Below are 54,956 nucleotides of genomic sequence, written 5' to 3'. Positions count from 1 at the left end.
CTTGATGGGCCTGTGTCTGATCGGTCTGGTGGTGTACTTGCTGGTGCGGCGTCTGGAGCGACGGGTGCTGGAGCTGGAGGCGGCCGCCACGCAGATTGCCCAAGGCAGCCTGCACACCCGCGTGCCGACCGAGGGCTCCGACTCGGTGGGGCGTGTGGCGGCGGCGTTCAACAGCATGGCCGAACACCTGCAACGCTCATTGATGATCCAGCGCGAACTGGTGCGCGCGGTGTCTCACGAACTGCGCACGCCGGTGGCGCGGCTGCGTTTCGGTCTGGAGATGGTCAGCGACGCCGCCACTCCCGAGGCACGGCGCAAATACATGCGCGGCATGGACAGCGATATCCAGGACCTCGACAAGCTGGTCGATGAGATGCTCACCTACGCGCGTCTTGAGCAGGGCGCGCCGACCCTGAATTTCCAGCGTGTCGATCTGGATGCGCTGATCGATCAGGTGATCGCCGAACTGGCGCCATTGCGCGCCGACGTACGGGTTTCGCGCGGCGAATGCCTGAGGGCCGAAGAGGGTGAGGCTGCCTGGGTCGAGGGCGAGCCGCGCTACCTGCACCGCGCGGTGCAGAACCTGGTGAGCAATGCGCTGCGCCATGCCGAGAACGAGGTGCGTATCAGCTATCGGCTGGAGGCGCAGCAGTGCCGTATCGACGTGGACGACGATGGCCCTGGCGTTCCGGAACAGGCGTGGGAACAGATTTTCACACCGTTCATGCGCATCGATGACAGCCGCACCCGAGCCTCGGGCGGGCATGGGCTGGGCTTGTCGATCGTGCGGCGGATCATCCATTGGCATGAAGGTCGTGCGCTGATCGGGCATAGCGTCAGCCTGGGCGGGGCGTGCTTCAGCCTGTCCTGGCCGCGCACGCAGGTGCCGCGTTGAGCTTGCCGTCGTTTGTCGGGCCGTTTGCGCGGTTCGGGCGGACGTTGCTGACGGCGGATGATGCGCGCCCGGTAGTGACGTTGCCTGATCTGCTGCAACCCGAGCGTCTTGATCAGATGCTGCTGACTGTTTACGGGCCGCAACTGATGCCCGGTCAATTGCCGGTGCTGGTGTCGCAGTGGGCCAAGTTTTACTTCATGCAACTGATTCCGCCGGTGCTGGTGGCCAGCCTGGTGCATGACTGGCATTGGCCGTTGCAGCTTGAGCAGGTAGCGCTGGCGCTGGATGAGCGCGGCGTGCCGAACGGCGTCAGGCTGGCGGAGGAGGGACGCGTCTGGCGGGGTATGTCGGTTGATCCGTTTCAGCGCTTTGCCGGATTGCTCGATGACAATCTTCAGCCCTTCATTGCATCGCTGAGCGCTTATGGCGGACTGCCTGCCGCGGTGTTATGGAGCAGCGCCGGGGATTATCTGGAGGGCTGCCTTGCGCAACTGGCCACGTGCAGTGATGTGTCGCTGGCTGCGGGGCTGGCGCTGTTAAGCGAGAAGAAAAGGCCGGACGGGCGCGCCAATCCTCTGTTTCAGGCGGTGCGTTATGTGCCGCAGGCGCAGGGCGGCGAACCACGCAGGCAACGGCGTGTGTGCTGTTTGAGTCATCGGGTCGAGTGGGTTGGGCGTTGCGAACATTGTCCGCTGCCCGGCTGATCAACCTTCGACGGCAACCAGGCTCAACAGGTGATCGTCCTGCACACTGAACTGGCCGTCCAGCTCCTTGCCCGCATGCCACTCGCTGGACAGGTCGATCAGCAGCTGTAGCCGTGCGCGGCCGTCGGCGGACCATTCCAGCAGTTGCGCGTCTTCGAAGTAGAAGCGCTTGTGCACGATGGGGTAGAGCGCCTTGAACAGCGCTTCCTTGATCGAAAAGGTCAGGGTCACGCGCAGTGCGATCTGATCTTCCGGACCCGCCGCCATCTCTGCCAGCTCGGCCGCCGTCAGAATCTCCCCGGCCAGGCGTGAGGCGCGGTCGTGGCTCAGCAGGTTTTCCGTGTCCAGCCCCAACCCGCGCCACTGCTGCTTGTGCGCCACCACGGCGGCGGCCCAGCCGGTGCTGTGGGTGATCGAGCCACAGACATCAGCGGGCCAGATTGGCGCGCGGTCTTCCCCCACCACCGGAACATGCAAGCGGCCATCCAGCTGACGCATGGCTTCGCGGGCGCAGAGACGACCGGCGAGGAATTCAGTCTGACGTTTGGCCACCGAACGCTGAATGCTCGCCGGCATTTGCAGCTCACAACGCTGAAAGTCACCGTTGACCAGCTTGAGCGGATCAAAATGTCCACTCACCAGTACCGCTCCCGGCAAGGCTTGTGGCAACGGCCAATGCCGGATCAGTTCCGGGCAGCAGATGGGGAGGTCGGATAGTCGAGTCATGGGCGGCATTTTGCCGGGGGAATGGGTTGAAGGGAAGGGCACTGGTAACATCTGCGTCCTCTTGACGACGCAGAGCGTCGAGAACGGCATTCCCACGCAGGAGCGTGAGGAACGATCACCACAACTATCGTGCGTCGCTCCGCGTCGCATGCCTTTCCGGACGCTCTGCGTCCTCTTGGCGACGCAGAGCGTCGAGAACGGCATTCCCACGCAGGAGCGTGAGGAACGATCACCACAACTATCGTGCGTCGCTCCGCGTCGCATGCCTTTCCGGACGCTCTGCGTCCTCTTGCGACGCAGAGCGTCGAGAACTGCATTCCCACGCTGGAGCGTGAGGAACGATCATCGCAACTATCGTGCGGCACTCCGCGCCGCATGCCTTTCCGGACGCTCTGCGTCCTCTTGCGACGCAGAGCGTCGAGAACTGCATTCCCACGCTGGAGCGTGCGGAACGATCATCGCAACTATCGTGCGTCGCTCCGCGTCGCATGCCTTTCTGGACACTCTGCGTCCTCTTGGCGGTGCATAGCAAAAAACTGGTCACACTTTCATTATTTCCACGTACTCGGTCGGAAGGTACTTTTCACGGCTCTGATGATTCAAGGATGAACACATGGGCCGGAGCAGATACACCATCACCGAACCTGAGAAGCCTCATTTCCTGACGTGCACGGTGGTGGAGTGGTTACCGCTTTTTACCCGGCCTGTTCTGGTAGACATTCTGTTCAACGCCTGGCGCTATCAACAGGCTCATCAGGGACTGCAGCTCTTCGGGTATGTCGTACTGGAAAACCATTTGCACTTCGTGGCCCAAGCGCCCGCCTTGGACAAATGTGTGAGCAGTTTCAAGTCGTTTACGGCTCGACAGATAATCGAAGCACTTGAGAACGCCAACGCCGAGAGCACGCTGGAGCGTCTGCGATTCGTCAAGCGTCTGCGCAAGAGTGACAGGGTGTATCAGGTCTGGCAGGAAGGAGCTCATGCCGAGCTTGTGTGGAGTGAAAAGGTTATGCGGCAGAAGCTCGATTACATTCACCACAACCCGGTAAAGAGAGGCTACGTGGACATCGGTGAGCACTGGAGGTACTCCAGCGCTCGCGATTATGAGGGGCAGCGCGGTTTGATCGATATTCAGCGCTGGTATTGACGCATAGCGTGCGGAGCGATGACCTCAACTATCGTGCGTCGCTCCGCGTCGCATGCCGTTCAGGACGCTCCGCGTCCTCCCCGTTTCGGGCGGACGCGGAGTTTCAGTTATCGCTCAACCAAATATCTTTTTGAAAAACACTTTCATGTCCGCCCAGGAGCTCTCATCGGCAGCCTTGTCGTAGCCGATGTCCGGGCCGCCGTGTTCGCCGTGGCTGAGGCGGTCGGCGTCGGGGTTGGTGAAGCCGTGTTTGGCGCCGTCGATGCTGACGAATTTGTAGTCGGCCTTGGCGTCGTCCATTTCCTTCTTGAACGCGGTGACGTTTTCAGGGGTGACCATGCTGTCCTTGGCGCCGTGCTCGACCAGCATTGGCACCTTGATACCCGGTTTCGCCGGGGTGTTGGTGACCAGTGCGCCGTGGAAACTCACCACGCCCAGCAGCGGCTCATCGCGGCGTGCCGCGTCGAGCACGATCTTGCCGCCGAAGCAGTAACCGATCGCGGCGATCTTTTTCGGATCGGTCTGAGGCTGCTGCTTCAATTGCTCCAGCCCGGCGTCAAAACGCTTGTCTGCGGCATCGCTGTCCTTCAACGCGGCCTGCATGAAGGCCATCGCGTCCTTCGGGTGCTCGGTGTTCTTGCCTTCGCCGTACATATCGATGGCCATTGCGCTGTAACCCAGTGCAGCCAGATCGCGAGCGCGGCGCTTGGCGTAGTCGTTCAGGCCCCACCATTCATGAACCACCAGAACGCCAGGGCGCGGGCCTTTTACCGCGTCGTCGTAAGCGTAATAGCCCACCAGCTTGGTGCCGTCGGCACTTTTATAATCGATCTGCTCGGTCTTGATCGCCGCCTGGGCGAGGCCGGTCAGGCCCATCATGATCATTGCAATCCACACACGCATGGTCAGCTCCTTGTTGATGTTTTGAAGTGGCAAACAACGATAGCCGATTCTGCTGCACAGGGTGCGGATGACTGTTCAGCGCCGGTTCATGCAGTGTTCAGTTGGGGTTCAGCCCGGCGCGATTACTGTTGGCCCATACCTTGACAGCGTCCCCGAGCGCAAAAGGAGTCGATATGTTGAATCTCAACAAGTTTTTCCTGGCCCTGGCTTTCCTGGGCGGCAGTGCTGCGGTGCAGGCGGGTGATGGTCGGCTTGACGTGGCCCGTATCGAGTTCAGCAAGACCAGCGAAAGGCTTGACGATACCAACAGCTGGGGACACGCGCTCGGGGAGCAGGCGCATTCCAACGTCTCGGCGGGGACGCTTTATTCGCCACCGGTTTACGGCAGCCTGACGGGCACTCACAATGGTGCGCCTGTCAGCCGCGAAATCCTGCTGGGCAGCTATGATGTGACACAGCACGTGCCCGTCAGCGCCCGCCTGTTGAGTACTGATGCGACGATGTCGTTTCATTCTTTGTCTTGAGGCTGCGATTGTGCCTGGGAGAGCTGCATGAAGTTGTTGGTAGTTGAGGATGAAGCGCTGCTGCGCCACCACCTGCGAACCCGTCTGACCGAAGCCGGGCATGTGGTGGAAGCGGTGGCCAACGCTGAAGAGGCGTTGTATCAGGTCGCGCAATTCAATCACGACCTGGCGGTGATCGACCTGGGCCTGCCGGGCATCGGCGGCCTGGACCTGATTCGCCAGCTGCGCACATTGGGCAAGGCGTTTCCGATTCTGATTCTGACCGCGCGTGGCAACTGGCAGGACAAGGTCGAAGGCCTGGCTGCCGGTGCTGACGACTACGTGGTCAAACCCTTCCAGTTCGAAGAGCTGGAGGCACGGCTGAATGCCTTGTTACGGCGTTCCAGCGGCTTCATCCAGTCAACCATCACGGCTGGCCCGCTGTTGCTGGACCTCAATCGCAAGCACGCCGCCCTGGCCGAGCAGCCCTTGGCGCTGACGGCCTACGAATACCGTATTCTCGAGTACCTGATGCTCCATCATCAGCAAGTGGTGCCCAAGGAGCGCCTGATGGAGCAGCTGTACCCCGATGACGACGAGCGCGACCCGAACGTGATCGAAGTGTTGGTCGGTCGTCTGCGTCGCAAACTGGACAGCAGCGTGGCCTTCAAACCTATCGAAACCGTGCGCGGCATGGGCTATCTGTTCAATGAGCGCTGTACGTGATTCGTTCGCTTCGCCTGCGCCTGATGCTGGGTGCCGCCACGCTGGCGGTGATCTTCATGCTGCTGATGCTGCCTGCACTGCAGGGGGCGTTCAGCCTGGCGCTGCGCGGAGCGATCGAGCAACGCCTGGCTTCTGATGTAACGACCATGATTTCGGCGGCTCGCGTCGAAAACGACCATCTGTTGATGCCCTCAGTGTTGCCGGGCGAACAATTCAATCTGCCCGGCAGCCGCCTGCTGGGTTACATCTATAACCGCCAGGGGCAGATGGTCTGGCGCTCGTTGTCGACCGAAGGCGAAAACATCGACTACCGCCCGCAATACGACGGGCAGGGCAGCGAGTTCACCAAGATCAAGGAAATCAATGGCGATGAGTATTTCGTCTATGACGTCGAGATCCGGCTGCTCGGCGGGCGCAATGCCGCGTTCAGTATCGTTGCCGTGCAGCCGTTGCGCGGCTATCAGGAAACCATCGACGGTTTGCGCCGCAAGCTCTATCTGGGCTTTGGCGCAGCACTGGCGGTGCTGCTCGGGTTGCTGTGGATGGGCCTGACCTGGGGGCTGCGGGCCTTGCGCGGCTTGAGCCAGGAACTGGATCAAGTGGAAGCCGGTGCGCGCGACAGCCTCAGCGAAGAACACCCCAGCGAACTGCTGCGCCTGACCGATTCGCTCAACCGCCTGTTGCGCAGCGAGCGGGAGCAACGGATCCGTTACCGCGATTCTCTGGATGACTTGGCGCATAGCCTGAAAACCCCGCTGGCGGTCTTGCAGGGCGTAAGCGAGAACATCGCCAAGCGTCCCGAGGATGTCGAGCAGGCGTGGGTGCTGCAATCGCAGATCGAACGCATGAGCCAGCAGATCGGCTATCAACTGCAGCGGGCCAGCCTGCGCAAAAGCGGTCTGGTGCGCCATCACGTGATGTTGCGGCCTGTGGTCGAAAGCCTGTGCAACACGCTGGACAAGGTGTATCGCGACAAACAGGTCAAGGCCACGCTGGACCTCCCCGAGCACTGCCAGGTGCACATGGAGGAGGGCGCGCTGCTGGAAATGCTCGGCAACCTGCTGGAAAACGCCTATCGGCTGTGCCTGAGCGAAGTGCGCGTGAGCTTTACCCGCTCAGCGGACGGCGATGAACTGTGCGTCGAAGACGACGGCCCCGGCGTCCCGCAGAGTCAGCGTGCCCGCATTCTCGAACGCGGCGAACGGCTGGACCGCCAGAACCCCGGGCAAGGCATCGGCCTGGCGGTGGTCAAGGACATCATCGAAAGCTACGGCGCGCAACTGACGCTGGGCGATTCCCCATTGGGTGGCGCGGCGTTCAGGATTCATTTTCTGGCGCAGTGAGGGCAGGAGCGCGTCAAGAATCTCGCCCGACGTTTCAATTTTCTGAAGTAAAGCTCCGCGTTTGTCATCACTGAACCGCTGATAATCATCACCAATTGCGTATCAGTTGCCTGGCTTCTTACGATGGGAAGCCAGCCATTTAAATAGTCGACTTAGCCACCACTTGCTACGTGCTTCGCGAATCTCTTCAATATTTGCGAACGTGTAAGGCGCATTATTTTTTTCTTTCTGCATGAGTACGATCAAACCGCGTATGGCGAATCGGTAATGAAACATCAGATACAGTGTTAGTACTATTGAGGCGAAGCCGACCAAAAGGCCTGTGCTGGCCGCTCCGAACGTTTTGAGAATGATGCTGGAAATCAGTGTGGTCACGCCAGCTATTATTCCGCTTTGTACATTGTAGCTAGTGTGCTCTGTGATGACTCTACCATTGTGGGTCTTGAAAGGAAGTGCTTCATGGTTGAAGCGGCTTTTGACGATTATCAGGAATCCAATCAGCACAAGCAATAAAGGAAGGCACGCCCAGAGCGCTGCAGTGACGGTATCTTGATGGAAATCATTTTTTGATACGGTGTAGGTACTTCCGACGCTTATAATAGTGAATGTTAGCAGTATGACGGCATAAAACTGCGCAGCAAAAGCAGAGAAGCGCTCGTTGACATAAATCAAAAACAGCGTGCGACCCAGAAATACAAAGAGAGAGCCCACTGCAAACCACAGCAGAAAGGGGGATTTGGATGATAGAATAAATATAAAGAAATAAAGTAAAATAGTATTGGCGTAAAGTACTTTTCTTATTGAGCTGGGTTGTGTATCTACCATGCTGCTGCTCTCCACTGCTTTAAACGCTCCGCGATAGATTTGTCCCAGCCGGAGTCTCCCATAAAGTACTGCGCCGCCAATCCGGCTATTAACCCGGCACCAATGATTACTACAAGTGGTGCGCTTGCTCCTATCATGACAGTGGCTATATATCCAGCGCCGAAGGCTGCGAGATTAGTAGGCTGCGTATCTGCGGACTTATCTAAGAACTCCCCCATAGAGCTTGAACTTGTAGCATCCATGTAGGCTTGGGGGCCTACAGCCAAGGCAAATCCTATTATGTTACCACCGATAAGTTTTGGGACTCCTCGGGCTCCTTCCGAATTTAGTCGTGCAGAAGAGTTTAAAGCTTTTGCAGTACCTGTGGTCGGGATATGCACAGCCTGACCCGCATTGGCGCCAAATATTCTATACCTGATCGCTTCTGCTGTTAGAGGTACTTCCAAATGAAGCTTTCCGTTGATTCTAATAATCTTGAATCTGCCTTTGAACTTTTTGTTAACTTTGCTGAAGTTCTCTGAGCCTTTGGTTTTCGCCCAGGCATTTAGTTTTTTTGTAGGCCGGACGGAAGGTCCATTAAGTCCGAAACTTTTTTCGTCTTTGAGGCCGCGGAAATCATTCCGCCTACACTGGCAGCTGTACCAGGTAGGTTACTGGAGGAAAATAATAACGGCCCAACGACTGGAATGCTCATCGCTTCTTTTTGAAGATTCGCTAATGCCTCAGCTGAAATATCCAATCCAGTTCGCAGATTTGCAATAATATCTCTCAAAAAAAGGGCTGATGACTTCGATTCTGTTTCATTCAGATTGGCGTCTGGATCCTTTAGCTCATTGATAAGAATCATTGCAGCGCTGACATCGTCAATAGCGTAGTAGCCACCAAACGTCATGAGCGCAGAGGTTCGCTGAGTCGGCTGCTCGCTGGGAAAGGACTTTTGTCCTTGGCCAAGCAGACCTGCTTGGCTGCTGGGCCCTCGTAACATTGCAGCAGTACGAGGTAAAAGCCTTTCATCCATGTACGTCACTCCTTGTGCTGTGAAATTTATGATTTAAGGATTTCACAAAATCTTGCATCAGTAATTCGAGATCTCGCAGGCGTGATGGCAATTTGCCGTGCGAGTGCGTCAGGATTGGTTTGGCTGACGATATGAACTCCTTTGGGGTTCATAATTACGACATCGCAACACGCATCAAGGGTGCCCCATTTTTTTAAAATAATGAAGAGACTAGGGCGATGATTTTTGAGCGAAAGCGTTTAAGGGTGCGGGATTCAAGGTTAGACAACGGTGTGGGAAGGCCGCTTATTCTGGCGCAGTGACCGCTTAAACCGCTTCGGCCTGCGACATTTTAGTAATGCGCGACATTTGATACGCGTACTCAAACGGGAGTTTGATCAAGCGACGCGCAGAAAGGGCTTCGTCAGGCGGCGGATACCCGCCACTGTGTGCGCATTTTTCCCACCATACGGCGGAAAACCGCCACCTCTCTTGTGGAATCCCTACTACCGTTACCAGTGTGCGCCTTGTATTGCGGGGTTTTGATATCAAAATGATTCTATGGCACGCGTATTGCTACCTACATGGCAGAGGCCTGCCTTGCGCAGCTCGACAAAACAAATCCCTCCAGTGCAGGAGGGTTAGCGCTTTATAGGCTCGCGTGCATCAGGTGAAGATGCCGACGACGCCCTTGAGGAAAACTGCAATGACGACTCGTCAGCCCATCTACAAATCCCTCTATTTTCAGGTAATCGTAGCGATTGTCATCGGTATCCTGATCGGTCACTTCTATCCGGACACCGGCAAGGCGTTAAAACCGCTGGGTGACGGGTTCATCAAACTGATCAAGATGGTCATTGCCCCGATCATCTTCTGTACCGTTGTCAGCGGCATCGCCGGCATGCAGAGCATGAAGTCGGTCGGCAAGACCGGCGGCTACGCGCTGCTGTACTTCGAGATCGTTTCGACCATCGCCCTGCTGATCGGTCTGATCGTGGTCAACGTGGTTCAGCCGGGTGTCGGCATGAACATCGACGTCAGCACGCTCGACGCTTCGAAGATCGCCGCCTACGTCACTGCCGGTCAGGATCAGAGCATCGTCGGCTTTATCCTTAACGTGATTCCGAACACCATCGTCGGCGCGTTTGCCAACGGCGATATCCTGCAAGTGCTGATGTTCTCGGTGATCTTCGGCTTCGCGCTGCATCGCCTGGGTGCCTACGGCAAGCCGGTTCTGGACTTCATCGATCGCTTCGCCCACGTGATGTTCAACATCATCAACATGATCATGAAACTGGCCCCGCTGGGTGCGTTCGGTGCCATGGCCTTCACCATCGGTGCCTATGGTGTCAGCTCGCTGGTGCAGCTGGGTCAGTTGATGATCTGCTTCTACATCACCTGCGTTCTGTTCATCGTGTTTGTACTGGGCGCGATCGCCCGCGCTCACGGCTTCAGCATCTTCAAGCTGATTCGCTACATCCGTGAAGAGCTGTTGATCGTACTGGGTACTTCTTCTTCGGAGTCGGCCCTGCCGCGCATGCTGATCAAGATGGAGCGCCTGGGTGCCAAGAAGTCTGTGGTTGGTCTGGTTATCCCGACGGGCTACTCGTTCAACCTGGACGGTACGTCGATCTACCTGACCATGGCTGCCGTGTTCATCGCTCAGGCGACCAACACGCACATGGACATCACGCACCAGATCACCCTGTTGCTGGTGTTGCTGCTGTCGTCCAAAGGTGCTGCCGGCGTAACCGGTAGCGGCTTCATCGTACTGGCTGCGACCCTGTCGGCTGTAGGCCACCTGCCGGTTGCCGGTCTGGCGCTGATTCTGGGTATCGACCGCTTCATGTCCGAAGCCCGCGCCCTGACCAACCTGGTCGGTAACGCTGTTGCTACCGTTGTGGTTGCCAAGTGGGTCGGCGAGCTGGACACCGACAAGCTGCAGTCCGAGCTGGCTTCCGGTGGCTCTGCCATTCTGGAAACCCGTCCTGAAGACGACCTCGGCGTTGCCGAAGGCCCGACTCCAGCGGCTGCGGTGAACACCACCAAGACCGTCTGATAACCTTCAGACCATAAAAAACCCATCTTCGGATGGGTTTTTTATGCCTGCAGTTTGCCGGAGGATTATTCCGTGCGCGTCTCGCCGCTGAACACCAGAGGCTCGCGGCAGCGACGGCACAGGTAGCGCCGTCCCTTGCGGACCATGCCGTGACGCTGCGCGGTGAACGGAAAGTCGCTGTCGGGGCACGGGCAGCGGTAGATGTAACGGATCACACTGCGCCGTTTGATCGCATAGGTATGGCAGCGATTGGGCGGCAGCTCATAGACGCCGCGCATGATCAATTGCCATTCTTCGCCGTGCGGCTGAATGCTGCCACCGAACAACTGGTGGGCAATCAGGTGCGCGACCTCGTGGGGTACGGTCTGGCGCAGGAAGTCTTCGGCGTTTTCCTTGTAGAGCTGCGGGTTGAAGCGCAACAGGTTTTCATGCAGATGAGCGACACCGGCCTTCTGACCGCGCAACTGGAAACTGACCACCGGGCGTTTGAAGGTGCGCTTGAAGAAGGCTTCGGCTTGTTGGTAACAGGTCTCGACGCGTGAATTGAGTTGTTCGGGCATGCTGTGGGGTTCTCCAGTGCGCCAAGTATGCCGCAATGTGGCTAAGCTCTGAACATGCCAGCCGCCCGGTGGTCATTTTTGATCCAGTGTGGTCGCCTGTCTGAACAGTAAGAGCGCAGCATATTTAACCAATGGTCGGTTACGGGTAAAATGTCCGGCTTTTCTCAAGCTACCGTCAGCGGATATTTCCATACATGGGCACCCTTTCAGTCAATCAGAACAAACTGCAGAAACGTCTGCGTCGGCTGGCCGGCGAAGCGGTTGCCGACTTCAACATGATCGAAGAGGGTGACAAGGTCATGGTCTGCCTGTCCGGCGGCAAGGACAGTTACACCATGCTCGATGTGCTGATGCACTTGCAGAAGGTCGCGCCGATCAAGTTCGACATCGTGGCGGTCAACATGGACCAGAAGCAGCCCGGCTTCCCTGAGCACGTGCTGCCTGCCTACCTGAAAGAACTGGGTATCGAGTACCACATCGTCGAGAAAGACACGTATTCAGTGGTTAAGGAATTGATCCCCGAAGGCAAGACCACCTGCTCGCTGTGTTCACGGCTGCGTCGCGGCACGCTTTACACTTTCGCGGACGAGATCGGTGCCACCAAGATGGCGCTCGGGCACCACCGCGACGACATCGTCGAGACATTCTTTCTCAACATGTTCTTCAATGGCTCATTGAAGGCCATGCCGCCCAAGCTGCGGGCCGATGACGGCCGCAACGTGGTGATTCGTCCGTTGGCGTACTGCCATGAAAAGGACATTCAGGCCTATTCGGATTTCAAACAGTTTCCGATCATCCCGTGCAACCTGTGCGGCTCGCAGGAGAACCTGCAGCGTCAGGTGGTCAAGGAGATGCTGCAGGACTGGGAGCGCAAGACGCCAGGCCGGACGGAGAGCATCTTCCGCGCCCTGCAGAACGTGCAGCCCTCGCAGTTGGCCGACCGCAACCTGTTCGATTTCAGCAACCTGCGCATCGACGAAACCGCTGCGTCGCGGTTCGTCAATGTGGTCAATCTCTGACGGCACTCAGTGGTTGACGGTGAACGCCAGCATGGCTGACAGCTGGCACATCGGCCGACCGCTTTCTGCGTGCCACTGGTTGAAGACGTCCTGCACGATCGCCTGATCGCGTTTGCTGCTTGGTACACGGTCGACGATATCCTGCGCGTTCAGGGCGGCAACCACATCCCAGGTCGGAATGAAGGTGTCCTTGCCGATCATGCGCAGAAAGCGCGGCGCTGAAAGGCCGCCCATCTGGTTACCGTGTTTGGCGATGTACTGCCACAGGCCTGTGATGTTATCGACCGGCCACTCGGCTATGAACTTGCCGAAACTGCCATGCTCCTGCTCGATGTCCAGGATCAGTTGCGCATTGCGTGGCACGCTCTTGAGCTTGCCCAGATGGCGAATGATGCGCGCGTCCTGCATCAGCCGTTCCAGGTGATCGGCGCCCATCAGCACGACTTTCTCCGGGTCGAAGCGAAAGAACACTTCTTCGAACGCTGGCCACTTGGCGTCCACCAGGCTGTGTTTCAGGCCTGCGCGGAAAACCCGCAGGGCCATGGTCGACAGATAGCGGTCGGCGCTGATGGCTTGCAGTTGTTTGGGTGTTTTGGGGGAGGGCAGATGAGCTTCCAGAGCTTTGGCGGAGCCGAATCGATTCAGGCAATACTCGTTCAGCCATTTGTAGTCGTGCATCGGTTCTCCAAAGAAATTCAACAGGCAGGACAAGGGTTCAGACCGACCCTTGCCCTGCAAGTTTACGATTTAACTGAAAGCATCCGGCGCTCTGCCGATTCAGCTGCGCGGCGCGTCCAGTTGCACTGCGGTCTTGGCCAGACGCTGGCCCAGCGCGCGGCACAGGTCGGTTTCATGACGGTCCAGCGCGCGCTTGCCATCGGCACCGGCGTGATGGCTGGGACCGTAGGGCGTGCCACCCCCGGTGGTTTCCAGCAGCGCCGATTCGCTGTAGGGCAGGCCCATGATCAGCATGCCGTGGTGCAGCAGCGGCAGCAGCATCGACATCAACGTGGTTTCCTGACCACCGTGCAGGCTGGCGGTGGAGGTAAAGACGCCAGCGGGTTTGCCGACCAGTGCGCCGGTCAGCCACAGGTTGCTGGTGCCGTCGAGGAAGTATTTCAGCGGCGCGGCCATGTTGCCGAAGCGTGTCGGGCTGCCCAGCGCCAGGCCGGAGCAGTTTTTCAGGTCGTCGAGGGTCGCGTACAGCGCACCGCTTTCCGGAATCTCGGGGGCGGTCGCTTCGCAGTCGGCGGAAACGGCAGGTACGGTGCGCAGCCGTGCTTCCATGCCGCCCAGTTCGATGCCGCGGGCAACCTGCCGGGCCATTTCGCTGGTGGAGCCGTTGCGGCTGTAATAAAGGACCAGAATGTAGGGCGTGCTCACGGCAGCAGCTCCAGAATGTTCTCGGGTGGGCGGCCAATGACAGCCTTGTCGCCAGCGACCAGAATCGGTCGTTCGATCAGTTTGGGGTGAGCGGCCATGGCGGCGATCAGTTGCTCGTCGCTCAGGCTCGGGTCGGCCAGATTGAGTTGCTTGTAATCGTCCTCGCCGGTACGCAGCAGTTGCCGGGCACCGATGCCCAGCTTGCCGAGCAGGTCGCGCACACAGTCGGCGTCGGGCGGGGTTTCCAGGTACAGGACGATGTCCGGCGTCAGGCCGCGGGCCTGAAGCAGTTCCAGCGCGCCGCGGGACTTGCTGCAGCGCGGGTTGTGATACAGCGTCAGATCGGTCATTTGCACGTCGCATCTTGTGTGGGGTGGCGTATTCTAACCAGCGATGGCACTGTCCGACATATCAGATGGTCAATAGTCGTGGCTTGGGTATAAGTAATTGCAGGTTGAACGGGGCGAGGAAACAGGCAAATGGCAAGGCGATTAACAGCAGCGGTAATACTTTTCGGCAGTTTGCTGCTCAGCGGATGTGGCGTGGACCTGGGCACAGATCAGAATGGCCAGAAGGTCGCCAGCGAACGCATCAAAGGGCACTGGCTGGTGGTCAACTACTGGGCCGAATGGTGTGGCCCTTGCCGTACTGAGGTTCCGGAGTTCAATGCATTGTCCGAGCAGCTCAAGGACAAGAAGGTCACCGTGCTGGGGGTCAACTTCGACAACCTGCAGGGCGACGAGCTGAAAAGCGCTGCCAATGCACTGGGCATCAAATTCACCGTGCTCGCCCAGGACCCGGCCGAGCAATATAGCCTGCCGCCCTCCGAGGCATTGCCGGTGACCTACATCATCGACGACAAGGGCAAGATGCGCGAACAACTGCTCGGCGAGCAGTCAGCCGCCACCGTGATCCAGAAGCTCAAGACGTTGCGCGGAGAGGGGTGATCAGATCGGTTCTGGGCGCTCTGCGTCGAAAGAGGACGCGGAGCGTCCAGAACGGCATGCGACGCGGAGCGTCGCACGATAGTGATCGTTCCCTGCGCTCCAGCGTAGGAATGCAGTTCTGGACGCTCTGCGTCGCAAGTTACGCGGAGCTTCGGCACCATAGTTACATCAGCTGTCTTCCAGCCAGAAACGCAATGGCTTGCCCTGCGTTGGCCACAGACGCAACTGCTCGATGGGCGAGATATCCCAGCGCTGCACACTGCTGATCGCCTTGATAAAGCGCTGTTCCTGCTCCATCAACGCCGGCGCGCACATCTTGCGCGTCTTGCCCACCGGACCGAAACTGATGCTGTGATCGTTCAGCGTATAGGGCGCAAACCAGTGGTTGCAGCCCGCATTGCCATACGCACGGCCATCGGCACCCAGCGTCATGGTCAAGCGACTGTTATCGATCAGCGGGCGTTCGCCTATCCACTCCGTTACATAACTGTGATCCTGCTGGATCGGCAGCGTGTCAGCGGTACAACCGGCCAGCAGCGCGCCGCCGATCAGGCTCAGGAGCGCAAACTGTTTCATGCCGCTTTCTCTTGGCACTTCTTGCAGAAATGCTTCTCGCCCTCGGTTTTCCAGCCCAGCTCCGCGATGCGCGCGGTAGCGGCCGGTTTCTGCGCCTTGACGCCCAGTTTGCTCTCTACCATGAACTCGAAGTTCAGTTCGGCGGCGCAGCTGTCGCAATTCACTTTCCACTGATGAATCGCCAACTCGTCGAATACCGGGCCTTTGGCCACCGCAATCCACTGGCCGGGCGGGTTGATCAGGTGCCGGACTTTTTCGACGGTAAGGCGCATGTGCAGGCTTTTGCTGCCTTTGATGGTCACCAATAACTGGTCGTTATCGTGAATCGAGCCGCCGTTGCCGGTGACCTGGTAGCGACCGGGTGCCAGCGTGCGGCATTCGGTCAGCGTGTGCTGGGGGTTGAGCATGCTGTAGCGAAAATCGTGTTCGACCATGGGTCCTCCAAAATTGCGCGCATCCTAACATGCTCTGTCCACGCTGGAGTGTCAGGCACGACAGGCGTCCCGTCGCGCGCTCACGCCATGACCCGCGCCTCGGCTTCCAGGCGAATGATGGCCTTGTCCAGATCGTCCAGAGCCGCTTCGGTGTGCGGCGCATTTTGCTTGAGCAGGGTTTCGGCGCGCTGGCAGGCGCTGCGCAGCTGGGGAACGCCGCAATAACGCGTTGCGCCGTGCAGACGGTGGATGCGCTCGATCAAGGCGTGTACATCCTGACTGGCGCGCGCCACACGAATGGCTTCGCGGTCGGCGTCCAGTGAAGCCAGCAGCATGGCCAGCATGTCGGCGGCGAGATCCGCCTTGCCCGCGGCCAGGCGCAACCCCTCCTCATGATCCAGCACCAGCGGCCCTACGTGGACCTCAGGCGCTTCATTCTGGCGTTCCGGCGCAGGGTTGCGCAGCGCCAGCCCTGTCCACTTGAGCACCACCTGCGCCAGTTGCCGTTCGCTGATCGGCTTGGTCAGGTAGTCGTCCATACCGCTTTGCAGCAGTGAGCGTTTTTCGTTGGCCATCGCATGGGCGGTAAGGGCCACGATTGGCAGTGAGCTCTGGTTGCGTTCGGCCTCCCAGGTGCGGATCGCCTCGGTGGCCTGACGACCGTCCATGCCGGGCATTTGCACGTCCATCAACACCAGGTCGAACGCTTCTTGCTGTACGGCGTTGACCGCTGCGTAACCACCCTCGACAGCGACCACTTCAGCGCCCATGTCTTCGAGCAGGGTCTGTACCAGCAGCAGGTTGGCCGGGTTGTCATCCACGCACAGCACTCGCGGCGCGCGGCTCGACAATGGCGGACCGATGTCGGCACGCACCGCTCGCGGCGCGATCAGCTCGGACAGGGCTTTTTGCAGTTTGCGGGTGCAGGCGGGCTTGGCCTGCAGTTGTGTGTAGACATCGTGGACTGCCAGCTGGAACAGCGCGTGCTCGGTGGTCGGGCACAGCACCATGACCTTGCAGTTGAGGTTCTCCAGGTCCCAGATGTGCTGGCGCAGCCGTTCCGGAGAGATTTCCAGCGCCGTCACGCCAAGTACCGCCAGATCGATGGCCGCTGGCGTCTCGTGCGCTGCGGTCACGCCGTTGAGCAGGTTTTCCAGATTATTGAACACGATGGTCTGCAGGCCGCAGTCTTCCAGCTGATGCTCCAGCGCCTGGCGCGCCAGGTCATGATGTTCAAGCACTGCGGCGCGCAGGCCTCCGAGCGGAATATTGAGTGATTCTTCCTTGTCTTCGCGGGCCTTGGGCAGTTTCAGGCTGATCCAGAATTCCGAACCTTCGCCCGGTGTGCTGTCGACACCGATTTCGCCGCCCATCTGTTCGATCAGGCGTTTGGAGATCACCAGACCCAGTCCGGTACCGCCCGGTTGGCGCGAGAGCGAGTTGTCGGCCTGGCTGAAGGCCTGGAACAGTGCCCGCACATCCTGACTGGACAGGCCGATCCCGGTGTCCTGCACGCTGATGCGCAGTTGCGCGTGCTCTTCGGTTTCATCCTCGAGCATGGCGCGCGCGACGATCGTGCCTTCGCGGGTGAACTTGATCGCGTTGCTGACCAGGTTGGTCAGAATCTGCCGCAGACGCAGCGGGTCGCCGGACAGCGCCAGTGGCGTATCGCGGTACACCAGACTGACCAGCTCCAGCTGTTTGGCGTGCGCCGCCGGGGCGAGGATGGTCAAGGTGTCCTGCAACAGGTCGCGCAGGTTGAACGGGATGTTATCGAGCACCAGCTTGCCGGCCTCGATTTTCGAGAAGTCGAGAATCTCGTTGATGATGCTCAGCAGGTTGTCGGCGGACTTCTCGATGGTGCCCAGGTAGTCGAACTGGCGCGGGGTCAGCTCGCTTTTCTGCAATAAATGGGTGAAGCCCAGAATGCCATTGAGCGGCGTGCGGATTTCATGGCTCATGTTGGCCAGGAATTCGGACTTGATCCGGCTTGCTTCAAGCGCTTCCTTGCGTACCAGGTCGAGTTCGATGTTCTGGATTTCGATGGTCTCCAGATTCTGCCGGACATCCTCGGTTGCCTGATCGATGCTCAGTTGCAGTTCTTCCTGTGCGTTCTGCAGCGTTGCCGCCATGCGGTTGATGCCCGACGCCAGCTCATCCAGCTCCCGGCTGCCCAGCGGTGGCAGGCGGGTTTCCAGATTGCCGTCCTTGAGTTGCGACACGGCCTGCTTGATCTGGCTCATCGGCCCGTTGATGGTGCGGCTCATGCGTACCGCGAGGGTCGCGGTAAACGCCAGCCCGGTGAGGATCAGCAGCAGGCTGGCAAACAGGCTTCGGTAACCGCGCAGCAGCGTGCCGTTATGGGAGATTTCAAGCTCGACCCAGCCCAGCAGGGTGTCGGCTTCGGCAGGAATGATCGGACTGGTCAGATGCCGTTGACTGCCGAAGACCGGCAGCAGGTAGCGCGTGGCGTCGGTGCCGGTCGAGCTGAGCAATTGCGAGCCGCTGCCAATCGGCGACGGGCTGATCATGGTCGGCCCGGCGTGGGCCAACTCCGTGCGATCGGTGTCGAGAAACGACACGGCGCGCACGTCGGTCTGCTCCAGCGTCTGGGTGGCAATGCGACTGAGCAGCACTTTGTCCTTGCGCCCCAGTGCATTGGCGGCAAGCGGCGCAAGGTCCTGGGCAATCATTTCGCCGCGTTGCAGCAACTGGCTTTGCAGTTCGCTCAACTGCATCCAGGTGAAATAACCACCGAGCATCGCCGCCATCAGGCTGGCAGGCAGAATAGTCAGTAGCAGCACACGGCCTTTTATACCCAGCTTGGTCAGCACGCTCTTCCTCCGGCAACACGTATCAGTCCGTCGATATCAGGCATCGGCTGCCTTGCTGTATCGGCACAAGGGGATGAGTTTAGCCATTTACCGTCGGCATGGGCACCTAACTCTCTGTGCTGAGCAGGGCGGCAGTGGAAAAATCAGCGCTTATTCTTTTTGGGAATAAACAGCGCACTTTGCGTGATATGGGCTTTGGCCGTTTGCCGTTATGATAGGCACCCCCCGCAGTCTGGATTGCGAAGACGCCATGACCCTGCAGTATCAAACCATTGCCGATTGCGTCGGCAACACCCCGCTGGTGCGTCTGCAACGCATGGCGGGCAACACCAGCAATACCCTCCTGTTGAAACTCGAAGGTAACAACCCCGCTGGCTCGGTAAAAGACCGCCCAGCCTTGTCGATGATCACCCGCGCCGAGTTGCGCGGTCAGATCCATCCAGGCGACACGCTGATCGAAGCCACCTCCGGCAATACCGGAATCGCGCTGGCCATGGCCGCGGCGATCAAGGGCTACCGGATGATTCTGATCATGCCGGACAACTCCAGTGCCGAACGCAAGGCCGCCATGACTGCCTATGGCGCCGAGCTGATTTCGGTCAGCAAGGACCAGGGCATGGAAGGCGCCCGTGATCTGGCCGAGCGCATGCAGGCCGAAGGCCGCGGCAAAGTGCTCGATCAGTTCGCCAATGGCGACAATCCCGAGGCGCATTACACGTCCACCGGTCCGGAAATCTGGCGGCAGACGGGCGGTACCGTGACCCATTTCGTCAGCTCGATGGGCACCACCGGCACCATCATGGGCACCTCGCGCTACCTCAAGGAGCAGAATCCGGACGTGCAGATCGTCGGTCTGCAACCGATGGAGGGCGCTTCGATCCCCGGTATTCGCCGCTGGCCGCATGAATACCTGCCGAAAATCTATCAGTCGGACCGTGTCGACCGCATCATCGACATGGGCCAGACCGAAGCCGAAGACACCATGCGCCGACTGGCGCGCGAAGAAGGCATCTTCTGTGGCGTGTCGTCCGGTGGCTCGGTCGCCGGGGCGTTGCGTATTTCCCAGGAAGTCGAAAACGCCGTGATTGTGGCGATCATCTGTGACCGAGGCGACCGTTACCTGTCGACCGGCGTCTATGATTCGCCCAACTGATGGCCAAGCACGAAAGAGGTTTGCGATTTCAGCCTGCGGGCGGCGTTAAAACCGTACAGATTCCTGCTGGTAAAAAGCAGCGGTTGACCATCGAGCGGCTGTCCGACGACGGTCGCGGTATCGCTTTTCTCGAGGGCAAAACCTGGTTTGTCGCTGGCAGTCTGGCCGGCGAAGAGGTCGAGGCGCGCGTGCTAAATGCGCGCGGCAAGGTCGTCGAGGCACGCACAGAGCGGGTCTTCACCGCCAGCACCATGCGTCGCGCTCCGGCCTGTGAGTATTTCGGTCGCTGTGGCGGCTGCAGTGTTCAGCATGTGCCCCACGAAGAACAGCTTGCCCTGAAACAGCGCATGCTCGCCGAGCAATTGTTGCGCGTGGCGAATGCTGTGCCGGATGAATGGGCGGCACCTTTGAGCGGTGCCGAGCTGGCCTATCGCCGACGCGCGCGGGTCGCTGTTCGCTGGGATGCCAAGGCCAAAAGGCTGGACGTGGGGTTCCGCGCAGCCGCCAGTCAGGACATCGTCAGCATCGAACACTGTCCGGTGCTGGTACAGGCCTTGCAACCCATCATGAATGAGTTGCCTGGCATGCTGAAAAACTTCAGCAAACCGCAGGCGCTGGGTCACGTCGAGTTGTTCAGTGGGGTTGCGACTGCCGTGTTGTTGCGCCACACCGCGCCGCTTGCCGAGGTCGACCTGGCGCTGTTGCAGGCGTTTTGCTCCAAGCACGGCGCGCAGCTGTGGCTGCACGGCGAGGGCGAGCCCCAACCGGCCAGCCCCGGCGATACGCTGGGTTACCGGCTGGAGCCGTGGAACCTGCAACTGGCCTGGCGACCGGGAGATTTCATTCAGGTCAATGCGGCGGTCAACACCGCGATGATCGAGCAGGCCCTGCAATGGCTGGCGCCTGCAAAAGACGAACGTGTCATGGACCTGTTCTGTGGTCTGGGCAATTTCGCCTTGCCGCTGGCGGGTCTGGCCAGGGAAGTGGTGGCGGTCGAAGGCGTTGCGACCATGGTCGAGCGTGCAGCCGTCAACGCAATGAGTAATGATCTGCACAATGTGCAGTTTTTTCAGGCGGATCTTTCCCAGCCGCTGACACATGCCGACTGGGCGGCAGAAGGGTTTTCTGCGGTACTCTTGGACCCACCGCGTGACGGGGCCTTTGAAGTGGTCCGCCAGATCAGAAAGACGGGGGCCCGGCGACTGCTTTATGTTTCATGTAATCCGGCAACTTTGGCTCGTGACACGGTCGAACTGATCAGTCAGGGCTACCGATTAAAACGTGCCGGAATCCTCGATATGTTTCCTCAGACGGCGCATGTCGAGGCGATGGCTTTATTTGAAATGAGTAAGTGAGCGGCGTTCACTGGAACGAGTTCGTTGCTGACAGGGAATCTCATTTAATCCGACTGGCCCGCGAATGCCGGTCCTTGCTTGCCCGGCAAGTGGCATTCGCTCAGAAGGCTGGCGACTGATGGCGCTTTTCATCGCGCCTTAGGGAAGGTAAGCAGCATGGTACAGGTGAGAGCGAACCAGCCGATAAACACAGACGGCAGTATCAATCTCGACGCGTGGCTCGATCATATTGTCAGCGTCGACCTGGTCCTGGACCGGGAAGTCATGAAAAAGGCCTGTGAGTTTGCCCGGGAAGCCGAGCAGACCGACAAGGCCCACAAGAATCATTGGGCAGAGGGCACCTCCAGTTTCCAGACCGGTCTGGAGATCGCGGAGATTCTGGCTGACCTCAAGCTGGATCAGGACTCACTGGTCGCTGCGGTCATTTACCGTGGTGTGCGTGAAGGTCTCGTTGCGCTGCCGGACGTCGAGCAGCGCTTTGGCGCAACGGTCGCCAAACTCATCGACGGCGTGCTGCGCATGGCCGCGATCAGCGCCAGCCTCAGCCCTCGTCAGTCTCTGGTACTCGGCAGTCAGGCGCAGGTCGAAAACCTGCGCAAGATGCTGGTGGCGATGGTCGACGACGTTCGTGTTGCGCTGATCAAACTGGCCGAACGTACCTGCGCGATTCGTGCGGTGAAAAACGCCGACGACGAAAAACGCAACCGTGTGGCCCGCGAAGTCTTCGACATCTATGCACCGCTGGCCCACCGCCTGGGTATCGGGCACATCAAGTGGGAGCTGGAAGACCTGTCCTTCCGCTACCTGGAGCCCGATCAATACAAGCAGATCGCCAAGCTGTTGCATGAGCGCAGGCTGGACCGCGAGCGCTTCATCAGCGACGTCATGTCCCAGCTCGATAACGAGCTGCAGGCTACTGGCGTGACCGCTGACATCAGTGGCCGTGCCAAGCATATCTATTCCATCTGGCGCAAAATGCAGCGCAAGGGCCTGGCGTTCAGCCAGATCTATGACGTCCGTGCGCTGCGTGTGCTGGTCCCGGAAATGCGCGATTGCTACACCGCGCTGGGTATCGTGCACACGTTGTGGCGGCATATTCCTAAAGAGTTCGACGATTACATCGCCAACCCCAAGGAAAACGGCTATCGCTCGCTGCACACCGCCGTGATCGGGCCGGAAGGCAAGGTGCTGGAAGTGCAGATCCGCACCCACGCCATGCATGAAGAGGCCGAGTTGGGCGTTTGTGCGCACTGGCGCTATAAAGGCACCGACGTCAAATCCGGCTCCAATCATTACGAAGAGAAGATTTCCTGGCTGCGTCAGGTGCTCGAATGGCATGAAGAGCTGGGCGACATCGGCGGTCTGGCAGACCAACTGCGGGTTGATATCGAGCCTGACCGCGTCTACGTCTTCACCCCTGACGGCCACGCCATCGACCTGCCCAAGGGCGCGACACCACTGGACTTCGCCTATCGGGTGCACACCGAAATCGGCCATAACTGCCGGGGTGCGAAGATCAATGGCCGCATCGTCCCGCTCAACTACAGCCTGCAGACCGGCGAGCAGGTCGAGATCATCACCAGCAAGCACGGTACGCCGAGCCGCGACTGGCTGAACTCGAACCTGGGGTACATCACCACCTCGCGCGCGCGGGCCAAGATCGTTCACTGGTTCAAGTTGCAGGCCCGCGATCAGAACGTCGCCGCCGGCAGAACCCTGATCGAACGCGAACTGGCGCGCCTGGCGTTGCCGCAGGTCGATTTCGACAAGCTGGCGGAAAAGGCCAATCACAAAACCGCCGACGACATGTTCGCGGCTTTGGGCGCAGGCGACCTGCGTCTGGCGCAACTGGTCAATCTGGCCCAGCAGCAGGTCGAGCCTGATCGCGTCAATGAACAGCTGGAACTGATCCCGCGCAAGGCCACCGGCTACAAGCCCGGCAAGCGGGGGGATATTCAGATTCAGGGCGTTGGCAACCTGATGACGCAGATGGCCGGCTGCTGCCAGCCGCTGCCGGGCGATGCCATCGTCGGTTATATCACCCAGGGTCGTGGCGTCAGCATTCACCGTCAGGATTGCGCTTCGGTGCTGCAACTGGGCGGTCGCGAGCCTGAACGGATCATTCAGGTCAGCTGGGGACCGGTGCCGGTGCTCACCTATCCGGTGGACATCATCATTCGCGCCTACGACCGTTCCGGCTTGCTGCGGGATGTCACCCAGGTGCTGCTCAACGAGCGGATCAACGTGCTGGCGGTCAACACCCGTTCGAACAAGGAAGACAACACTGCGCTTATGTCCCTGACCATCGAGATTCCAGGTCTGGACGCGCTGGGGCGGTTGCTGGGGCGTATTTCCCAGTTGCCGAACATCATTGAAACGCGCAGGAACAGGACGCCATAAGCGTTGCCTGCGCTCACAGGGAGCTCCATGTATACAGTTCAAGACCTGCTGAACCTCATGGCCCGGCTGCGTGATCCGCAGTTCGGCTGCCCGTGGGACCTGAAGCAGACCTACGCCAGCATCGTGCCGCACACGCTGGAAGAAGCCTATGAAGTGGCCGACGCCATCGAACAGGGCGACCTCGACCATCTGAAGGGTGAGTTGGGTGACCTGCTGTTTCAGGTGGTCTTCTATGCGCAGTTGGCCAAAGAGGAAGGCCGGTTTGAATTCGACGACGTCATCGACGGCATTACCCGCAAGTTGCTGCGTCGCCATCCGCACGTGTTTCCGACTGGCGAGCTGTACGCGCCGGCAGAAACGCCACGCCTGACCGACGAGCAGGTCAATCTTCGTTGGGACGAAATCAAGGCCGAGGAGCGTGCCGAGAAGGCCGGTGTGCCCGAGCAGTTGTCGCTGCTCGACGACGTGCCCCGGGCCTTGCCCGCGTTGAGTCGGGCAGCCAAACTGCAGAAGCGTGCGGCGCAGGTGGGTTTCGACTGGCCTGCGGCATTGCCGGTGGTCGACAAGGTGCGTGAAGAACTCGATGAAATTCTCGAGGCCATGGTCGACAATGACGCCGAGGGCATTGCCGAGGAAGTCGGCGACCTGCTGTTCAGCGTCGTCAACCTGGCCCGACACCTCAAGGTCGACCCGGAAACTGCGCTACGCTCGGCCAATAGCAAGTTCGACAGACGCTTCCGATTCATTGAACAGGCTTTGCGCCACCTGCAGCGTCCTATCGAAGCGTGCTCGCTCGAAGAAATGGATGCGTTGTGGGGCGAAGCCAAACGTCAGGAAAAGAGCACACCCGGCTGCGGCTGAGTGTGCGGTAACGGTATAAGTGAGTAGACAATGAGCCTTTCCCTTCGCGATCAGTTGCTCAAGGCAGGTCTGGTCAACCAAAAGCAGGCCAAGCAGGTCGGCAAAGAAAAGCAGAAAGAGCAGCGTCTGGTGCACAAGGGTCAGGCGCAGGCCGATGACTCGCAAAAGCGTGCGGCCCAGGAGGCCATGGCCGAGAAGGCCAAACGTGATCAGGAGCTGAACCGTCAGCAGCAGGAGAAGGTCGAGCAGAAGGCCCGCGCCGCTCAGGTCAAGCAACTGATCGAAGTGTCGCGCCTGCCCAAGCTGATCACCGAGGATTACTACAACTTCGTTGACGACAAGAAGGTCAAACGCATCCCGGTCAACGCCATGGTGCGCAACAAGCTCAGCAGCGGTTCACTGGCCATCGTTCACCACGGCGGCGGTTACGAGATCATTCCGCGGGAGGCTGCGCTGAAGATCCAGGAGCGTGACCCGCGTCGTATCGTGCTGCTCAACACCCCGACCGAAGCGCCGGATGCAGACGACCCGTATGCGGCGTATCAGGTGCCTGACGATCTGATGTGGTAAGCCCACGGCGCTGTCATTGAGTTATCAAAACAAAACCCGCATTCAGCGGGTTTTGTCTTTTCCTGTTCTTGGATTTGTTCAGTGGTTGCCCTGGCTTTCCAGCGCTTCCAGCTCTTCCTTATAGCGAAGGGCATCGGACTCAACGTGGAACATGCCTACCAGTTGGTCCTGTTGGTGCACGTCCCAGATCTGGATGCCGTCGGCAACGGCTTCGTGAGAGAGGTGGGCGTCGTCGCGTTCAGTAACTCTGACAGTCATAGTAGTAAGCTCCTGACTTTGATGGCCTGAATGGTTAGGCCTCTGGATACTGCGGCGATGTGTCGCAGGACTCTTTTATAGGATTTGTTAGCTGCCTAAGTAAATAGCCTGTTCAGGTTCCCCGGTGGTCATAAACTCATCGATCCTCTGCAGCCCTTACATGACGTGGCTTACAGCGCAGTGGTGGCAAAATGAAGGATGTTTCATGTGCTTCTAGCCTGTCCGAATGCGCGTGTAAACGCCGTTCCAGACGCTCCGCGCCCTCTTGACGACGCAGAGCGTCGAGAACTGCATTCCCACGCTGGAGCGTGAGGAACGATAACCTCAACTATCGTGCCCGGATGCTCTGCGCTTCTGCCCGAAGGGCGTGGGAGTGAGCTTGCTCACGAAGGGCAGGTGCAGGCGCGACTATCGTGCGGCGCTCTGCGTCGCATGCCTTTCTGGACGCTCCGCGTCCTCTTTACGACGCAGAGCGTCGAGAACTGCATTCCCACGCTGGAGCGTGAGGAACGATCATCGCAACATCGTGCCGATGCTCCGCGCTTCTGCCCGAAGGGCGTGGGAGTGAGCTTGCTCACGAAGGGCAGGTGCTGGCGCGACTATCGTGCGGTGCTCTGCGTCGCATGCCTTTCTGGACGCTCCGTGTCCTCTTGACGACGCAGAGCGTCGAGAACTGCATTCCCACGCTGGAGCGTGAGGAACGATAACCTCAACTATCGTGCCCGGATGCTCTGCGCTTCTGCCCGAAGGGCGTGGGAGTGAGCTTGCTCACGAAGGGCAGGTGCAGGCGCGACTATCGTGCGGCGCTCTGCGTCCTCTTGACGACGCAGAGCGTCGAGAACTGCATTCCCACGCTGGAGCGTGAGGAACGATAACCTCAACTATCGTGCCCGGATGCTCTGCGCTTCTGCCCGAAGGGCGTGGGAGTGAGCTTGCTCACGAAGGGCAGGTGCAGGCGCGACTATCGTGCGGCGCTCTGCGTCCTCTTGACGACGCAGAGCGTCGAGAACTGCATTCCCACGCTGGAGCGTGAGGAACGATAACCTCAACTATCGTGCCCGGATGCTCTGCGCTTCTGCCCGAAGGGCGTGGGAGTGAGCTTGCTCACGAAGGGCAGGTGTAGGCCCGACTATCTTGCGGCGCTCTGCGTCGCATGCCTTTCTGGACGCTCCACGTCCTCTTGACGACGCAGAGCGTCGAGAACTGCATTCCTACGCTGGAGGGTGAGGAACGATCATCGCAACATCGTGCCGATGCTCCGCGCTTCTGCCCGAAGGGCGTGGGAGTGAGCTTGCTCACGAAGGGGGCGGTGCAGGCGCGACTATCGTGCGGCGTTCTGCGTCGCATGCCTTCAGCCAATAAAAAGCCCCGCTAAAAAGCGGGGCTCTGTGGTGCGTGCTGTCAGGGCAATCAGCTGCCTTTGACGGCCTTGCCGTTGACGGTGCCGTCCAGCAAGACGATGTTGTATTCCTTGCCGTCGGTTTCGACCTGTTGCAGGCGGACCAGCAGGTAATCCCAGTCCTTGGCGAACCACAGCACAGTGGTGCGCTTGCTTTGCGTCGGGTCACGCACGCGCTCGACCTTGATCGCATCGACCTGGCCGGTCTTGGTGGTGACTTTTTCCGAACCCAGCACGCGGAAGTCGTAGGTGTCTACTTCATCACCGTCGACAACCTGATAGCTCATGCTCTTCTTGCCCTCAGCGATGTCGTGTTGCAACGCCAGCTGATAGGTGGACTTGTCGAGGATGCCACGGTTGAGCGGCAGCTTGATCGCATCGCCACGGTCGGTGCCGGTGACGAACTTGGTGTTCCAGTCGAACGCCAGATCGACCTTCTTGGATTTACCCAGGCCACTGCGCTCGAAGTTGTAGGTCTGCGGCAGCAGGGTGTCCTTGTCGACCTTCAGGGTGCTGACTTCAGTCAGGCTGGCGATCATCATCGAGGCCTTGAAGCTCAGGGTCCAGGTGCCATTGGCGCCGGCTTCCAGGCTGCGTTCGGCTGTGCCGCTCATGGGCAGCTGTTTCCAGTCGGCGGTGTAGCTGGCGGAGAAGGGTTGAAGGTCTGCGGCCTGTACGGCAGGCAAGGCGAGCAGAGCGAAAGCGAAGAGCAGAGCGCGACGCATAGTATCTCCTAATGTCGAATCAGATGGCCGCTGGCCGGGAGTAACTGGCTATCGAGTAACGCACCTTGTTCACCAAGGCTCAGTCGGCCTTCGGCAAACCATCGAATGGCCAGTGGGTAAATACGGTGCTCTTGAACATGGACCCGTTGCGCGAGCGTTGCGGGCGTGTCGTGCAACTGTACCGAAATAACAGCCTGTACGACCAGTGGGCCGCCATCGAGTTCCTCGGTAACGAAATGCACGCTGCAGCCATGCTCGGTGTCGCCGGCCTCCAGCGCACGCTTGTGCGTGTGCAAGCCTTTGTAACGCGGCAGCAGGGAAGGGTGAATATTCAGCAGGCGGCCATGGTAGTGGCGAACGAATCCTGCGCTGAGAATGCGCATGAACCCGGCCAATACGACCAACTGTGGCTGGAAGGCGTCGATCCGTTCGATCAGCGCTGCATCGAAGGCTTCACGGCCCTCGTATGCGGTGTGATCCAGTACGCAGGTTTCGATGCCTGCGTCCCTTGCACGTTGCAAGCCGAATGCATCTGCGCGGTTGGAAATCACCGCGCGGATGCGGACGGGGCTGGCCCCGTCCTTGAAGCTGTCGATCATCGCTTGCAGGTTGCCGCCGGTGCCGGACAACAGCACCACGACTTCGCAGATGGCTGGCATCAATGCGCCTTGAGGTTTTTCAGCTCGACCTGTGCTGCGCCTTCGACAGCGGTGGCGATCTGGCCGATCACCCAAGGCTGCTCGCCGGCTTCACGCAGCACCTTCAGTGCTGCTTCGACGTGCTCCTGAGCGACGCAGATCACCATGCCCACGCCGCAGTTCAGCACACGGTGCATCTCGTTTTCCGCAACGTTGCCTTGCTGCTGCAGCCAGTCGAACACGGCCGGACGCTGCCAGCTGGCGACGTCGACCACGGCCTGAGCGCCTTCCGGCAGTACGCGTGGAATGTTGTCGAGCAGGCCGCCGCCGGTGATGTGGGCCATGGCCTTGACTGCGCCGGTTTCCTTGATCAGCTTGAGCAGCGGCTTCACGTAGATGCGGGTCGGCGCCATCAGCAGTTCGGTCAGTGGCTTGCCGTCCAGCTGGATGGTTTCGATATCGGCGCCTGCCACTTCGATGATCTTGCGGATCAGCGAGTAGCCGTTGGAGTGCGGGCCGGACGATGGCAGGGCGAGCAGGGCGTCACCGGCAGCGACTTTCGAGCCGTCGATGATCTCGGCCTTTTCCACGACGCCGACGCAGAAGCCTGCCAGGTCGTAGTCTTCGCCTTCGTACATGCCCGGCATTTCAGCGGTTTCGCCGCCGACCAGCGAGCAGCCGGCCAGTTCGCAGCCGGCGCCGATGCCGGTGACGACCTGAGCGGCGGTGTCGACGTTCAGCTTGCCGGTGGCGTAGTAATCGAGGAAGAACAGTGGCTCTGCGCCGCAGACCACCAGGTCATTGACGCACATGGCGACCAGGTCGATGCCGATGGTGTCGTGCTTGTTCAGGTTCAGCGCCAGACGCAGCTTGGTGCCCACGCCGTCGGTGCCGGAAACCAGAACCGGTTGCTTGTAGCCGGCCGGGATTTCGCAGAGGGCGCCGAAGCCTCCCAGGCCGCCCATGACTTCCGGACGCTTGGTGCGCTTGGCGACGCTCTTGATGCGTTCGACCAATGCTTCACCGGCGTCGATGTCTACACCGGCGTCTTTATAGCTCAGGGAGGGTTGCTTGCTCATAGAAAATCCAGGCCTTTAGGGGGGATTCGGAGGTATCGACCGCTGCGTTAGGACCCGTTCAGCACCGCGCTGTCATGCGGTGGTAATGTTGGGGCCATGGCGATTGCCGGTCTGCGAAGGCGCGCGATTTTATCAGGCTTGCTCATCAGGGGCCATCCTTGCGCCGACAACAGGGCGGTGTTGCACCAAATTAACCTCGAGCAGGTGGCCTGTCAGTGCGACCCTGGACGTTTAGGGTGTACTTTATGCGCGAACTGAATGATAGGTGGCTCACGTCTGTCCCAGACTGGTACACCTGCTGAAACCGCTTCTTTTTACTTTTTTCCGTTCGGGAACTGTCCATGCGTTTTTCCAGAATTCTTCTAGTCGGCTGTCTATCCCTGATCAGCCTTCCCAGCCTTGCCGAAACGGTCAGCAACCTTTATCAGGTTCGCGAGCCGGTCAATGGCCAGTCGCCCGATGAGCGCACGCGGGCCACGCAGGCCGCCGTCGAAACTCTGGTGCTGCGCCTGACCGGCGACGCCAAGGCCGTGCAGGGCTCGACCATCGCCGCACTGCGCAAGGACCCGCAGCAGATCATCAGCCAGTACGGCTACGAGGCCGGCCCGCCGGAAACCCTGCTGGTCGACTTCGATCCGGCCACCACCGACCGTGCCTTGCACGATGCGGGGTTGCCGATCTGGGGCAGCAATCGCCCGTCGATTCTCGGCTGGTGGCTGAATGACTCGGTGGAAGGCTCGAATCTGGTCGGCGACGGTCAGGCCGCTGCCGAACCCTTGCGCCAGGCCGCTCAGCACCGCGGACTGCCGCTGCGTCTGCCGCTGGCTGATTTGAGCGAGCAGGGTATCGGTAATGCGAAAACCCTGGAGGGCACTGACCCTGCGCCGCTCAAGGAAGCCTCCGAGCGCTATGGCGCTGACGCGATACTGGCCGTGCACGCCCGGGAAGATGGCGGTCAGTGGCAGGGCAAATGGCGCTTGTGGCTGGGTGATCAGCGCGAACAGGGCACCGCAACCGGTGCCACATCCGAAGCCTTGGCCGATGCGGTGCTGCTGTCGGTCAGCGAGCGTCTGGCTCCGCGCTTCGTCGCCAAGCCCGGTGCGTCGACCGGCATGCTGATCCAGGTCCAAGGCATGACACTTGAGCGCTATGCGCAACTGCTTCAGTTACTCGAACCGTTCGGCGTGCGTCTGAGTTCTGTCGAAGGCGATAAAGTGGTGTTTGAGGTCAGTGGCAGCACCGATCAGCTACGCTCGCAGTTGTCGCTGGCCAAATTGCAGGAAGTGCCCGCAGCCGAAGCAGCCGCTACCGCAACGTCGCCTGCTGCGCCTGTCGATGCGACTGCGCCGGTTGCGCCAGCCAATGGAGCTGCTGCTGCTCCGGCACCTGCGCCCGCACCGATGATTGTTCCGGCGTCTGCGCCACAGCTCTATTTCCGCTGGTAACCCGGCAAGAACGCTTTTCCACTGGCTTGAGGGATGTTGATGACTGATACGCGGCGTTGGTTCTGGATCGGCGGCCTGGCCTTGCTGGTTGCATTCGTGGTGCTGTTGCACACGATCCTCACTCCTTTTCTGGTGGCGTTACTGCTGGCCTACATGGGTGATCCGCTGGTGGACCGTCTGGAGCGCGCCGGACTGTCCAGAACCCTGAGCGTTGTGGTCGTGTTCGGGTTGTTCACGCTGGTGCTGATGGCGTTGCTGCTGGTTCTGGTGCCGATGCTCGCCAAGCAGTTGTTCCGTCTCTACGAGCTGGCGCCGCAGATTCTTGACTGGCTGCAACACTCGGCGTTGCCGTGGGTCCAGGCCAAGTTCGGGCTGGCAGACGGGTTCTGGAAGTTCGACAAGATCAAGGCAGCCATCTCCGAGCATATGGGCCAGGCCGGGGACATCGTCTCTATCGTGCTGTCCCAGGCTACGGCGTCCAGCCTGGCGCTGATCGGCTGGCTGACCAATCTGGTGCTGATCCCCGTGGTGTGTTTCTACCTGCTGCGTGACTGGGACATCATGACCGGCAAGATCCGTGGCCTGCTGCCGCGTCAGCGTGAAGGGCAAATCGTCAAGCTGGCGGGCGAGTGCCACGAAGTGCTGGGCGCGTTCATACGCGGTCAGTTGCTGGTGATGGTCGGCCTTGGCGTGATCTATGCGGCCGGTCTGATGCTGGTCGGGCTGGAGCTGGGCCTGCTGATCGGCGTGATTGCCGGTCTGGCGGCCATCGTGCCTTATATGGGGTTCGTGATCGGTATCGGTTCGGCCCTGGTGGCCGGGCTGTTCCAGTTTGGCGGTGACCTGTACCCGATGATGGGGATTGTGGCGGTGTTCATGATCGGTCAGGCCCTCGAGGGGATGGTGCTGACGCCGTTGCTGGTCGGTGATCGCATCGGCCTGCACCCGGTCGCCGTCATCTTCGCGATTCTGGCGGGTGGCGAGCTGTTCGGCTTCACCGGCATTCTGCTGGCCCTGCCGGTGGCGGCGGTGATCATGGTGCTGGTGCGCCACATGCATGATCTGTACAAGGACTCGGAAATCTACGCAGGCGCGGAAGATCCGGAGCTGTAAGATCGATGCAAGCCTCTTCGCCGCCCGGTGAAGAGGCTCATGCCTTGAGTGCATGCCCCCTGCAAACGCCCTGTCCTGGGCTCTGTACAAAAAGTGGCTGCGCTCGGTGATGCTTCGTTAAAAACAGGCTCGGATGCGAGTCCAATCGGAATGCTCATTTACAACACGTAGAGTCGAGCGCGACCCCGGCCGTTCCTCGCCTGTTTTTGCCTTGCCTGACCTTCGCTCGCCGAATTTTCGTACAGCGCCTGGACGGCGCTTTACTCACCCTGACGCAAACCTTTGATTTTGCTTGAGGTCTGTCGCATTGTGCGACCAGCGTCACGGGTATAAACTTTGCGCTCTTTACACAGAGGCCCTTGACGGTTTGCATGAGCCGTTAGTCAGCATGAAACCGATTCAGCTGCCCCTGAGTGTGCGTCTGCGTGATGACGCCACTTTCGTCAATTACTATCCAGGCGCCAACGCCGCTGCACTCGGCTATGTCGAGCGGCTGTGCGAAGCCGACGCTGGCTGGACCGAAAGCCTCATCTATCTGTGGGGCAAGGACGGAGTAGGGCGCACGCACCTGCTGCAGGCTGCCTGCCTGCGTTTCGAGCAGTTGGGCGAGCCTGCAGTGTATCTGCCGCTGGCCGAAGTCATAGATGAAGGCATCGAGCTGTTCGATCATCTGGAGCAGTACGAGCTGGTGTGTCTGGACGATCTGCAGGCGATCGTCGGCAAGCCCGACTGGGAAGAAGCGCTGTTTCATCTGTTCAATCGTCTGCGTGACAGCGGGCGTCGTCTGCTGATTGCCGCGTCCAAATCGCCCCGCGAATTGCCGGTAAAGCTTCCCGACCTGAAATCGCGCCTGACCATGGCATTGGTGTTCCAGATGCGCGGTCTGTCCGACGAGGACAAGCTGCGCGCCTTGCAACTGCGTGCCTCTCGGCGTGGTCTGCACCTGACCGACGATGTCGGGCATTTCATCCTGACGCGTGGTACACGCAGCATGAGCGCGTTGTTCGAATTGCTCGAGCGCCTCGATCAGGCGTCACTCCAGGAAAAGCGCAAGCTGACCATTCCCTTCCTTAAAGAGACCCTCGGGTGGTAGATCAGGCGCTGTTGATGCAGACGGCGGCTGCCTTGCGCCATGCACAACGGATTCTGGTGATCACCGGGGCGGGTTTGTCTGCCGATTCGGGGTTGCCGACCTACCGTGGTGTGGGCGGGCTTTACAATGGCAAGACCGATGATGGCCTGCCTATCGAAATGGCCCTGTCCGGGCCCATGCTGCGTCGTGACCCGGAGCTGTGCTGGAAGTACATCGCTGAACTGGGTAGGGCGTGTCTGGGTGGCGAGCCGAATGTCGCGCATTACGCCATCGCCCAGTTGCAACGCATCAAACCCGAGTGCTGGGTGCTGACCCAGAACGTCGACGGTTATCACCGTGCGGCGGGCAGTCCGCCGGAGCGCCTGATCGAAATTCACGGGCAACTCTCGCCACTGTTTTGCCAATCCTGCGGTGCTGAGGATTCGCAATTGAGTGAGCACTTGCAGCGCCCTTTGCCCCCCTTATGCCCGGCATGTAGTGGCATTTTGCGACCGTCCGTCGTTCTTTTTCAGGAAATGCTTCCCGAAAAAGCCCTGGAAACACTGTATGAACAGCTGGCTAAAGGCTATGACGCAGTGCTGAGTATCGGCACCACCGCAAGCTTCCCCTACATTCACGAACCGGTCATTCGCACCAGGGTTTCCGGGGGTTTTGCCGCAGAAATCAATCCGCAGCCGACGGATCACAGCGCGCAGATGGACGTCTTTTTGCCCTACCGCGCGGCACATGTCATGGCCGAACTCATAAGTCACATCTAGTTCGATTGAATTTGCAAATCACCTTCATAAAAGGCATAGTCTCGCCATCTTAACTAGTCAGCCACGGTTGTGCCCATGCAAGTTGTTCGCTTCGCACCCCTCGTGCCTCTCGCACTCGTTACCTTTCTCTTCGGTTGCTCGGCCAATATGCCGGTCGCACAGCAGGAACAGGCCCAGCCAGTTCCACGCTATCAGAGCGCAATAAATGCCAATGCCCAGTCCGCAGCCCGTCGCGCCGACGCGGCAGTCCTGCAGGACGAGCTCGCTACCGAAGACGAACTGGCCCAGTTCGCTGATAACAAGTCTTACCAACTGCCGGCCCTGGCCGACAGCATCCTGGAGCGTGGCAAGTCGCTGATCGGCACACGCTACAAGTTCGGCGGCACGTCGACTTCTTCGGGTTTCGATTGCAGCGGCTTCATCGGTTATCTGTTTCGCGAAGAGGCCGGCATGAGCCTGCCACGTTCCACGCGTGAAATGATCAACGTCAACGCACCCCTGGTGGCGCGCAACAAGCTTCAGCCGGGCGATGTGCTGTTCTTCAGTACTCGCGGTCGCGGTCAGGTCAGCCACGCAGCGATCTACGCCGGTAATCGGCAGTTCATCCACTCCAGCAGTCGCCGCAGCGGCGGTGTGCGCATCGACAGCCTCGATGACGCCTACTGGAGCAAGACCTTCATCGAGGCCAAGCGGCCCCTGGCGATGGCCCCGGGTACTGTTGCAGTAAAATCGACACCTGAAGTAACGCAGACAACGGCGATGACTTCGACTACAGTCAAGACCGCGCCCAAGCGGCGTAAATAAATAGAACGCGCAGTACAAGACCTTCGGGTCTTTCTGCGTTTTTGAGCTTCTCGGCAGCGTAAGCCGCATCCGGATAGGTTGTTGTGGTTATGTCGATTGCGTTGCGCCTGTTAGTCATTTCTGTTGCTGCGTTGCTCGGTGCCTGCGCCAGCGCGCCGCCCCCGCCCAAAGCGCCCCGGATCGTTCAGCGTCCGGTGGTCACTGCTCCTCCCCAGATTCTTTCTCCAGCTGCCGAAGACGTGCTGTTTCGTGCGTTGGGGCTGGTTGGCACGCCTTATCGCTGGGGCGGCAACACGCCTGACTCCGGTTTCGATTGCAGCGGTCTTATAGGTTACGTCTATCGTGACGCGGCTGGCATTTCCCTGCCACGTTCCACACGCGAGATGATCGTGATGGGCGCACCGAATATTCGCCGCGAGCAACTGCAGTCAGGTGATCTGGTGTTCTTTGCCACGTCAGGTGGTTCGCAGGTGTCGCATGCGGGGATTTACGTGGGCGAAGGCCGCTTCGTGCATGCGCCGGCCACCGGTGGCACGGTGAAGCTCGACAGTCTCGACAAGCCTTACTGGCAGAGAGCCTACCTCAACGCCAAGCGCGTGATTCAGCCGTCCAGTCTGGCGCAGAATCGGCCTTAGGCAGGAACCGCTGATCAGCGGCTTCCCCCAGCTCCAGCCTCAGGATCGGACGCAGAGCGTTCAGAAAGGCGTGTCCACGCTGGAGCGTGGCACGCTGGGGATCGCCGCAGCTGTGCCGGCCTCTTCGCGAGCAAGCTCGCTCCCACAGGAATAACCGCTCGGCGTTACTGAGCAGCCTTGGCTGATGTCACGCGCCAGATCTTGTTGCCGACATCGTCCGCCACCAGCAAACCGCCGCGCTGGTCATTGACCACGCCAACCGGACGGCCCATGGCTTTTTCATCCTTGTTGAGGAAGCCGGTCAACACATCGACCGGTGTGCCGTTGGGTTTGCCGCCACTGAATGGAATGAACACCACCTTATAGCCGCTGTGCGGTTTGCGGTTCCATGAGCCGTGCTGGCCAATGAACAGGCCTTCGTTGAACGGTGCAGCCAGTGTCTTGCCGTCGGCGAACACCAGGCCCAGCGAAGCGGTGTGCGGACCTACTGCGTAATCCGGGGCAATCGCCTTGGCGACCAGTGCCGGATTCTGCGGCTTGACGCGCTCGTCGACATGCTGGCCGTAGTAGCTGTAAGGCCAGCCGTAGAATGCGCCGTCCTGCACCGAGGTGACGTAGTCAGGCACCAGATCGCTGCCGATCTCGTCGCGCTCGTTGACCGCCGTCCACAGTTTGCCGGTCTTCGGCTCCCAATCCATGCCGTTGGGGTTGCGCAGGCCCGACGCGAAGATCCGGTGGTTGCCGGTGGCCGCGTCCACTTCCCAGATCGCCGCACGACCCTCTTCCTTGTCCATGCCGTTTTCGGCCACGTTGCTGTTGGAGCCCACGGTCACGTACAGCTTGCTGCCATCCTTGCTGGCGATGACATTCTTGGTCCAGTGGTGATTGAGCGTGCCGCCCGGCAGGTCGACCACCTTGGTCGCCTGCGCGCTGATCGAGGTCTGCCCTGATTCATACGGGAAGCTGATCAGGCGATCGGTATCGGCGACATACAGCTTGTTGCCCACCAGGGTCATGCCGAACGGCGAATTGAGGTTTTGCAGGAAAACCGTGCGCGTCTCTGCCACACCGTCCTTGTCCACGTCGCGCAGCAAGGTGATGCGGTTGGCGCTGGGCACACCGGCACCGGCGCGCCCCATGACTTTTTCCATCACCCAGCCGCGAATGCCTTTGGAATCATCCGGTTTGGCGGGCGAATTGGTTTCTGCGACCAGCACGTCACCGTTGGGCAACACATACAGCCAGCGCGGGTGGTCGAGGTTTTCGGCGAACGCAGCCACTTGTGTGCCCGGCGCGGCGACCGGCTTGGCGCCTTTTTCCCAGCCTACGGCAGGGGCGATGTTGACGGTCGGGATCAGCGTCTTGTTGGGCTCCGGCAGCTTGGGCGAGGGGCCTGTTCCATCCGAGACTTGCAGTCTCGAAGACTCGCCGCAGGCAGCGAGGCCGCCGGCGACCAGAAGCAACACTGCGTAGTGGGGTCTGAGTTTGAACATTGTCGATCTCCATTAACAAGGGCATGGTCCAGTAACTGATAGAGGCACCGCCAACCCGCTAGGTTCAATCACGTTCCGCGGCGACGGTGTCGATTGACGCTCCCGGTCCAACCCTCTACCCTTCGCGGTTTGTTTCAGGTGCTCTGCAATCCCCGATTGGCAGAGTGAAACAGGGAAGCCGGTGTGGGTCGACAGATCCGATCCCGGCGCTGCCCCCGCAACGGTAAATGAGTCAAGGCTGTGCCTGACGCCACTGTGTTTCGACATGGGAAGGCGCGCAGCCGGGGTGACCCGCTCATGAGCCCGGAGACCGGCCTGAATCACTCAATGACATCACGGAGGGTGATGTTCTGTGCAGGGCGTTGCCGTGCTGTCCAGTGCTGTCCTTCCGTCTGTTGTCGCCTGCCCCGAGCGGAGAACCCAGATGAACGAATCCCCCGAACGCGACGAACGCCATCTGGCGCGCATGCAGCGCAAGAAAGCCGTCATGGACGAGCGTATCGCCAGCTCGCCCAACGAGTGCGGCCTGCTGCTGGTATTGACCGGCAATGGCAAGGGCAAGAGCAGCTCGGCATTCGGCATGCTCGCCCGCGCCATGGGCCACGACATGCAGTGTGGTGTGGTGCAGTTCATCAAGGGCCGCAACAGCACGGGCGAAGAAATGTTTTTCCGCCGTTTCCCCGAGCAGGTGCGCTATCACGTAATGGGTGAGGGCTTCACCTGGGAAACCCAGGATCGCCAGCGCGACATCGCCGCCGCCGAAGCCGCTTGGGCCGTGTCTCAGGAAATGCTTCGCGATCCGGCCATTGGTCTGGTGGTGCTCGACGAACTGAACATTGCCCTCAAACATGGCTACCTCGACCTTGAACAAGTGCTCAGCGACCTGCAGGCACGTCCGCCGATGCAGCATGTATTGGTGACTGGCCGCGGTGCCAAAGCCGAATTGATCGACCTGGCCGATACCGTTTCCGAGATCGGCGTGGTCAAGCACGCGTTTCAGGCCGGTATTCGTGCGCAGAAAGGTATCGAGCTGTGAACCCTTCATCATTGAGCGCATTGCAATGAGAGCCCCGCGTGACTGTCCGGCGGTATTGATCGCTGCGCCTGCCTCCGGGCAAGGCAAAACCACGGTGACCGCTGCACTGGCACGCTTGCACCGCAACCAAGGGCGCAAGGTCCGGGTGTTCAAGTGCGGCCCGGACTTTCTTGACCCGATGATTCTCGAGCGGGCCAGTGGTGCGCCGGTCTATCAACTGGACATGTGGATGGTCGGTGCCGATGAAAGCCGTCGCCTGTTGTGGGAGGCGGCTGACGAGGCGGACCTGATTCTGATCGAAGGGGTCATGGGGCTGTTCGACGGCACGCCGTCGAGCGCCGACCTGTCCCGGCATTTTGGCGTGCCGGTACTCGGTGTGATCGACGGCACGGCCATGGCGCAGACGTTTGGCGCACTGGCGCTGGGCCTGGCGCGCTATCAGCCTGATCTGCCGTTCGCCGGCGTGTTGGCCAATCGCGTCGGCACGGTACGCCATGCGCAGTTGCTGGAGAACAGCCTGACCGAAGGCCTGCGCTGGTACGGCGCACTGTCCCGGGAAGTCGGCTTCGAATTGCCCAGCCGTCATCTGGGGTTGGTCCAGGCCAGTGAGCTCAATGATCTGGACGTGCGTCTGGACATGGCTGCTGCGGCGCTGGCCAGTACCTGTGAAGTGGCTTTGCCGCCGGCCGTGACCTTTACCGCGCCCGACCCGGTTCATGTCGAACCGCTGCTGCGCGGCGTACGCATTGCCATCGCACGCGATGAAGCCTTTGCCTTTCTGTATGGCGCGAGCCTGGAACTGCTGAGGAACATGGGCGCCGAGCTGAGTTTCTTCTCGCCGATCCATGATCGCGAGCTTCCCGAGGCCGACAGCCTGTACCTGCCCGGTGGCTATCCGGAGCTGCACCACGTGGCGCTGGCCGCCAATGGCACAATGCAGGCTTCGATCAGGGCTCACCATATTGCCGGCAAGCCGATTCTTGCCGAGTGCGGCGGCATGCTCTATTTGCTCGAAGCCCTGACCGATGTCGAGGGCGTGCGCGCCGAACTGGTCGGCTTGCTGTCCGGTGAAGCGGTCATGCAGAAGCGTCTGGCGGCGCTGGCCTTGCAGGCCGTCGAGCTGCCCGAGGGCACGCTGCACGGCCATACCTATCACCACTCGCTGACCAGCACCGAGCTGCAGCCGATTGCGCGTGGCGTCAGCCCCAATGGCGGGCGCGGCGCAGAAGCGGTCTATCGTTTGGGTCGTCTGACCGCGTCCTACGTGCATTTCTATTTTCCTTCCTGCCCCCGGGCGATTGCGGCGCTGTTCAAACCATGACCGAGCAAGCGTTCAGCCCCGAAGAGCGGGCTGCGGTGTACCGCGCTATCGCCGAACGTCGCGACATGCGCCACTTCATCGGTGGTGCGGTCGCGCCCGAGCTATTGGCGCGCGTGCTCGAAGCTGCGCATCAGGCTCCCAGCGTCGGGCTGATGCAGCCGTGGCGCTTCATCCGCATCAGCGATCCGCTATTGCGCGGCAGGATGCAGGCGCAGGTAGAGGAGGAGCGTGTTCGTACCGCCGAGGCGCTGGGGGAGCGAACCGACGAGTTCATGAAGCTCAAGGTCGAAGGCATCAACGACTGCGCAGAAGTGCTGGTCGCCGCGCTGATGGAAGGGCGTGAGCAACACATTTTCGGGCGTCGCACCTTGCCCGAAATGGACATGGCATCGCTGTCCTGCGCGATCCAGAACCTGTGGCTGGCATCGCGTGCAGAAGGCCTGGGCATGGGCTGGGTGTCGCTGTTCGACCCCGAGGCATTGGCCGAACTGCTGGGCATGCCTGACGGCGCGAAGCCGCTGGCGATCATTTGCCTGGGGCCGGTCAAGGAATTCTATCCTGCGCCAATGCTGGTGATGGAAGGCTGGGCGCAGGCGCGTCCGCTGCACGAGCTGCTGTACGAGAATCAATGGGGAGTGAATCAATGAGTGTGGCGCTGTTGAGCGTCGCCGGGGTCGCGCTGGATGCGCTGCTCGGTGAGCCAAAACGATGGCATCCGCTGGTGGCGTTCGGCAACTTCGCCAATCGGGTCGAGCAGCGTTTCAACAGTGGCGGCCGTGGCTGGCGCAGTCACGGCGTTACCGCCTGGGTCATCACCGTTGTGCCGCTGACGCTGCTGGCCACGCTGCTGAGCTGGTTGCCTGGCGTGGGCTGGCTGTTCGAGATTCTGGCGCTGTATGGCGCGCTGGGCATGCGCAGTCTGGGCGAGCACGTTCAGCCGGTGGCGCAAGCGCTGCGCAGTGATGATCTGGTTGAAGCACGTCAGCGGGTCGGTTATCTGGTCAGTCGCCAGACCACTGAGCTGGACGCTACCGAAGTCGCCCGCGCAGCCACCGAGTCGGTGCTGGAGAACGGTAGCGATGCGGTGTTCGCAGCGTTATTCTGGTTTGTCGTGGCCGGTGCGCCCGGCGTGGTGCTGTACCGGCTGAGCAATACGCTGGACGCCATGTGGGGCTATCGCAACGAGCGCTTTGAGCGTTTTGGCTGGGCTGCGGCGAAGATCGACGATCTGCTCAACTATATTCCCGCACGTCTTGTGGCATTGACTTACGCCTTGTTGGGCAAGACCCGACTGGCGCTGCGTTGCTGGCGCACACAGGCTCCGGCCTGGGACAGTCCGAATGCCGGTCCGGTGATGGCCGCTGGCGCAGGCGCGCTGGGTGTCGAACTGGGTGGCGCGGCGATCTACCACGGCGAGTTGCATCAGCGTCCGCAACTGGGTGAGGGTGCGCCTGCCGACGCGGACTCGATCGATCGCGGCTGGCAACTGGTGCAGCGCGGCGTCTGGTTATGGCTGCTGGTCATCTGCGTGGCGGCTGAATTTTATGCTTGAGCACGGCGGGCGGTTGCGCGCGGCGGCGCAGCATTACGGTATTCAGCTAGCCGACTGGCTGGACCTGTCCACTGGGATCGCGCCCTGGTCGTGGCCCATCCCGGAGATTCCGACGCGTGCCTGGGCGCGGTTGCCCGAGACCGACGATGGTCTGGAAGCGGCGGCCTGCGCGTATTACGGTGTGTCCCGGTTATTGCCGGTGTCTGGTTCGCAGGCCGCGATTCAGGCACTGCCGCGGGTGCGCAGCGGGGGGCGAGTTGGCGTTCTGTCGCCCTGCTACGCAGAGCACGCGCATGCCTGGCGCAAGAACGGTTTCGTGGTCCGTGAGGTGGGTGAGCAGGAGGTCGACTACTTCCTCGACAGCCTGGACATACTGGTAGTGGTCAACCCCAACAACCCGACCGGTCTGCACCTGAGCGCCGAGCGCTTGCTGGAGTGGCATGCACGACTGGCCGAGCGCGGTGGCTGGCTGGTCGTCGATGAAGCGTTCATGGATAACACGCCGGGCATGAGCCTGGCGGCCGAAACGGGGCGCAGCGGGCTGATCGTCCTGCGTTCGTTCGGCAAGTTTTTCGGCCTGGCTGGCGTGAGGCTCGGTTTTGTCATGGCCGAGCCGGTGCTGTTGAGGATGCTGGCGCAGGAAATCGGCCCCTGGTCGGTCAGTGGGCCAACCCGGATCATCGGTCAGGTGTGCCTCAGTGATCAGCAGGGGCAGGCGCGTCAACGTGAGCGCTGTGACCAGGCCCGCGACCGGCTGGTGGCGTTGCTCGACCGCTACGCTCTGACCCCGCAAGGCGGCTGTGCGCTGTTCCAATGGCTGGTGACCCCTGAGGCGCAGACGCTCTATGAGTTTTGTGCGCGGCGCGGCGTGCTGCTGCGTCTGTTCAAGGGTGACACCTCCGAGTCGTCCAGTCTGCGTTTCGGTCTGCCCCGCGACGAGGCCGACTGGCTGCGGCTGCACGATGTTCTGCTTGAATACCGCAAGGAATACCCATGAGCACGCTGATGGTACAAGGCACCACCTCCGATGCCGGCAAAAGCACTCTGGTGACGGCCCTGTGCCGCTGGCTGACTCGTCAGGGCGTCAAGGTCGTGCCGTTCAAGCCGCAGAACATGGCGCTCAACAGCGCGGTGACTGCAGACGGCGGCGAGATCGGCCGCGCGCAGGCCGTGCAGGCGCAGGCGTGCTACCTCGAACCGCACACCGACATGAACCCGGTGCTGCTCAAGCCCAACAGTGACACGGGCGCGCAGGTGATCATTCACGGCCGTGCGGTCACCACCATGAACGCGATGGCTTATCACGGCTACAAAGAGATCGCCATGCAGGCGGTGCTGGAATCCCATCGGCGCCTGGGTGAAAGCTACCCGGTGATCGTGGTCGAGGGCGCGGGTTCTCCGGCCGAGATCAACCTGCGCGCCAACGATATCGCCAACATGGGCTTTGCCGAGGCGGTCGACTGCCCGGTGCTGCTGATTGCCGATATCAATCGTGGCGGGGTGTTTGCCCATCTGGTCGGCACCCTTGAGCTGCTGTCGCCCAGTGAGCGGGCGCGGGTCAAGGGTTTCATCATCAACCGTTTTCGCGGTGACATCGCCTTGTTGCAGCCGGGTCTGGACTGGCTGGAAGCACGCACCGGCAAGCCGGTGGTTGGCGTGCTGCCCTACGTGATGGACCTGCACCTCGAAGCCGAAGACGGCCTGGACCAGCGCCAGACCGACAAGGTCGAGCATGTGCTGAACGTGGTGGTCCCGGTGCTGCCTCGCATCAGTAATCACACTGATTTCGACCCGCTGCGCCTGCACCCTCAGGTCAATCTGCAGTTCATCGGTCCCGGCCAGGCGATTCCTCCTGCTGACCTGATCATTCTGCCCGGCTCGAAAAGCGTGCGCAGCGATCTGAACTACCTGCGCAACAATGGCTGGGACACCGCCATCGAGCGGCATTTGCGTTATGGCGGCAAGCTGATGGGGATCTGCGGCGGCCTGCAAATGCTCGGTGAGCAGGTGCACGATCCTCTCGGGCTGGAAGGCGCAGCCGGGTCCAGCGCCGGGTTTGGCCTACTGGCAATGAGCACGGTGCTGGAAGCGGAAAAGCAACTGCGCAATGTGCGCGGTCGTCTGACCCTGGAAGACGCCGAGGTCAGCGGCTACGAAATTCATGCCGGGGTAACGACAGGGCCGGCGCTGGAGCAGGCTGCCGTGCAACTGGACGACGGGCGTTGCGATGGCGCGCAGAGTGTCGACGGGCAGGTGCTCGGGACTTACCTGCACGGCCTGTTCGAATCACCTGCGGCCTGTAGCGCGTTACTGCGCTGGGCGGGGTTGGCGAACGTGCAGTCCGTCGATTATCACGCCCTGCGCGAGCGCGACATCGAACGTCTGGCGGACCTGGTGGAAAAACACCTGGACGGCCCATTGCTTCGCGAACTGTGTGGCCTGGAGGCGAACTGAATGCTGCAATTGATCCTCGGCGGCGCGCGTTCCGGCAAGAGTCGCCTGGCGGAAAAACTGGCCGCCGACAGCACGCTGAAGGTGACCTACATCGCCACCAGTCAGCCTCTGGACGGCGAAATGAATCAGCGTGTTGCGAGCCATCGCGCACGCCGTCCCGAGCACTGGGGGTTGGTCGAAGAGCCGATCGAGCTGGCGCGGGTGCTGCGCGAAAATGCGGCGCCCGATTGCTGCCTGCTAGTCGATTGCCTGACCCTCTGGCTGACCAATCTGTTGATGCTCGACAACCCCGAGCGCCTGCTTCAAGAACGTGAATCCCTGCTCGACAGCCTTGCCGGGCTGCCGGGTGAAATCATTTTTGTCAGCAACGAAACCGGGCTTGGCGTCGTGCCGCTCGGCGAAATGACCCGTCGCTATGTCGATGAAGCCGGCCTGTTGCATCAGGCGCTGGCCGAGCGTTGCCAGCGTGTCGTGTTGACCGTTGCCGGCTTGCCCCTGACGTTGAAAGGAACCGCGCTATGAGTAATTCCTGGTGGCTCAAGCCTGCACAGGCCATTGATGTACCGATGCGCGAGGCGGCACTGGCCCGTCAGCAGCAACTGACCAAACCCGCCGGTTCGCTGGCGCAACTGGAGCGCCTGGCGGTACAGCTGGCCGGTTTGCAAGGGCGTGAGCGTCCGGCCGCCGATCAACTGTGGATCGCGATTTTTGCCGCTGATCATGGTGTCGTCGCTGAAGGTGTGTCGGCGTATCCACAGGAAGTCACCGGGCAGATGCTGCACAACTTCGTCAACGGCGGCGCCGCGATCAGCGTGCTGGCGCGTCAGCTCTCCGCGCAACTGGACGTGGTCGATCTGGGCACTGTGTCGCCAATGGATTTGCCCGGGGTGCGCCATCTGCGCATTGGCGCGGGCACCGCCAATTTTGCCTACGGGCCGGCCATGAGTGTCGAGCAGGGGCTCGCTGCCCTGCAGGCCGGGCGTGACAGCGTATTGCGCGCCAAGGCTGTCGGCACTGAACTGTTCATCGGCGGCGAGATGGGCATCGGCAACACCACAGCCGCCAGCGCAGTCGCCTGCTCGTTGCTGGAGTGCGCTGCGCCGTTGCTGGTCGGACCCGGTACCGGGCTGAACGCCGAGGGCATTCAGCACAAGACTCATGTCATCGAGCGCGCACTGGCATTGCACGCCGATCAGGCGGGAGACCCGTTGAACAGCCTGTTCTGCCTGGGCGGCTTCGAAATCGCCGCGCTGACCGGTGCGTACCTGGCCTGCGCGCAGGAAGGTATTGCGGTACTGGTCGACGGTTTCATTTGCAGCGCGGCCGCGCTGGTAGCGGTGCGCCTGAATCCTTCCTGCCGCAACTGGCTGTTGTTCGGTCATCGGGGCGCCGAACCGGGCCATCGGCATCTGCTGGAAACGCTGCAGGCCGAACCGCTGCTGGACCTCGGTTTGCGTCTGGGCGAGGGCAGCGGTGCCGCACTGGCTGTGCCGCTGGTACGCCTGGCGTGCGAGCTGCACAGCGGCATGGCGACGTTTGCCGAAGCGGCTGTGGCGGATCGCCCCGCATGACCTTACACCTGGACCTGTTGCGGCACGGCGAAACCGAACTGGGCGGCGGCCTGCGCGGCAGTCTCGACGACGCGCTGACCGAGTCTGGCTGGCAGCAGATGCGTGCGGCGGTGGTCGATGGCGGCCCTTGGACGCGGATTGTCAGCTCGCCGCTGCAACGTTGCGCACGTTTCTCCGAAGAGCTGGCGCAGCGCTTGTCGTTGCCTCTGCACCTGGAGCCAGGTTTGCAGGAGCTGCATTTCGGCGACTGGGAAGGGCACAGCCCTGCGCAACTCATGGAAACCGATGCGCAGGGCCTGGGTCTGTTCTGGGCGGACCCCTACGCGTTCACACCCCCCAACGGCGAGCCGGTGCTGGATTTCTCGAACCGGGTATTGAGTGCCATTGAGCGTCTGCATCAGGCTTACGCCGGTGAGCGCGTGTTGCTGGTCAGTCATGGCGGTGTCATGCGCTTGCTGGTGGCGCAGGCGCGTGGTTTGCCGCGTGAGCAACTGTTGCAGGTGGTGGTCGGGCATGGCGCGCTGTTGTCGATTCAGGTCGCTGCTGATCGCGTACTCACGGAGATCTGAGATGCTGCCGTTCTGGATCGCCCTGCAATTTCTCGGCAGCCTGCCGATCAGACTGCCGGGCATGCCGCGCCCTGAAGAGCTAGGACGCTCCTTGCTGTACTACCCGTTGGTCGGGGCGGTGTTCGGCACGCTGCTGCTGGGCTTCAACACCTTGCTCAGTGGTACGCCGCTCATGCTGCACGCCGCGCTGGTACTCAGTGCCTGGGTATTGCTCAGCGGCGGCCTGCATCTGGACGGTCTGGCCGACAGTGCTGACGCCTGGCTGGGCGGCTTCGGTGACCGTGAACGCACCTTGAAGATCATGAAGGACCCACGCAGCGGGCCTATCGCCGTGGTCACGCTGGTCCTGGTGCTGCTGCTCAAGTTTGCTGCGATTCTGGCGCTGATCGAGAGCCATGCCAGTGTCTGGCTGCTGTTGGCGCCGGTGATCGGGCGCGCGGCCATGCTTGGGCTGTTTCTGGGAACGCCGTATGTACGTTCCGGGGGATTGGGGCAGGCGCTCGCCGATCACCTGCCGCGTGGCCCTGGACGCAAGGTTTTGGCCGCCACTGCCATTGCGTGCGTGCTGCTCGCCGGCTGGTCAGGGGTAGCTGTATTGCTGGTCTGCGCCGTTTGTTTCTTCTGGCTGCGACAGTTGATGATGCGCCGTCTGGGCGGCTGCACCGGCGATACGGCCGGGGCATTGCTCGAGCTGCTGGAATTGGCGGTGCTGCTGACGCTGGCGCTGCTTTGAGACCCTGCACAACGCTTTGTTGACAGCTTTTACCGGCAGCGCGTAGCTTCGCGAATTGCGGGTCAAACCATGTAACACAAAGCGCAGGGAGCTTAACCATGACATCGATCTGGCGTACCAGTGGCTGGGTTCTGCTGGGCAGTGCGTTGATTCTTGCGCTTTCGCTGGGTACGCGGCACGGCTTCGGTCTGTTTCTGGCACCCATGAGTGCCGAGTTTGGCTGGGGGCGTGAAGTCTTTGCCTTTGCCATCGCCCTGCAGAATCTGATGTGGGGCCTGGCGCAGCCCTTCGCCGGGGCGCTGGCAGATCGATTCGGGGCGGCGAAAGTCGTCTTCGTCGGCGGTGTGCTGTATGCAGCAGGTCTGCTGTGTATGAGTACCGCCGATTCTTCCCTCAGCCTTTCATTGAGCGCCGGTCTGCTGATCGGTATCGGTCTGTCCGGCACATCGTTTTCGGTCATCCTGGGTGTTGTGGGGCGTGCGCTGCCTGCGGAAAAACGCAGTATGGGCATGGGGATCGCCAGCGCCGCCGGCTCATTCGGTCAGTTCGCCATGCTGCCCGGTACATTGGGTTTGATCAGCTGGCTGGGCTGGTCCGGCGCCTTGCTGGTGCTGGGTGTGATGGTGGCGTTGATCCTGCCTCTGGTGGGCATGCTCAAGGATACGCCGAGTGTATCCACCGGCGTCGAACTGACCCTCGGCGAGGCGCTGCGCGAGGCGTGCTCGCATTCGGGGTTCTGGCTGTTGGCGCTGGGGTTCTTTGTCTGCGGTTTTCAAGTGGTCTTCATCGGCGTGCACTTACCGGCCTATCTGGTGGATCAGCACTTGCCCGCCAAGGTTGGCACTACAGTGCTGGCCCTGATTGGCCTGTTCAATATCTTCGGCACGTATACCGCAGGCTGGCTGGGCGGGCGCATGTCCAAACCCCGGCTGCTGACTGTGCTTTACCTGTTGCGCGCGGTGGTGATCGTGCTGTTTCTCTGGATACCCTTGAGCCAGACCACGGCGTATCTGTTCGGCGTGGCGATGGGCTTGCTGTGGCTGTCGACCGTGCCGCTGACCAACGGTACGGTTGCGACACTGTTCGGTGTGCGTAACCTGTCGATGCTGGGCGGCATCGTCTTTCTGTTTCACCAGTTGGGCGCCTTCCTCGGTGGCTGGCTGGGCGGGCTGGTGTATGACCGCACCGGCAGCTACGACCTGATCTGGCAAGTCTCGATCCTGCTGAGTCTGCTCGCGGCGGCGCTCAACTGGCCGGTGCGCGAGCGCCCGGTGGCGCGCTTGCAGGCGCAGGGCAGTCTGGCATGAGTCGGCGATGGCCTTTGCTGATGGCACTGCTGGTGGGCGCGGTGGTGCTGGGATTGCTCTGGTGGGCCTGGCAGCATGTCGGGCTGGCCGCTCTGCAATTGGGAATGGGCGCTTGCTAGGCAGACGCTCCGGCATGGGGTAGCGTGTCGGCAGACGACAACAATATTCAGGGCCGCCATGATGAACATTCGCTTTCTTTCGATCCCTCTTTTGCTGCTGGCCGTGAGCGGTGCAGCGATGGCTGCCGACTGCCCGCCATTGCTGCAAGGCGAATTGCCCAAGCTGCGCGCCAAGGAAAACATCGACCTGTGCAAACGCTTCGCCGGCAAGCCGCTGGTGGTGGTCAATACTGCCAGCTTCTGCGGCTTCGCCCCGCAGTTCAAAGGTCTTGAAGAGCTGAGTCAGCGCTACAAGGGGCAGGGGCTCGAGGTGTTGGGCGTGCCGTCCAATGATTTCAAACAGGAAGCCAAGGATGGTGAGGAGACCGCCAAGGTCTGCTACGTCAACTATGGCGTGACCTTCACCATGACCGAGCCGCAGGCGGTACGCGGTGATGATGCGACCCACTTGTTCAAGGTGCTGGCCGAGCAGAGCAGTGCGCCGCGCTGGAACTTTTACAAATACGTGGTTGATCGCCAGGGCAAGGTCATCGCCAACTTCTCCAGCATGACCAAGCCGGATGATCCGGAGCTGATCGCAGCCATTGAGAAGGCGATTGCGTCGAAGCCTTAAGGGGGCAAAAAAGGGCGGTTTGAGTCTTGTTTGAATCGACCACCCTTGTGTGACGCGGAGTGCCATAAAGAGGACGCAGAGCGTCCAGAACTGCATGCCGACGCGGAGCATCGGCACGATAGTCAATCAGTGACGCGGAGTGTCGGCACGATAGTCAGTCAATGACGTGGAGCATCGGCACGATAGTCAGTCAATGACGTGGGGCGTCGGCACGCTAGTCAATCAATGCAGGTCTGAGCGCTCCAGGCACGCAATAAAAAAGCCCGCAACCATCACTGGTTGCGGGCTTTTTTCAGCCTGGCAGTTGCTATCAGAAGCGATAGGTAACCGAAGTGCCCAGGCCGTGAGCGGTGTTGCGGTAGTCGGCGCTGTACGAGCCTTTAGACGGGCTGCTGTCGCGGATCTTGGTTTCGTCTTCACGCAGGTACGAATACGCCACGTCGATGGTCAGGTCGTCGGTCGGGCTCCAGCCTGCACCGAAGCTGATGATCTTGCGATCGCCGGTCGGGATGCGTGGGGAGCGGTTGACGTTGTTGGTCGGCGACTGATCAACGGAGAAGCCGGTGCGCAGCGTCCACTCTTTATTGACCTTATACGACGCACCGATGGCGTGTGCCCAGGTGTCGTGCCAGTTCTGTTCTTCGGTGATGGTGCCGATTGGGCCTGCGGAACCGCCCAGCAGGGCAGGGACGCCATCGTTGTTGACGGTGATGTCTTGCAGGCGGCTCCAGCGAGTCCAGGTACTGCCGGCGTAGACCGTCCAGTTCTCGTCGATCTGCTGGGTGATGGAGAAGTCCACGGACTCAGGCGTGGAGATGTCCAGCGAAGCGTCATACTTCTGACCGCCGAACGGACCAAAGCCCGAACCTTCGATCTTGGTCTTGCCCTTGAGCTTGTAATCGACCTTGGAGTGGTAAGTCAGGCCCAGGCGGGTGGTGTCGGTAGCCTGGACCAGAATGCCGGCATTGAAGCCGACTGCGGTGTCATCGCCTTCGATCTTCACCTTGCCGTCGTTACGGCCAAGCGAGCTAGTATTCAGGGTCGCAGAGGTCAGCTCGCCGTCGATACGGTTGATCGTCGGGCCGAAACCGATGGAGACCTTGTCGTTGAATGCATAGCTGACGGTCGGCTGGAAGGTCACGACCTGGACGTGACTCTTGTCGCCAAAATAGCGGCCAGCGAAGCCTTTTTCGTAATCGGTGACCAGGCCGAACGGTACGTACACGCCCAGACCAAATGCCCAGTGATCATCGATTGGTTTGACGTAGTAGCCCATGGGTACGCCGACCACCGGAACCATATCGCCGTCGTTGCTGCCGCCAAATGTGCCACGACCGTTGTCGATGTCGGTCTTGGCGATCACGGCAGCTGCGCCGACGCTGATTTGTTCGCGTTTGATGCGGGACATACCGGCAGGGTTGCCGAATACGGTGCTTGCGTCATCGGCTGACGAGGAGCGACCTGCAAAGCCGGTGCCCATGCCGCTGATGCTTTGTTCGTTGAGGGCAAAGCCGGCAGCGAGCAGTTGAGAAGAGGCCAGACCCAGTGCGAGTCCAAGCGTTGTCCGGTTCAGTGCTTTTGTCATTATTTTCATTATTAGAACTCCTTGTTGTTCACCGGTCGAAAATTACCAACATTTTCGACGGCGCGCTATAGGCTGAGGAGCCCGATTTAGAGCTATTCTTGTAGGACAATCCCATCAAGGGAGTAGGAATTGCAATTTAGAGCAAGTTCCAGTGCTGCAGGCATTGTGTGATGCAGACGATACAAAGCGCGCATAAAAAAAGCCCCGCCTTTGCAGTGCGGGGCTTTCGGCTTGCGGTGCAGCGTTTTCGTCAGGCGATGAGGGCCTGACGGGTACGCTCGATCACGGCCTGCAGCGGCTCGGCGCTGGCGTACTGATCGGGGTACAGGCGTTCGCTGTGGCGGGCGATGCCGTGTTCATTGACGATGGTGAAGCTGAAGCAGCCTTTGCGAGCGGCCATGATCAGGCAGTTCATCGGGGCAAAAGCATTGGTCAATGTGTGAATTGCATGTTGAGTCTGAGTATTCATATTCAAGGTGTTTCCTGAAGCAACACGGAACAATACCGTGCAAAAATAAAGATTCCAGTAAACGCGGGCCGACATTTGATACAAAAGCCTGGCTGGGCGGAGAACCTGACTGGAACAAAGACAGGCAGTTGAAGCGCGCTTTATCGTATGGCGCTCTGGCTGACCGGTAGGTACTTAGGAGGGCAGGCAACACAACAGGAGCAAAGGTTCTACGCTCCGGGTGAAGATCCTGATCAATTGCAGGCTGGTTGAAGCAGACCATGAGAGCCATAACTGCACTGTCACCCCAAATGGTGCATCAGCGCGAGAGGTTCATGTCTGGAAACCATCGAGGTGGTCGATCCCTTGTTGCCAACATTCTCGTCGCATGGAGGAGTGTCTGTCGGGGGACTTGTCGACCGGAATTGATTTTCAGCTTGGTACTAACGGCGGCGATATTACCCGCCTCATCGAAACATTGCAAGTGGCAGTGAATGAATCTTCACCAGTGCCCGACCAGTCGATAGATCAGTACAGTAACCGATGCAACCATCGAGCAGCCCAGCAGGTAGGCGGCTACGGTCAGCCGTAGTGACCTGCGGCTTTCGATGGCGCGCATGATATCGCCTGTCGCGTTGATACGCCCGTTGCTCAGATCGCTGCAGATGATCAGCATCAGGGCAATCGCCGACAGCAGCACGCTGTAGGCGAACACGCCGCCGTCCGGGGGTGGCAGTACGATACTGACTGCCAGGGCGACGAGGCAGACGGCCAACAACAGCAGGAAGAACCTGGCGATCTCCTTCATGGATTCCTTCACTGAATCGTTGGTGAATTAGGGTGAGGTGCATTTTTGCCAGTGCTTGGACCGCGGGTTGTGCAATTTGTCGCCTGCGTCGCTTTCATCGCCCCGAATAATGCTCGAAATGCGTCGTCAGCCCTGTCGATCCAGCACCTGAAAACCTGCTGAAAGCCTTGTATTCATTGAGAATACGTTGCAATTGAGCAAACATTACATGACGCGTGAAATGATGAAAAAGGGGCATGCTCATGAGTTGTGCACATTAGCGGCACAAGCTGCCACATCACTGTCACAACCGAAGCTAAGGGTTTGATTTATGATGGTGAATTATTAAGTCAATGAAAAACATCGTTTTTTTTAGCTGGTGAAAAAATCGTCAGTTTGAGCGCAGGCCCCATGCTGCTTGCGTTTGCGGAAGTTAAAGGGGGGTTGTCCACTGAGTTATCCACAGCTTCTGTGGATTGTCCCGCGCAAAATGTCCCCCTAATAGGGGCTGTGTGCCGCGCTGAAAACGCGTACAATCCGTTCCCCCGATTTACCCCCGCCTGTTGATCCCGTCTCACCCGAGACGATGTTTCTGCTGCACTATCACGCTCTACCCAAACTGCCGCTGGCCCTTATTATTCAGCCCGCATGGAGTCTTTATGGCACTGGACCTGAACAGCCTGTTACTGGGGCTTGGCGCAGCAGCATTGCCCTTGCTGGGCCTGCTCTGGCATTTGCAGCGCCGTCTGGCCGCTCGCCAGGCTGAGAGCGCCCTGCTCGACGAGCGTCTGAGCATGGCGCAAATGGCGCAGGAGGGTCTCAATGCCCAGCTGGATGCGTGCCGTGACGAGGTCAGCGACCTCAGTCAGGCCAATGCGGCCAAGCAGGCTGACCTTGCGGCATTGCGCCGCGAGGTCGAGTTGCTGCGCCAGGAAAGCGATAACGCGCGCGAAACGGCGCAGGACTGGAATCATGAACGTGCCGCCAGAGAGGCGGAGTTGCGCCGTCTTGATGCGCAGTGTGCCGCGCTTAACGCTGAGTTGCGCGAACAGCAGGATGGCCATCAGCAGCGCCTGAACGATTTGCAGGGTTCCCGGGATGAACTGCGCGCGCAGTTCGCCGAACTGGCGGGCAAGATTTTCGATGAGCGCGAGCAGCGCTTCGCCGAGACCAGCCAGCAGCAGTTGGGCCAATTGCTCACGCCGCTCAAGGAACGTATCCAGTCGTTCGAAAAGCGTGTCGAGGAAAGTTACCAGAACGAAGCGCGCGAACGCTTCTCCCTGGCCAAGGAGCTGGAACGTCTGCAGCAGTTGAATCAGCGTTTGAGTGATGAGGCGACCAACCTGACACGCGCCTTGAAGGGGCAGAAGACCCAGGGCAACTGGGGCGAGTTGATCCTGGAACGCGTGCTGGAGCATGCCGGGCTTGAAAAGGGCCGTGAGTACCAGACGCAAATCAGCCTCAAGGGGCCGGACGGTGAGCGCTTTCAGCCTGACGTGCTGATCATGTTGCCGGGCGACAAGCAGGTGGTGGTCGACGCCAAGGTCAGCCTGACGGCCTACCAGCAATATGTGTCTGCCGATGACGAGGTGATTGGACAGGCTGCGCTGAAGCAGCACGTACTGTCGTTGCGTAACCATGTCAAAGGCTTGTCGGGCAAGGATTACAAGCGTCTAGAAGGGCTTCACAGTCTGGATTTCGTTCTGCTTTTCGTGCCGATCGAAGCGGCTTTTTCTGCCGCCTTGCAGGCCGAGCCGAATCTGTTTCAGGAAGCCTTCGACCGCAACATCGTGATTGTCAGCCCCACGACCCTGCTGGCCACGTTGCGGGTGATTGACAGCTTGTGGAAGCAGGAGCGTCAGAGCCAGAACGCCCGTGAGATCGCCGAGCGGGCAGGCTGGCTATACGACAAGTTCGTATTGTTCATTCAGGATCTAGATGAGGTAGGCAACCGCCTGCAACAGCTGGATAAGGCCTATTCGGCAGCGCGCAACAAGCTCACCGAAGGGCGCGGTAACCTGATCAGCCGCAGCGAACAACTCAAACTGCTCGGTGCGCGGGCCAGCAAGAGTCTGCCCGCCGATTTACTGGAGCGGGCGATGACCGATAATGATGGCCTGATCAGCCCGCCGGACTGAGCTGCTCGAATCGTCGGCGTAATGTTCAGTAACAGGCCGTCCGTCGCAAAGACTAGAAGCGATCCTGCACAAATGTCACATTGGCTCCATCGGGAAAATTGTTTCTCGTTGCACTCGGCTAACAGTTCATTTGCTTCTATGATCTCTAGTGAGTGATGAGTACGGATTGACTGCCGGGTATTTCCCTCAAGGGGGCTCTATGAATAGCAAACTGCAAGAATGGCTCCACGATGTAGGCGTTGCACTGGGTCTGATAGAACGCCCAAAACTGCAACCCATTCCGGTTCGTGCCGATGACGATCGTCGCCGTCAACGCCGGTAAGCTTCTCGCCTGATCCTGGCCACAGGGTAGTGCGCATGTTGAGTTTCGTCGGGGCGCACAGGGCGTCCCGATACAAGAGCCGGCGCTAATGCTGATGCCCGGGCTCGTTCTTCGGCTCTATCGAGCCCTTTTCCGTCTCCTGCAATAAAATCAGTCCTATGATCCTGTGCAACGCAAACTGTCCGGGGCTGGCGATCACCGCTGTCCTGATGGTTTCCGTGAGTGTGAAGCTGAGGGCTTCCTTCAGTTCGAGGAAAAACAGCTCGATATCATCGTCATCAAGGGCCAGATCGGCGAGCGTGGCGTCATCCTGAATCGCGCTCTTGTCCACTAGAATGATGCCTAGAGCGTTGAATACCTTTTGCCTGATCTCTTCGCGATTCATGAAAGCCCCTGATGTGGATCTTGTCAGATACAACAGGCGTACTTCATTTCTCCAGCCCAGATCCATGAGGCTAGCTCAAATCGCCGTTGCGGCTGTGGATTGCCCCGCCGTTATGGTGCCGATTTGTTTAAAATGCAGGGCTGTTCGACAGGCGGTTGGTGGCAACGCTGATTCGTTGTGCTGTGCAGCACCTTTAACCTTGTGAGATTGACCGAGTACTGATCCATGTCCCGCGCCCGTTGTGAGCGTTGTCTGCGTCCTGCCACGCATTGTCTGTGCGCCCTGATTCCGCAGCTGGACAGCCGCACGCGAGTGTTGATCCTGCAGCATCCCGATGAAGTCGGCCATGCCTTGAACACCGCCCGACTGGCCGCGCTCGGTCTGGTCAATGCGCAGTTGTTGGTGGGCGAAGTGTTCGACGATCTGCAGCAGATTCTGAATCCGCCCGGCTATCAGCCTCGATTGCTGTTTCCGGGTGAGGCTGCGCAGGCGCTGACGCCTTATGCGCAGGATTCACTGCCCATGCTGCTGGTCGTGCCGGATGGCACGTGGCGCAAGGCGCGCAAACTGCTGCACCTCAACCCCTTGCTCGCCGAGCTGCCAAGGGTGACGCCGGGCGACGTGCCTGTTTCGCGTTATCGCTTGCGCAAGGCGCCCGGCCCTGAGGCCTTGTCGACACTTGAGGCCATCGTGCATACCTTGCAGATGCTGGAAGCACCCACCTCGTTCGAGGCGTTGCTCAAGCCGTTCGATGCGTTGATCGAAGGTCAGATTCAGGCCATGGGCAGTGAGACCTACCAGCGCAATCACGGCGGCCAGCGGTAAGGAACACAATTTGCGCCGTTAACTGCACCCAGCTGTAACTGTTGCTTTGCCGATCAGCGCCTAGAATGGGGGTTCTGTTCTGTCTCATGCGGAAGTTGCAATGCACATCTCGTCTGGTCGCTGGGTCTATGGCCTCTGTCTGTCACTGTTGACCGCGCTGCTGTGGGGGATTTTGCCGATCAAGCTCAAGCAGGTGCTGCAGGTGATGGATCCGGTGACCGTGACCTGGTTCCGTCTGGCTGTGTCCGGGGCGCTGTTGTTCATCTGGCTGGCGTCGGTCAAACGCCTGCCCAGTTTCAAGGTGCTGGGACGCAAGGGCAGGGTGCTGGTCGGGCTGGCCGTGTTCGGTCTGGTCGGCAACTATGTGCTCTATCTCATTGGCTTGCGGTTGCTGAGCCCGGGTACCACGCAATTGCTGGTTCAGGTCGGTCCGATTTTTCTGTTGATCAGCAGCATCTTTCTGTTCAAGGAGCGTTTCAGTCTGGGGCAGGGCATCGGTCTGGCGGTGCTGCTGGTGGGTTTCGGGTTCTTTTTCAATCAGCGGCTGGTGGAGCTTTTCACCTCGTTGGGCGATTACACCCTGGGCGTACTGGTGGTGCTCCTGGCCTCGACCATCTGGACGTTCTACGGGCTGAGTCAGAAGCAGCTTCTGACGGTATGGAATTCACTGCAGGTGATGATGGTGATCTACCTGTTTTGCGCCCTGTTGCTCACGCCGTGGGCGCACCCTGCCGAGGCGTTGCTGTTGAGCCCGTTACAGGGCTGGCTGCTGCTGGCCTGCTGTCTGAATACGCTGGTGGCTTACGGTGCCTTCGCTGAAGCGCTGGCGCA

General features: G+C 60.2%; 58 protein-coding genes and 1 riboswitch (2 of these 59 running past the window's edge). Of the genes, 37 read left to right on the top strand and 21 right to left on the bottom strand.

All coding sequences use genetic code 11. The features are described 5' to 3' along the window. Both BLR16_RS23255 and fhuF read left to right on the top strand, forming a co-directional pair. Positions 1-895, top strand: partial view of an ATP-binding protein gene (locus tag BLR16_RS23255; protein WP_092194489.1) — the 3' portion only. It extends 716 nt beyond the left edge of the window; the window shows 895 of its 1,611 coding nt (coding positions 717-1,611); the start codon falls outside the window, past its left edge; its stop codon occupies positions 893-895. Next, the gene (fhuF, locus tag BLR16_RS23250) at positions 853-1,599 is read left to right on the top strand and encodes a siderophore-iron reductase FhuF (protein WP_074808959.1); all 747 of its coding nucleotides are present in this window, start codon (positions 853-855) and stop codon (positions 1,597-1,599) included. The genes BLR16_RS23255 and fhuF overlap by 43 nt, the downstream gene beginning before the upstream one ends. On the opposite strand, the gene BLR16_RS23245 is transcribed toward fhuF, so the two are convergent. Next, positions 1,600-2,325: a 4'-phosphopantetheinyl transferase family protein gene (locus BLR16_RS23245; RefSeq protein WP_197678548.1), complete on the bottom strand. Its 726-nt coding sequence runs from the start codon at positions 2,323-2,325 to the stop codon at positions 1,600-1,602. It lies immediately after the preceding gene. A 613-nt stretch (positions 2,326-2,938) separates the two neighbouring features. Here BLR16_RS23245 and BLR16_RS23235 point away from each other — a divergent pair. Next, entirely contained in the window at positions 2,939-3,472 is a 534-nt protein-coding gene (locus BLR16_RS23235) for an REP-associated tyrosine transposase (protein WP_074808954.1), read from the top strand. 114 nt (positions 3,473-3,586) lie between these two features. On the opposite strand, the gene BLR16_RS23230 is transcribed toward BLR16_RS23235, so the two are convergent. Then, the gene (locus BLR16_RS23230) at positions 3,587-4,375 is read right to left on the bottom strand and encodes a dienelactone hydrolase family protein (RefSeq protein WP_003363262.1); all 789 of its coding nucleotides are present in this window, start codon (positions 4,373-4,375) and stop codon (positions 3,587-3,589) included. Positions 4,376-4,548: 173 nt separating this feature from the next. On the opposite strand from BLR16_RS23230, the gene BLR16_RS23225 reads away from it, so the two are divergent. The 3 genes from BLR16_RS23225 to BLR16_RS23215 are packed head-to-tail and all read left to right on the top strand — an operon-like array spanning position 4,549 to position 6,947. Continuing rightward, positions 4,549-4,899, top strand: coding sequence for a hypothetical protein (locus BLR16_RS23225; protein WP_003363261.1), 351 nt, complete (start codon positions 4,549-4,551; stop codon positions 4,897-4,899). A gap of 27 nt (positions 4,900-4,926) precedes the next feature. After that, complete coding sequence (locus tag BLR16_RS23220) at positions 4,927-5,604, top strand: response regulator (protein ID WP_003407750.1); 678 nt, start codon at positions 4,927-4,929, stop codon at positions 5,602-5,604. Continuing rightward, on the top strand, positions 5,601-6,947 hold the full coding sequence (locus BLR16_RS23215) for an ATP-binding protein (protein WP_003434355.1): 1,347 nt from the start codon (positions 5,601-5,603) through the stop codon (positions 6,945-6,947). The genes BLR16_RS23220 and BLR16_RS23215 overlap by 4 nt, the downstream gene beginning before the upstream one ends. A gap of 102 nt (positions 6,948-7,049) precedes the next feature. Here BLR16_RS23215 and BLR16_RS23210 read toward each other — a convergent pair whose 3' ends face one another. The 3 genes from BLR16_RS23210 to BLR16_RS28980 all read right to left on the bottom strand — a co-directional run bounded on the left by BLR16_RS23210 (position 7,050) and on the right by BLR16_RS28980 (position 8,790). Further along, entirely contained in the window at positions 7,050-7,772 is a 723-nt protein-coding gene (locus BLR16_RS23210) for a hypothetical protein (RefSeq protein WP_054080836.1), read from the bottom strand. Continuing rightward, complete coding sequence (locus tag BLR16_RS28985; RefSeq protein ID WP_230081968.1) at positions 7,766-8,218, bottom strand: hypothetical protein; 453 nt, start codon at positions 8,216-8,218, stop codon at positions 7,766-7,768. The genes BLR16_RS23210 and BLR16_RS28985 overlap by 7 nt, the downstream gene beginning before the upstream one ends. A gap of 98 nt (positions 8,219-8,316) precedes the next feature. Next, positions 8,317-8,790, bottom strand: coding sequence for a hypothetical protein (locus BLR16_RS28980; protein WP_054080838.1), 474 nt, complete (start codon positions 8,788-8,790; stop codon positions 8,317-8,319). A 685-nt stretch (positions 8,791-9,475) separates the two neighbouring features. Here BLR16_RS28980 and BLR16_RS23200 point away from each other — a divergent pair. Then, positions 9,476-10,828 carry a dicarboxylate/amino acid:cation symporter gene (locus tag BLR16_RS23200; protein WP_003363255.1) on the top strand — a complete coding sequence of 451 codons (1,353 nt, stop codon included), beginning with the start codon at positions 9,476-9,478 and terminating at the stop codon, positions 10,826-10,828. Between the two features lie 65 nt (positions 10,829-10,893). Here BLR16_RS23200 and BLR16_RS23195 read toward each other — a convergent pair whose 3' ends face one another. Beyond that, positions 10,894-11,388 carry a SprT family zinc-dependent metalloprotease gene (locus BLR16_RS23195; RefSeq protein WP_003434357.1) on the bottom strand — a complete coding sequence of 165 codons (495 nt, stop codon included), beginning with the start codon at positions 11,386-11,388 and terminating at the stop codon, positions 10,894-10,896. A 194-nt stretch (positions 11,389-11,582) separates the two neighbouring features. Here BLR16_RS23195 and ttcA point away from each other — a divergent pair, with 194 nt between their 5' ends. Beyond that, a complete protein-coding gene (gene ttcA / locus BLR16_RS23190; protein WP_003363253.1) occupies positions 11,583-12,407 on the top strand; it encodes a tRNA 2-thiocytidine(32) synthetase TtcA in 825 nt (274 codons plus the stop codon). A 6-nt stretch (positions 12,408-12,413) separates the two neighbouring features. Here the strand turns inward: ttcA and BLR16_RS23185 are convergent, their stop codons facing one another. From BLR16_RS23185 to arsC, 3 genes are all read right to left on the bottom strand, one after another. After that, on the bottom strand, positions 12,414-13,085 hold the full coding sequence (locus tag BLR16_RS23185; protein WP_003363252.1) for a DNA-3-methyladenine glycosylase I: 672 nt from the start codon (positions 13,083-13,085) through the stop codon (positions 12,414-12,416). A 99-nt stretch (positions 13,086-13,184) separates the two neighbouring features. Beyond that, positions 13,185-13,790 carry an NAD(P)H:quinone oxidoreductase gene (wrbA, locus tag BLR16_RS23180; RefSeq protein ID WP_003363251.1) on the bottom strand — a complete coding sequence of 202 codons (606 nt, stop codon included), beginning with the start codon at positions 13,788-13,790 and terminating at the stop codon, positions 13,185-13,187. Beyond that, positions 13,787-14,140: an arsenate reductase (glutaredoxin) gene (gene arsC / locus BLR16_RS23175; RefSeq protein WP_074808952.1), complete on the bottom strand. Its 354-nt coding sequence runs from the start codon at positions 14,138-14,140 to the stop codon at positions 13,787-13,789. Before arsC ends, wrbA begins: the two co-directional genes overlap by 4 nt. 129 nt (positions 14,141-14,269) lie before the next feature. On the opposite strand from arsC, the gene BLR16_RS23170 reads away from it, so the two are divergent. Further along, positions 14,270-14,737, top strand: a complete 468-nt coding sequence (locus BLR16_RS23170) for a TlpA disulfide reductase family protein (RefSeq protein WP_003363250.1) — start codon at positions 14,270-14,272, stop codon at positions 14,735-14,737. A gap of 168 nt (positions 14,738-14,905) precedes the next feature. On the opposite strand, the gene BLR16_RS23165 is transcribed toward BLR16_RS23170, so the two are convergent. The 3 genes from BLR16_RS23165 to BLR16_RS23155 form a co-directional block, all read right to left on the bottom strand. After that, positions 14,906-15,313, bottom strand: coding sequence for an META domain-containing protein (locus BLR16_RS23165; protein ID WP_003363249.1), 408 nt, complete (start codon positions 15,311-15,313; stop codon positions 14,906-14,908). After that, positions 15,310-15,747 (bottom strand): hypothetical protein, encoded by a 438-nt coding sequence (locus tag BLR16_RS23160; RefSeq protein WP_024661367.1) that lies wholly within the window; start codon positions 15,745-15,747, stop codon positions 15,310-15,312. Before BLR16_RS23160 ends, BLR16_RS23165 begins: the two co-directional genes overlap by 4 nt. An 80-nt stretch (positions 15,748-15,827) precedes the next feature. Continuing rightward, positions 15,828-18,581 carry a response regulator gene (locus tag BLR16_RS23155; protein WP_092194488.1) on the bottom strand — a complete coding sequence of 918 codons (2,754 nt, stop codon included), beginning with the start codon at positions 18,579-18,581 and terminating at the stop codon, positions 15,828-15,830. A gap of 250 nt (positions 18,582-18,831) precedes the next feature. On the opposite strand from BLR16_RS23155, the gene cysM reads away from it, so the two are divergent. From cysM to BLR16_RS23130, 5 genes are all read left to right on the top strand, one after another. Then, a complete protein-coding gene (cysM, locus tag BLR16_RS23150) occupies positions 18,832-19,734 on the top strand; it encodes a cysteine synthase CysM (protein WP_003434369.1) in 903 nt (300 codons plus the stop codon). Then, positions 19,734-21,089 carry a 23S rRNA (uracil(1939)-C(5))-methyltransferase RlmD gene (gene rlmD / locus BLR16_RS23145; RefSeq protein WP_054080840.1) on the top strand — a complete coding sequence of 452 codons (1,356 nt, stop codon included), beginning with the start codon at positions 19,734-19,736 and terminating at the stop codon, positions 21,087-21,089. The genes cysM and rlmD overlap by 1 nt, the downstream gene beginning before the upstream one ends. Before the next feature lie 156 nt (positions 21,090-21,245). Beyond that, positions 21,246-23,489 (top strand): GTP diphosphokinase, encoded by a 2,244-nt coding sequence (gene relA / locus BLR16_RS23140; RefSeq protein ID WP_003434372.1) that lies wholly within the window; start codon positions 21,246-21,248, stop codon positions 23,487-23,489. 27 nt (positions 23,490-23,516) lie between these two features. Further along, on the top strand, positions 23,517-24,350 hold the full coding sequence (mazG, locus tag BLR16_RS23135) for a nucleoside triphosphate pyrophosphohydrolase (RefSeq protein WP_003314605.1): 834 nt from the start codon (positions 23,517-23,519) through the stop codon (positions 24,348-24,350). A 30-nt stretch (positions 24,351-24,380) separates the two neighbouring features. After that, positions 24,381-24,920 (top strand): DUF2058 domain-containing protein, encoded by a 540-nt coding sequence (locus BLR16_RS23130; protein ID WP_003349677.1) that lies wholly within the window; start codon positions 24,381-24,383, stop codon positions 24,918-24,920. A gap of 78 nt (positions 24,921-24,998) precedes the next feature. On the opposite strand, the gene BLR16_RS23125 is transcribed toward BLR16_RS23130, so the two are convergent. The 4 genes from BLR16_RS23125 to purM all read right to left on the bottom strand — a co-directional run bounded on the left by BLR16_RS23125 (position 24,999) and on the right by purM (position 29,019). Then, a complete protein-coding gene (locus BLR16_RS23125) occupies positions 24,999-25,178 on the bottom strand; it encodes a hypothetical protein (protein ID WP_002554613.1) in 180 nt (59 codons plus the stop codon). A gap of 1,410 nt (positions 25,179-26,588) precedes the next feature. Then, positions 26,589-27,302, bottom strand: a complete 714-nt coding sequence (locus BLR16_RS23105; protein WP_003369623.1) for a DUF3108 domain-containing protein — start codon at positions 27,300-27,302, stop codon at positions 26,589-26,591. Between the two features lie 8 nt (positions 27,303-27,310). Continuing rightward, complete coding sequence (gene purN, locus BLR16_RS23100; RefSeq protein WP_003344861.1) at positions 27,311-27,961, bottom strand: phosphoribosylglycinamide formyltransferase; 651 nt, start codon at positions 27,959-27,961, stop codon at positions 27,311-27,313. Beyond that, positions 27,961-29,019 carry a phosphoribosylformylglycinamidine cyclo-ligase gene (gene purM, locus BLR16_RS23095; RefSeq protein WP_074808947.1) on the bottom strand — a complete coding sequence of 353 codons (1,059 nt, stop codon included), beginning with the start codon at positions 29,017-29,019 and terminating at the stop codon, positions 27,961-27,963. Before purM ends, purN begins: the two co-directional genes overlap by 1 nt. 341 nt (positions 29,020-29,360) lie before the next feature. Here purM and BLR16_RS23085 point away from each other — a divergent pair, with 341 nt between their 5' ends. The 6 genes from BLR16_RS23085 to BLR16_RS23060 all read left to right on the top strand — a co-directional run bounded on the left by BLR16_RS23085 (position 29,361) and on the right by BLR16_RS23060 (position 34,867). Beyond that, complete coding sequence (locus tag BLR16_RS23085; RefSeq protein WP_074808944.1) at positions 29,361-30,464, top strand: DUF2066 domain-containing protein; 1,104 nt, start codon at positions 29,361-29,363, stop codon at positions 30,462-30,464. A 39-nt stretch (positions 30,465-30,503) separates the two neighbouring features. Continuing rightward, positions 30,504-31,577: an AI-2E family transporter gene (locus BLR16_RS23080; protein WP_003434374.1), complete on the top strand. Its 1,074-nt coding sequence runs from the start codon at positions 30,504-30,506 to the stop codon at positions 31,575-31,577. 388 nt (positions 31,578-31,965) lie between these two features. Then, positions 31,966-32,670, top strand: a complete 705-nt coding sequence (gene hda, locus BLR16_RS23075) for a DnaA regulatory inactivator Hda (RefSeq protein ID WP_003369632.1) — start codon at positions 31,966-31,968, stop codon at positions 32,668-32,670. Further along, positions 32,664-33,428, top strand: a complete 765-nt coding sequence (locus BLR16_RS23070; protein WP_161437940.1) for an NAD-dependent deacylase — start codon at positions 32,664-32,666, stop codon at positions 33,426-33,428. The genes hda and BLR16_RS23070 overlap by 7 nt, the downstream gene beginning before the upstream one ends. Before the next feature lie 75 nt (positions 33,429-33,503). Continuing rightward, positions 33,504-34,232 (top strand): C40 family peptidase, encoded by a 729-nt coding sequence (locus tag BLR16_RS23065; protein ID WP_003369635.1) that lies wholly within the window; start codon positions 33,504-33,506, stop codon positions 34,230-34,232. 89 nt (positions 34,233-34,321) lie between these two features. Beyond that, positions 34,322-34,867 carry a C40 family peptidase gene (locus BLR16_RS23060; protein ID WP_003369637.1) on the top strand — a complete coding sequence of 182 codons (546 nt, stop codon included), beginning with the start codon at positions 34,322-34,324 and terminating at the stop codon, positions 34,865-34,867. A gap of 164 nt (positions 34,868-35,031) precedes the next feature. On the opposite strand, the gene BLR16_RS23055 is transcribed toward BLR16_RS23060, so the two are convergent. Continuing rightward, positions 35,032-36,360, bottom strand: a complete 1,329-nt coding sequence (locus BLR16_RS23055) for a PQQ-dependent sugar dehydrogenase (protein WP_044309726.1) — start codon at positions 36,358-36,360, stop codon at positions 35,032-35,034. A gap of 119 nt (positions 36,361-36,479) precedes the next feature. Next, positions 36,480-36,694: riboswitch (cobalamin riboswitch) on the top strand. Positions 36,695-36,784: 90 nt separating this feature from the next. On the opposite strand from BLR16_RS23055, the gene cobO reads away from it, so the two are divergent. The 13 genes from cobO (at position 36,785) to BLR16_RS22995 (ending at position 47,635) form a co-directional block, all read left to right on the top strand. Beyond that, positions 36,785-37,396 (top strand): cob(I)yrinic acid a,c-diamide adenosyltransferase, encoded by a 612-nt coding sequence (gene cobO, locus BLR16_RS23050; protein WP_003369640.1) that lies wholly within the window; start codon positions 36,785-36,787, stop codon positions 37,394-37,396. Between the two features lie 25 nt (positions 37,397-37,421). Then, complete coding sequence (locus BLR16_RS23045) at positions 37,422-38,717, top strand: cobyrinic acid a,c-diamide synthase CobB (protein ID WP_044309727.1); 1,296 nt, start codon at positions 37,422-37,424, stop codon at positions 38,715-38,717. After that, positions 38,714-39,364 (top strand): 5,6-dimethylbenzimidazole synthase, encoded by a 651-nt coding sequence (gene bluB / locus BLR16_RS23040; RefSeq protein WP_024661931.1) that lies wholly within the window; start codon positions 38,714-38,716, stop codon positions 39,362-39,364. Before BLR16_RS23045 ends, bluB begins: the two co-directional genes overlap by 4 nt. After that, entirely contained in the window at positions 39,361-40,269 is a 909-nt protein-coding gene (cbiB, locus tag BLR16_RS23035) for an adenosylcobinamide-phosphate synthase CbiB (protein WP_003369648.1), read from the top strand. Before bluB ends, cbiB begins: the two co-directional genes overlap by 4 nt. Beyond that, on the top strand, positions 40,262-41,266 hold the full coding sequence (gene cobD / locus BLR16_RS23030) for a threonine-phosphate decarboxylase CobD (protein WP_024661930.1): 1,005 nt from the start codon (positions 40,262-40,264) through the stop codon (positions 41,264-41,266). The genes cbiB and cobD overlap by 8 nt, the downstream gene beginning before the upstream one ends. Beyond that, complete coding sequence (locus BLR16_RS23025) at positions 41,263-42,723, top strand: cobyric acid synthase (RefSeq protein WP_074808940.1); 1,461 nt, start codon at positions 41,263-41,265, stop codon at positions 42,721-42,723. Before cobD ends, BLR16_RS23025 begins: the two co-directional genes overlap by 4 nt. After that, complete coding sequence (gene cobU, locus BLR16_RS23020) at positions 42,724-43,245, top strand: bifunctional adenosylcobinamide kinase/adenosylcobinamide-phosphate guanylyltransferase (RefSeq protein ID WP_074808938.1); 522 nt, start codon at positions 42,724-42,726, stop codon at positions 43,243-43,245. It begins immediately after the preceding gene. Beyond that, positions 43,242-44,294, top strand: a complete 1,053-nt coding sequence (gene cobT, locus BLR16_RS23015) for a nicotinate-nucleotide--dimethylbenzimidazole phosphoribosyltransferase (RefSeq protein WP_058397281.1) — start codon at positions 43,242-43,244, stop codon at positions 44,292-44,294. The genes cobU and cobT overlap by 4 nt, the downstream gene beginning before the upstream one ends. Continuing rightward, positions 44,291-44,863 (top strand): alpha-ribazole phosphatase family protein, encoded by a 573-nt coding sequence (gene cobC / locus BLR16_RS23010; RefSeq protein ID WP_074808936.1) that lies wholly within the window; start codon positions 44,291-44,293, stop codon positions 44,861-44,863. Before cobT ends, cobC begins: the two co-directional genes overlap by 4 nt. A 1-nt stretch (position 44,864) precedes the next feature. Then, positions 44,865-45,596: an adenosylcobinamide-GDP ribazoletransferase gene (locus BLR16_RS23005; RefSeq protein WP_044309731.1), complete on the top strand. Its 732-nt coding sequence runs from the start codon at positions 44,865-44,867 to the stop codon at positions 45,594-45,596. 98 nt (positions 45,597-45,694) lie between these two features. After that, a complete protein-coding gene (locus tag BLR16_RS23000; RefSeq protein WP_003434384.1) occupies positions 45,695-46,903 on the top strand; it encodes an MFS transporter in 1,209 nt (402 codons plus the stop codon). Beyond that, positions 46,900-47,022, top strand: a complete 123-nt coding sequence (locus BLR16_RS28975; protein WP_003369667.1) for a hypothetical protein — start codon at positions 46,900-46,902, stop codon at positions 47,020-47,022. The genes BLR16_RS23000 and BLR16_RS28975 overlap by 4 nt, the downstream gene beginning before the upstream one ends. Before the next feature lie 61 nt (positions 47,023-47,083). Beyond that, positions 47,084-47,635: a glutathione peroxidase gene (locus BLR16_RS22995; RefSeq protein ID WP_003369669.1), complete on the top strand. Its 552-nt coding sequence runs from the start codon at positions 47,084-47,086 to the stop codon at positions 47,633-47,635. Positions 47,636-47,945: 310 nt separating this feature from the next. Here the strand turns inward: BLR16_RS22995 and BLR16_RS22990 are convergent, their stop codons facing one another. The 3 genes from BLR16_RS22990 to BLR16_RS22980 all read right to left on the bottom strand — a co-directional run bounded on the left by BLR16_RS22990 (position 47,946) and on the right by BLR16_RS22980 (position 50,476). Then, positions 47,946-49,229, bottom strand: coding sequence for an OmpP1/FadL family transporter (locus BLR16_RS22990; protein ID WP_074808934.1), 1,284 nt, complete (start codon positions 49,227-49,229; stop codon positions 47,946-47,948). Positions 49,230-49,470: 241 nt separating this feature from the next. Beyond that, entirely contained in the window at positions 49,471-49,689 is a 219-nt protein-coding gene (locus tag BLR16_RS22985) for a hypothetical protein (protein ID WP_002554588.1), read from the bottom strand. A gap of 481 nt (positions 49,690-50,170) precedes the next feature. Beyond that, positions 50,171-50,476, bottom strand: coding sequence for a hypothetical protein (locus BLR16_RS22980; protein ID WP_003369674.1), 306 nt, complete (start codon positions 50,474-50,476; stop codon positions 50,171-50,173). Between the two features lie 752 nt (positions 50,477-51,228). Between BLR16_RS22980 and rmuC the strand changes: the two genes are divergently transcribed. Together rmuC and BLR16_RS28970 are read left to right on the top strand one after the other, a co-directional pair. Beyond that, positions 51,229-52,593, top strand: coding sequence for a DNA recombination protein RmuC (gene rmuC / locus BLR16_RS22975; RefSeq protein ID WP_161429162.1), 1,365 nt, complete (start codon positions 51,229-51,231; stop codon positions 52,591-52,593). A gap of 199 nt (positions 52,594-52,792) precedes the next feature. Then, positions 52,793-52,915 (top strand): PA1414 family protein, encoded by a 123-nt coding sequence (locus BLR16_RS28970; RefSeq protein ID WP_003418154.1) that lies wholly within the window; start codon positions 52,793-52,795, stop codon positions 52,913-52,915. An 85-nt stretch (positions 52,916-53,000) separates the two neighbouring features. Here BLR16_RS28970 and BLR16_RS22970 read toward each other — a convergent pair whose 3' ends face one another. Next, positions 53,001-53,300 carry a hypothetical protein gene (locus BLR16_RS22970; RefSeq protein WP_074808969.1) on the bottom strand — a complete coding sequence of 100 codons (300 nt, stop codon included), beginning with the start codon at positions 53,298-53,300 and terminating at the stop codon, positions 53,001-53,003. Positions 53,301-53,525: 225 nt separating this feature from the next. Between BLR16_RS22970 and BLR16_RS22965 the strand changes: the two genes are divergently transcribed. Continuing rightward, on the top strand, positions 53,526-54,125 hold the full coding sequence (locus tag BLR16_RS22965; RefSeq protein WP_003369680.1) for a tRNA-uridine aminocarboxypropyltransferase: 600 nt from the start codon (positions 53,526-53,528) through the stop codon (positions 54,123-54,125). A gap of 100 nt (positions 54,126-54,225) precedes the next feature. Continuing rightward, positions 54,226-54,956 carry the 5' portion of a DMT family transporter gene (locus tag BLR16_RS22960; protein ID WP_003434388.1) on the top strand. The gene runs 229 nt beyond the window's last position, so 731 of the gene's 960 nt are visible here — the first part of the coding sequence; it begins with the start codon at positions 54,226-54,228; its stop codon lies off the right edge, out of view.

This window comes from Pseudomonas sp. BS3767, assembly GCF_900099665.1.
Classification (GTDB): Bacteria; Pseudomonadota; Gammaproteobacteria; order Pseudomonadales; family Pseudomonadaceae; genus Aquipseudomonas; species Aquipseudomonas cerasi.
This window is presented reverse-complemented; position numbering and strand designations above follow the sequence as displayed.

Excerpts from the sequence above, each read along its gene's own strand:
- BLR16_RS23245 (WP_197678548.1), bottom strand. The coding sequence starts at position 2,325 with ATGACTCGACTATCCGACCTCCCCATCTGCTGCCCGGAACTGATCCGG.
- BLR16_RS23235 (WP_074808954.1), top strand. The coding sequence starts at position 2,939 with ATGGGCCGGAGCAGATACACCATCACCGAACCTGAGAAGCCTCATTTC.
- BLR16_RS23230 (WP_003363262.1), bottom strand. The coding sequence starts at position 4,375 with ATGCGTGTGTGGATTGCAATGATCATGATGGGCCTGACCGGCCTCGCC.
- BLR16_RS23225 (WP_003363261.1), top strand. The coding sequence starts at position 4,549 with ATGTTGAATCTCAACAAGTTTTTCCTGGCCCTGGCTTTCCTGGGCGGC.
- BLR16_RS23220 (WP_003407750.1), top strand. The coding sequence starts at position 4,927 with ATGAAGTTGTTGGTAGTTGAGGATGAAGCGCTGCTGCGCCACCACCTG.
- BLR16_RS23210 (WP_054080836.1), bottom strand. The coding sequence starts at position 7,772 with ATGGTAGATACACAACCCAGCTCAATAAGAAAAGTACTTTACGCCAAT.
- BLR16_RS28980 (WP_054080838.1), bottom strand. The coding sequence starts at position 8,790 with ATGGATGAAAGGCTTTTACCTCGTACTGCTGCAATGTTACGAGGGCCC.
- BLR16_RS23200 (WP_003363255.1), top strand. The coding sequence starts at position 9,476 with ATGACGACTCGTCAGCCCATCTACAAATCCCTCTATTTTCAGGTAATC.
- BLR16_RS23195 (WP_003434357.1), bottom strand. The coding sequence starts at position 11,388 with ATGCCCGAACAACTCAATTCACGCGTCGAGACCTGTTACCAACAAGCC.
- ttcA (WP_003363253.1), top strand. The coding sequence starts at position 11,583 with ATGGGCACCCTTTCAGTCAATCAGAACAAACTGCAGAAACGTCTGCGT.
- BLR16_RS23185 (WP_003363252.1), bottom strand. The coding sequence starts at position 13,085 with ATGCACGACTACAAATGGCTGAACGAGTATTGCCTGAATCGATTCGGC.
- arsC (WP_074808952.1), bottom strand. The coding sequence starts at position 14,140 with ATGACCGATCTGACGCTGTATCACAACCCGCGCTGCAGCAAGTCCCGC.
- BLR16_RS23170 (WP_003363250.1), top strand. The coding sequence starts at position 14,270 with ATGGCAAGGCGATTAACAGCAGCGGTAATACTTTTCGGCAGTTTGCTG.
- BLR16_RS23165 (WP_003363249.1), bottom strand. The coding sequence starts at position 15,313 with ATGAAACAGTTTGCGCTCCTGAGCCTGATCGGCGGCGCGCTGCTGGCC.
- BLR16_RS23160 (WP_024661367.1), bottom strand. The coding sequence starts at position 15,747 with ATGGTCGAACACGATTTTCGCTACAGCATGCTCAACCCCCAGCACACG.
- cysM (WP_003434369.1), top strand. The coding sequence starts at position 18,832 with ATGACCCTGCAGTATCAAACCATTGCCGATTGCGTCGGCAACACCCCG.
- rlmD (WP_054080840.1), top strand. The coding sequence starts at position 19,734 with ATGGCCAAGCACGAAAGAGGTTTGCGATTTCAGCCTGCGGGCGGCGTT.
- relA (WP_003434372.1), top strand. The coding sequence starts at position 21,246 with ATGGTACAGGTGAGAGCGAACCAGCCGATAAACACAGACGGCAGTATC.
- mazG (WP_003314605.1), top strand. The coding sequence starts at position 23,517 with ATGTATACAGTTCAAGACCTGCTGAACCTCATGGCCCGGCTGCGTGAT.
- BLR16_RS23130 (WP_003349677.1), top strand. The coding sequence starts at position 24,381 with ATGAGCCTTTCCCTTCGCGATCAGTTGCTCAAGGCAGGTCTGGTCAAC.
- BLR16_RS23125 (WP_002554613.1), bottom strand. The coding sequence starts at position 25,178 with ATGACTGTCAGAGTTACTGAACGCGACGACGCCCACCTCTCTCACGAA.
- BLR16_RS23105 (WP_003369623.1), bottom strand. The coding sequence starts at position 27,302 with ATGCGTCGCGCTCTGCTCTTCGCTTTCGCTCTGCTCGCCTTGCCTGCC.
- purN (WP_003344861.1), bottom strand. The coding sequence starts at position 27,961 with ATGCCAGCCATCTGCGAAGTCGTGGTGCTGTTGTCCGGCACCGGCGGC.
- purM (WP_074808947.1), bottom strand. The coding sequence starts at position 29,019 with ATGAGCAAGCAACCCTCCCTGAGCTATAAAGACGCCGGTGTAGACATC.
- BLR16_RS23085 (WP_074808944.1), top strand. The coding sequence starts at position 29,361 with ATGCGTTTTTCCAGAATTCTTCTAGTCGGCTGTCTATCCCTGATCAGC.
- BLR16_RS23080 (WP_003434374.1), top strand. The coding sequence starts at position 30,504 with ATGACTGATACGCGGCGTTGGTTCTGGATCGGCGGCCTGGCCTTGCTG.
- hda (WP_003369632.1), top strand. The coding sequence starts at position 31,966 with ATGAAACCGATTCAGCTGCCCCTGAGTGTGCGTCTGCGTGATGACGCC.
- BLR16_RS23065 (WP_003369635.1), top strand. The coding sequence starts at position 33,504 with ATGCAAGTTGTTCGCTTCGCACCCCTCGTGCCTCTCGCACTCGTTACC.
- BLR16_RS23060 (WP_003369637.1), top strand. The coding sequence starts at position 34,322 with ATGTCGATTGCGTTGCGCCTGTTAGTCATTTCTGTTGCTGCGTTGCTC.
- BLR16_RS23055 (WP_044309726.1), bottom strand. The coding sequence starts at position 36,360 with ATGTTCAAACTCAGACCCCACTACGCAGTGTTGCTTCTGGTCGCCGGC.
- cobO (WP_003369640.1), top strand. The coding sequence starts at position 36,785 with ATGAACGAATCCCCCGAACGCGACGAACGCCATCTGGCGCGCATGCAG.
- BLR16_RS23045 (WP_044309727.1), top strand. The coding sequence starts at position 37,422 with ATGAGAGCCCCGCGTGACTGTCCGGCGGTATTGATCGCTGCGCCTGCC.
- bluB (WP_024661931.1), top strand. The coding sequence starts at position 38,714 with ATGACCGAGCAAGCGTTCAGCCCCGAAGAGCGGGCTGCGGTGTACCGC.
- cbiB (WP_003369648.1), top strand. The coding sequence starts at position 39,361 with ATGAGTGTGGCGCTGTTGAGCGTCGCCGGGGTCGCGCTGGATGCGCTG.
- cobD (WP_024661930.1), top strand. The coding sequence starts at position 40,262 with ATGCTTGAGCACGGCGGGCGGTTGCGCGCGGCGGCGCAGCATTACGGT.
- BLR16_RS23025 (WP_074808940.1), top strand. The coding sequence starts at position 41,263 with ATGAGCACGCTGATGGTACAAGGCACCACCTCCGATGCCGGCAAAAGC.
- cobU (WP_074808938.1), top strand. The coding sequence starts at position 42,724 with ATGCTGCAATTGATCCTCGGCGGCGCGCGTTCCGGCAAGAGTCGCCTG.
- cobT (WP_058397281.1), top strand. The coding sequence starts at position 43,242 with ATGAGTAATTCCTGGTGGCTCAAGCCTGCACAGGCCATTGATGTACCG.
- cobC (WP_074808936.1), top strand. The coding sequence starts at position 44,291 with ATGACCTTACACCTGGACCTGTTGCGGCACGGCGAAACCGAACTGGGC.
- BLR16_RS23005 (WP_044309731.1), top strand. The coding sequence starts at position 44,865 with ATGCTGCCGTTCTGGATCGCCCTGCAATTTCTCGGCAGCCTGCCGATC.
- BLR16_RS23000 (WP_003434384.1), top strand. The coding sequence starts at position 45,695 with ATGACATCGATCTGGCGTACCAGTGGCTGGGTTCTGCTGGGCAGTGCG.
- BLR16_RS28975 (WP_003369667.1), top strand. The coding sequence starts at position 46,900 with ATGAGTCGGCGATGGCCTTTGCTGATGGCACTGCTGGTGGGCGCGGTG.
- BLR16_RS22995 (WP_003369669.1), top strand. The coding sequence starts at position 47,084 with ATGAACATTCGCTTTCTTTCGATCCCTCTTTTGCTGCTGGCCGTGAGC.
- BLR16_RS22990 (WP_074808934.1), bottom strand. The coding sequence starts at position 49,229 with ATGAAAATAATGACAAAAGCACTGAACCGGACAACGCTTGGACTCGCA.
- BLR16_RS22985 (WP_002554588.1), bottom strand. The coding sequence starts at position 49,689 with ATGAATACTCAGACTCAACATGCAATTCACACATTGACCAATGCTTTT.
- BLR16_RS22980 (WP_003369674.1), bottom strand. The coding sequence starts at position 50,476 with ATGAAGGAGATCGCCAGGTTCTTCCTGCTGTTGTTGGCCGTCTGCCTC.
- BLR16_RS28970 (WP_003418154.1), top strand. The coding sequence starts at position 52,793 with ATGAATAGCAAACTGCAAGAATGGCTCCACGATGTAGGCGTTGCACTG.
- BLR16_RS22970 (WP_074808969.1), bottom strand. The coding sequence starts at position 53,300 with ATGAATCGCGAAGAGATCAGGCAAAAGGTATTCAACGCTCTAGGCATC.
- BLR16_RS22965 (WP_003369680.1), top strand. The coding sequence starts at position 53,526 with ATGTCCCGCGCCCGTTGTGAGCGTTGTCTGCGTCCTGCCACGCATTGT.